Genomic DNA, 57,354 nt, shown 5'->3' on the forward strand with positions numbered 1-57,354 from the left:
CGGAGATGACGAAGGTGAGCGTGATCACCGGCATCGCATAGATGCGCACGAGGTCGGTCAGCGTATGCGCCTCGTTGACGGAGGACAGTGCCGGCAGCCATTTGAGATATACGGCGAAGAGCAGGACCGCGAGCGTCGCGACCATGAATTCGGGCACGGAGATGAGGCCGATCGAAAACACTGTGACGGTGCGGTCATATAGGGAACCGCGCAACATCGCGGCAGTGATGCCGAACGTCAGCGCCAGCGGGACCGAGAGCACCGTGGTAATGCCTGCGAGCTTCATTGTGTTGACAAGGCGCCCGCCGATCAGCGTCGCGACCGGCATGTCGTTCGCATAAGAGGTGCCGAGATCGCCGTGAAGCAGTCCGAAGAGCCAGCGCAGGAAGCGCAGGATCGCCGGATCGTTGAGATGCATGGCCTCGCGCAGGCCGGCGACCGCTTCCGGAGTCGCTGCCTGGCCGAGCAGGATCGACGCAGTGTCGCCAGGCAGCATGCTGGTGGCGAAAAACACGGCGAACAGCACGATCAAAAGCGTGACGGCCGCGATCCCCAGCCGCTTCATCACCAGGTTGAGAACCCGAGACGTCATGGAAGCGCTCCCCGCAGCTGCGTTCGGCCAAAACAATCTTGCGCAATGCAGTGCCGAGGACCGGCTGACCGGCCCTCGGCAGGCTTTCCTAGGCTTCGAGCCAGAGATATTCCGCCATTGCGTAGCCCATCATGCCACCGAGCGGGTTCGCTTCCAAACCCTTCACCTTGCTGGAGAGGGCATCCACGTTGGAAATGTAGGCCGGGATGATGGTGCCGGCCTCCTCGGAGACCATAGCCTGCATCTGTCCGTAGATCTCCTTGCGCTTGGCCTGGTCGAGCGAGCCGCGCGCCTCGATGAGCATCTTGTCGAACTTCTCGGACTTGTACTGGCTTTCGTTCCACGGCGCATTGGAAGCGTAGAGGAGCGAAAACAGGATGTCCGGCGTCGGGCGCGGATTGATGTTGCCGAAATGGATTGGCGCCTTCAGCCAGTAATTGTCCCAGTAGCCATCGGCCGGGACGCGCTGGACGTCCAACTTCATGCCGATATCCGCGCCGGCGGCCTGAATGATCGTCGCCATATCGATCGACGAGGTCGCGGCGTCGGAAGCGATCACCGGGATGGACTGGCCGAGCAGACCTGATTTCTGGAAGTGGAACTTCGCCTTGTCCGGGTCGAAGGCCTTCGGCTTGACGTCGGCATTGTGGAAGATATTCGCCGGCGAGACGGGCTGGTCGTTGCCGATTTCGCCGAGGCCGCGCAATGCCGATTTGACGATCTGCTCGCGGTTGACGAGATACTTCATGCCAGCCACGAAGTCGGCCTTGCTTCCCGGATCCATGTCGAGCCGGATGTTGAGGTCGGTGTAGTTGCCCGAGGTGGTCTTCGACAGCTCGAAGCCCTGCTGGCCGCCGATGAGCTTCATCGCGCGTGGATTGATCGAGGCGGCAAAGTTGATGTCACCGGAAAGCAGGGCGTTGACGCGGGCACTGTCGTCGCTGATGGCGATGAATTCAAAAGAGTCGAGATAAGGCTTGCCCGATTTCCAGTAGTTCTTGTTCTTGGTGACCACCGAGCGCACGCCCGGCTCGAACGTCTCCAACACGAAGGCGCCGGTGCCGTTGCCCTTGGAGAAGTCCGTGGTGCCGTCCTGGACGATCATGAAGTGATGCAGTGCCAGGATCGTCGGGAGGTCGGCATTCGGATCGGCCAGCGTGATTTCCACGGTCGATTTGTCGACCGCCTTGAAGCCGGTCATCTGCACGGCGATCTTGGCGACCTTGGAGCCGACCGCTGGATCAAGATGGCGCTTCATCGAGAAGACGACGTCGGCGGCGCTGAGATCCTTGCCGTCGTGGAAGGTGACGCCCTTGCGCAGCTTCACCGTCCAGGTCTTGGCGTCCTTGCTCTCGAAGCTTTCGGCCAGTTCCATCTGGGTGACGCCATCCTTGTCGAGGAACGTCAGCCGGTTGTAGAGCGAGCAGCAGCGCACATAGTCAGTGGAGAGCGACGCCTTAGCCGGATCGAGCGTGTCGGCGGTCGATGACGACCAGCCTGCGGCCTTGAAAGTTCCGCCGGAAACCGGCTCGGCGGCGACGGCCTGGGTGGCGCGGCCGAGCACCAGGCTGCCCGCGGCAACCGCGGCGCCGCCGGCCAGCAGCATCTTGAGGAGTTCGCGGCGGCTCGCGCCCCGCCGAATGGCGTTTTCGACCATTGCATCGTCTGCTCTGGTCCAGTTCGTGATCTTGTCGGTCATGGTATTCCCCTTTCTGTTTGTTTCTCCGGGATGCTCGTCTTGTTGCGGCTTTCCGGGCTTGGGCTTAGATTCGTTCCTTCAGGCTTTCCCGCACGGCCGCCGCCAACGCGGCCATCGAGGTGAAGTGGTGGTCCGGCACGGTGAAGCGCTCGGGTTCGATCGTGCCGCCATAGCCTTTCTGGGCGTGCCGGCGCTCGATCCAGCAGTTGGTCATGCCAAGCGCCCTGGAGATGCCGATGTCGTGGTACTGGCTTTGGGCGACGTGCAGTATGTCGCCCTTGCTGTCACCCCGGGCGGCGACGAAATCGAAGACCTTCTGGAAGAACGCCGGATCCGGTTTTTCCGTGCCTGCGTCGTCGGCGGTGAAGGTGGCGAAGAACGGTGATCCGAGCTGCTTCTCGAAATGGTCGAGCGCCCAGCGCCGGGCATTGGTCATGGCGATCAGTCTGTGGGATTTCGCAAGCTCGGCCAATGCCGCCGCGCTGTCAGGGAAACCTTGCCAGGCGCTGGCGGAGTCCCGCAGGCGGGCGCCATATTTCTCCTCGGCCGGCAGGCCGAGTTGTGGCGCGATGACCGTGTAGACACGTGAGAGATCGTCGGGAAACAGGCCCGCAGCGGGCATGTAGCGGGCTTGCCGGTACAGGGCCAGCGCCGCCTCGCCATCGAAGGAAACGCCAGCGTCGGCGGCGATCCTGGCCAGACAGGTCGTCATGCCGCCTTCGAAGTCGATCAGCGTGCCGACGACATCGAAGGTCATGTACTTGAATTCGCTAAAGCCTCTGGCCAAGACTAGCTCTCCTCTGCGCGGCCGAATTTGCATGGTGCTGAACAGAACAAAATTCCGTGCTGTCCGGGGCGCTGGCCTTTTTCAAAAGCCCGGAAACTTGGGCTTTCTGGCCTTGTCTTAACTGCAGTCTGGCACTTCCCCCGCGCCGAATTCGCCGAAAAGGCGTGAGGGGGCGGCACAAAATTGCGAAATCGCCTGCCCCGGCGCTATTTCGAAACACGCGGTATTCGTCGCCCGTCATGCCAGGGCCTGGCGGACGTCGGGATCGTCCAGTGTCTGATCGAGGGTCCGGCGCGTGCGCTCGATGATCGCATCGATGTCGTCGTCGGTGCAGCAGAGCGGAGGGGCATAGCCGAGAACCCCGTTGGCAAAGGCACGGATGATCAAGCCATTGTCCCACGCCCTGTCGAAGACGCGCCGCGCCGGTATGGCCGAGGCTGGAAGCGGGGTCTTCTTCTGCTTGTCGACCACCAGTTCGATCGCGGCAAGCATGCCTCGACCGCGCACATCGCCGACGAGAGGGTGGTCGCTCAAACCAACCAATCCTGCCATCAGACGAGCGCCGGCCTTGAGGCCGTTCTCCAGAAGTCCGTCTTCGTAGAGCCTAAGCACCTCGAGGGCGACGGCGGCGCTGACGGGATGGGCGGAATAGGTGTAGCCGTGACCGACGGCTGAAGCGCCCGCGCCATCGGCGATGACGTCGTAGACATGATCGGCCATGAACACGGCGCCCATTGGCACATAGCCCGACGTCAGCCCTTTGGCGGTCGTCATGAAATCGGGAACGATGTCCTCCTCCGTGCAGGCGAACAGGGGGCCAGTGCGGCCGAAGCCGGTGATGACTTCGTCGGCAATAAACAGGATGCCGTACTCCTTGCAGAGCTCGCGCACGGCCTTGATCCAGCCTTTCGGCGGAACGATGACACCGCCCGAGCCCTGGATTGGCTCGGCATAGAAGGCAGCGACCCGTTCCGGTCCGATCGCTTCGATCTTGGCCTTCAGCGCGCCAAGCGATGCGGCGATGATCGCGTTGCCGTCCTCGCCCACGGGGTTGCGATAGGGATAGGGGGAAGGAATCTTGTGCTGCCATTCGAAGGGGATGCCGAAGCCGGCGTGAAAGGCGGGCAGGGCGGTCAGGCCCGCGCCGACCACCGACGACCCGTGATAGCCCTGCTCAATGGAAATGAACTGGTCGCGTTGCGGCTCGCCTCTGGCATTCCAATAGTAGCGGACGAAACGGATCGTGCTGTCGACCGCGTCCGACCCGCCAAGCGTGAAAAAGACGTGATTGAGGTCACCTGGCGCGCGCTCAGCCAGTTCCGAGGCGAGGCGGATGGCTGGCTCTGAGCCGAGGTCGAAATAGGCGGTGGCGTAGGGAAGCTCGCGCATCTGCCGGGCCGCTGCCTCGACGATGCTGTCGTGGCCGTAGCCGGCATTGACGCACCACAGACCGGCGAAACCGTCTACGAGTTGCCGGCCGGACGCATCGGTTACAGTCGCGCCCTTCGCCGATTTCAGCACACGCACGCCAAGCCCCTCGTGGCCGCGATAAGACGAGACCGGATGAATAAGATGGGCACGGTCGAGTTCGATCAGGGAATTGGCGAGCATTGTTATCCTCCGGACTAACCGAGCGCCTGGTTGGCGAGGGCGTAAACTTTTGGCCGGGCCTGTGCCGCGTCCTTCCTGGACGGACGGTCCATGGTCACGCCGCCGCCGACATGGACGAGGCCGATTTTCCCGAGCCAATCGGCGATCCCGGTCCGGCTGTCGGTATCCACACGCAGGAAGGCGCCGGGGCGCGATGTGGCGAAGAAACTGATGAGCGCCCTGGCGTCCACGACATTTCCGGCGATGACCGGGCCGATCACCTCGCCGCGTCCAAACGGACGGATCGCTGCATAGGCCTCGATGACGCCGTTGCGGCGGATGACCGCGAATTCGCCGCGCTCGGCCAGTGCATCGATCAGAGCTTCTCGGTTCGCGCCATAGGCCTCGCGGTCCATTGCCCTGATCGTCGGCAGATCATCGGCACTTGCTGCTTCCACGCCTTCAGGGGCGTCAAGCTCTGCGACCTTGCCCTGATACTGCAGGACGGTGCCAGAGGGTACGAAGCCCAGTTTCTCATAGAGAGGCATGCCGTCCGTCGTCGCGACAAGCCGCAGCGGACGGTCTTCGGCAAGGGCGAAGGCCTGTTCCATCAACCGGCGCCCGAGCCCTTTGCCTCGCACGTTCCTGTCGACGATCACCATGTTGATCATGGCGCAATCCGCGCCATAGGGCGTAACCAGGATGGTCCCGGTGACCTGGCCGTGGCCGTCGAGCGCGACCGCGCCGCTAGAAAGCTGCAGCGCCATCTGCCAGTCCTGCGGGCGGTGCGGCCAATTTTCCTGGCGAGAAAGCGCCACCGCGCCCTCGATATGCTCCGGTGCGAAGGTCCGGATTTCGATCTCGTCCTGCTGCATGAGGCATCCTTCCGTCTGAAGCCAAGTCTCGACGATCGGCGCGCCGCAGATCGTCTGAAGGCGTTGGTTTCGGCGGTATCTTTCGCCGTAGCGCGAGGGGTGCGCCGCATCTTGTGCTGGCGCCGCCCACGATGAGTGCCCTTCAGGTCGCGAAAGGCGCTCTCATTGGCCGTCAAGATGCTACAGCGTGCCAAACCCGACGGCGAATACGGAACTTTCTGCTTTCGGCAGGCCCATTTCGGTCAGGTGGCTCGTCGCCCGCCGGCTTATGATGAAGCGCATCGCAACGTTTCCACCGGAGATTGACGGACATGGCTTCTTCCAGGCCCAAATACATCACCTTCGACTGTTATGGCACGTTGACCCATTTCCAGATGGCGGAAGCGGCGCGCGACCTTTACGGCAGCCGGATCGACGAACCGCGTATGCAGGAGTTCATCAAGAACTTCGCGGCTTACCGGCTCGACGAGATCATGGGCGACTGGAAGTCCTATGCCGACGTCGTCCACAATGCGCTCGAGCGCACCTGCAAGCGCAACGGCGTCGCCTTCAGCCCCGACGACGCCCGGATGGTCTATGAACGCGTCCCGACCTGGGGTCCCCACGCGGACGTCCCGGCCGGCCTCGCCAAGGTCGCCAAGGAAATTCCGCTGGTCATTTTGTCCAACGCCATGGACGCGCAGATCATGTCCAATGTCGAGAAGCTCGGCGCGCCGTTCCACGCCGTCTACACGGCCGAGCAGGCGCAGGCCTACAAGCCTCGTTTCAAAGCCTTCGAATACATGTTCGATAGGTTGGGTTGCGGTCCGGAAGATGTTCTTCACTGCTCGTCCTCATTCCGCTACGACCTGATGTCGGCACACGATCTCGGCATCAAGAACAAGGTCTGGGTCAATCGCGGCCACGAACCGGCCAACCCGTATTACGGCTACGTCGAGATATCGGACATTTCGGGTCTTGCAGGCGTGGTCGGTCTTTAGAAACAGGCGGATTGCCAATGAAGTTCGTCTCCTACTGGCACGACACCGCCCCTGTCTTTTCCGGCGGGGCGCAAGGCCCGGTCGAGGGGCACTACGATACCGCCGTCATCGGCGGCGGCTTCACTGGCCTTGCCGCCGCGCACCGGCTGGCGAGGGCCGGCGCCAGAGTGACGGTGCTGGAGGCGGAGCGGGTGGGCTGGGGTGCGTCCGGACGCAATGGCGGGCACCTGAACAACGGCCTCGCCCACAGCTACCTCTCGGCCAAGGCGGAGCTCGGCAAGGAACGTGCAATCGCGCTCTACCGGGCGCTGGACGACTCCGTCGACACCATCGAGGCGCTGGTCGCCGAGGAAGGCATCGAGTGTAACTTCCGTCGAGCCGGCAAGTTGAAGCTTGCCTCCAAGCCCCAGCATTTTGAATCAATCGCCCGCAATTTCGAAGCCCTTCACGCCGAGGTGGATCCGGATACGGCGCTGCTGTCGGCGGCGGATCTCAAGTCTGAGATCGGTTCACCCTTCCACGGCGCGATGCTGTCGAAGAAGAGCGCCATGATGCATATGGGCCGCTATGTCGCGGGCCTGGCCACTGCGGCCGCCCGCCACGGCGCAATCATCCACGAGAATGCGGCGGTAACGGACCGCAAACAGGCCGGCAAGCGGCATGAGCTCACCACTTCCCGAGGCCGGATCAGCGCCGACAATGTGCTGGTGGCGACCGGCGCCTACACGACGCCTGACTTCGGCTATTTCCGCCGCAGGATCATCTCCGTCGGCAGCTTCATCATCGCCACGCGGCCATTGAGCGACGCCGAGATCGCCGCAACCATGCCCGGCAACCGGACATGTGTGACCTCGATGAACATCGGCAACTACTTTCGTCTTTCGCCGGATAACCGCCTGATCTTCGGCGGTCGCGCACGTTTCTCGGCGACATCGGACCAGCGCTCCGATGCCAGGAGCGGACAGATCTTGCGGGCAGGCCTCGCCGCGATCTTTCCGCAACTCGCCAAGGTCGAGATCGACTATTGCTGGGGTGGGCTGGTCGACATGACCAAGGACCGCTTTCCGCGGGCCGGTTACCATGACGGTGTCTGGTTCGCGATGGGCTATTCCGGCCACGGGGCGCAGCTTTCCACGCATCTCGGCATAATCATGGCCGATGCCATGCTCGGCCGCGAGGATCGCAATCCGATGAAGGGGTTCGAGTGGCCGGCCATTCCCGGCTATTCCGGCAAGCCCTGGTTCCTGCCGATGGTGGGCCTCTACTACAAGGCGCTCGACCGGATTCAGTGACCGTCGGTTCGACCGGTCGGGCTTCAGCCAAATTGCCTCAGCTGAGTCCGCCCATGTGGAAGCTCTTCATCTCGAGATATTCCTCGATGCCTGCCTGCGCCCCCTCACGCCCGAGGCCGGACTGCTTAATGCCGCCGAAAGGGGCAACTTCCATCGAGACGGAGCCGGTGTTAAGCCCCACCATGCCGAATTCCAGCGCCTCGCCGACGCGCCAAGCGCGTTTCAGGTTCTCGGTGTAGAAATAGGAGGCAAGCCCGTAGGGCGTGCCATTGGCCAGCGCGATCGCTTCTTCCTCCGTCTCGAACCGGAAGAGTGGCGCGACCGGACCGAACGTTTCCTCGCCGGCAAGCTGCATCTCTTTTGTGGCGCCGGTCAGCACCAGCGGCGCGACATACTGAGCACCGTCGGGCAATGCCGGCCTCGTTGTGATGATCGCTGCACCTTTGGCGAGGGCGTCCTCGACGTGGCGGTTGATTTTCTCGACCGCCGCCATGTTGATCATCGGCCCGATGGCGACGCCGGGCTGTGTGCCAGGCCCGACCGTCATGGCATTGACGCGGGCGGTAAGCTTCGCGGCGAAGGTTTCGTAGACACCGGCCTGGACGAGGAGGCGATTGGCGCAGACGCAGGTCTGGCCGCCATTGCGGAATTTCGAGACCAGCGCACCCTCGACGGCGAGGTCGAGATCGGCGTCGTCGAAAACGATGAAGGGTGCGTTGCCGCCGAGTTCGAGGCTGAGCCGTTTCACGCTGTCGGCCGCGCCGCGCATCAGCAGCGAACCGACCCGTGTCGAACCGGTGAAGGAGATTTTGCGGACGGCCCCGTTCGCCATGATCTCGTTGCCGATCTCCGTGGGCATGCCGGTGACGATGTTGATGACGCCGGCGGGGATGCCCGCCCGTTCGGCAAGCACGCCGAGCGCCAGCCCCGAATAGGGCGTGAACTCGGATGGCTTGATCACCACCGTGCAGCCGGCGGCCAGCGCCGACGCGACCTTGCGGGTGATCATCGCATTGGGGAAATTCCACGGCGTGATGATGCCGCAGACGCCGACCGGTTCCTTCAGCACGATGATGCGGCGGTCTTGCGTCGGCGAGGGGATGGTGTGGCCATTGATGCGACGCGCTTCCTCCGCGAACCATTTGACGAAGGACGCTCCGTAGCGGATCTCGCCCCTGGCCTCGTCCAGCGGCTTGCCCTGTTCCGTTGTCAGGATCAGCGCTAGATCGTCCAGGTGCGCCAGCATCAGGCCATGCCAGGCTTCCAGCAGCCCAGCGCGCTCGGCGTTGGTCTTCTTCTTCCAGCTCCCTTGGGCGGAAGCCGCGGCTTCTATCGCCGCGCGGGTCTCCGGACCGGCCATGTCGGGCACTGTACCGATCGGCGCCTGGGTCGCCGGGTCCAGGACATCGACCGTTTTGCCGGAGCCGGCAGCGACCCATTCGCCACCTATCAGGCCGGCTTGGCGGAAGAGACTTTTGTCTTTCAGGCTTCTCATCGAAAACAACCTTGCAATCAGGTGAGCGACTCAACGACGGCGGCCGTGATGGCCTCCGTCCTGTCTTTGTCCGGAGTGGTCCCAATGCCGCGCGCGGTTGTCGCTTCGACCGCTTTCATGACACGGCCGGCCGCGGCCGTTTCGCCGAGATGATCGAGCATCATCGCGCCGGACCAAATGGTGGCGATCGGGTTGGCGATGCCCAGATGCGCGATGTCGGGGGCCGAGCCGTGCACCGGCTCGAACATGGACGGCGCCGAGCGGTCGGGATTGATGTTGGCGGAGGCGGCATAACCGAGTCCGCCCTGGATCGCCGCGCCGATGTCGGTGAGGATATCGCCGAACAGGTTGGAGGCGACGACCACGTCGAGGCTTTCCGGCGCCATGATCATGCGCGCGGCAAGCGCATCGACATGATAGCTGGTGACTTCGATATCAGGATAATCCGCGGCCAGCTTCCGCGTGATCTCGTCCCAAAAAACCATCGAGTATTTCTGCGCGTTAGATTTGGTAACGGAGGCGAGCTTTCCGCGCCGTGTCCGCGCCTGCTCGAAGCCGAAGCGCAGGATGCGCTCGACGCCGGCGCGGGTGAAGATCGAGGTCTCCACGGCGACCTCGTCCAGCGTGCCTTGATGCACGCGCCCGCCGGCGCCGGAATATTCGCCTTCGGTATTCTCACGGATGCACAATATGTCGAAGTTCTCCGCCCGCAGCGGGCCTGTCACGCCCGGCAGCAGACGGTGCGGCCGGATGTTGGCATATTGCACGAATGCCTTGCGGATCGGCAGCAGCAGACCGTGCAGCGAAACGGAATCCGGCACCTCCGCCGGCCAGCCGACCGCGCCGAGAAGGATGGCGTCGAAGCCGCGCAAGGTCTCGATGCCGTCTTCGGGCATCATGCGGCCGGTTTCCTTGAAGAAGCGGCTGGACCAGGGGAACTCGGCGCCCGCCAGGGCAAAGTCGAAGTTTCTGGCGGCCGTTTCCAGCACCGTCCAGGCGGCGGCGGTCACATCACGGCCGATGCCGTCACCGGGGATCAAGGCGATCGAATAGGACTTCATCGGCATCTCTTCTTCACAGGCTAATCAGGACGCTCTTGGTCCTGCGGTTGGCGAGATAAGCCTCACGGCCCAGGTCCTTGCCGATGCCGGAGCGCTTGTAGCCGCCGGTCGGCAGGATATGGTCGCGCGAGCGGCTGTAGCGGTTGACCCAGACGGTGCCCGCCTCAAGCTTGCGCGCGAAGCGGATCGTGCGGGACAGGTCGGAGGTGAACAGGCCGGACGCCAGTCCGTAGGTCGGATGGGCGGACAGCGCCAGCGCCTCTTCCTCGGTCTCGAAGGTCTGGATGGTCAGGACCGGGCCGAAGATCTCCTCGACGATCGCCGGATTGGCCTGGTCGACATCAGTGATCAGCGTCGGCTGGTAGAAAAAGCCGGGGCTGTCCATGACGCCGCCACCGGTCAGGCATTCGCCGCCGGCCTCGATCGCGGCCCGCACGATGGTGTCGACACGTGCCCGCTGCCGTTCCGAGATAACAGGCGAATACTGCGTCGCCTCGTCCCAGGTCGGGCCCGGGCGTACCGTTTTGATGCGTTCCAGGACGGCAGCCGTTAGCCTGTCGGCGATGCTGTTCTCGACGATCAGGCGCGTGCCGGCCACACAGGCCTGGCCGGCATTGAAGGTGACGCTGCCAGCGATGGCCATTGCGGCCTTGTCCAGATCGGCGTCGGCAAAGACGATCTGCGGACTCTTGCCGCCGAGTTCCAGCGTCATCGGCTTGACGCCGGTGCGGGCGACGTTCTCCATGATGGCCGAGCCGGCGCGGGTCGAGCCGGTGAAGCTGACCTTGGCGATCTCGGGATGGCCGGTCAGCGCCGTCCCGGTCGTCGTACCGTCTCCCAGCACCACGTTTATGAGCCCTGCCGGTAAGCCTGCCCTGATGCCGAGTTGAGCCATGTAGACTGCTGAAAAGGGCGTCATTTCCGACGGCTTCAGCACCACCGCATTGCCCGCGGCCAGCGCCGGGCCGAGCTTCCATCCGGCCATCGAGATGGGAAAATTCCAGGGCGTGATCGCGCCGACCACACCATAGGACTCGCTCATGATCATGCCGAGACTGGCGTCGTCGGTCGGCACGAGCTCGCTGCCTTCCTTGTCGGCGAACTCGGCAAAAAAGCGGATCTGTTCGGCCGTTATGGCGATATCGCCGGCAACAAGCTGGCCGACGGGCCGCGTCGAGCACAGCGCCTCGATCCTGGCCAGCGTTTCGGCTTCTGCCTCGATCAAGTCGGCCCAGGCCTGGAGTGCCCTGGTGCGCTCGCGCGGCCGAACGCCGCCCCAGTTGCTGGACTTCAGCGCCGCCTTGGCGCTCTCCACCGCACGGTCGACCATATCGACGCCGGCCACGGGGCTGGCGGCGTATGCCTTGCCATCCGAGGGTCGGCGCATCTCGATCGCACCCTCGGCCGCGATCAGCTCCCCGCCGATAAAGTGGCCGACGGGAAGGGAGACGGTATCGGGATCGAAGCTCAGTCCCATGGGCGCCACTCGCGGTTGTTCGGGAGAAGCCTATCGCGAGCAACAGCGCAGCATGCACCGTTCGACGATCGGTCGCGGATGATTGTTGTGTGCCGGCGATAACAGACGGCAAAATCTGTTGCGGAGGCCACGTGCCTCGCTCGCACCCGTTACCCTACGGTTACGTAGATCTTGCGTACCGTTTCGATGGTCTTCCAAACACCGGTGAAGCCAGGTTTCATCACGAAGCTGTCGCCGGCGCAGTAGGTCACGCTCTCGCCAGCGTCCGGCGTGATCTCGATCACGCCGGAGAGGATGTGGCAGAACTCGAACGTGTCGCCCTTGATCGAGCGCGTCTCCCCCGGCGTCGCCTCCCAGACGCCGGTATGGACAAGGTCGCCCTTGGCGGCGTCCTGCGCCCAGGTCTTGAAAGCGGGGTCGCCGGCAATCAGCCGTTCGGGCAGTGCCTTGGATTCGCGCGGCGGGAAGGCTGGATTGGTATCGACGCTCTTGAGCAGGGACAAAGGAGGGCCTTTCGGGTTGGATTTCAATAACCGCGCGACCGATCGACGAGCCCAGTGGGATCGAGACCCGCGCGGTGGCGCCTGATGTTGTCGATGACGGCGCGTGCAGCGGTCGCCGGCTGGGTGACGCTGGCGACATGCGGCGTCAAAATGATCTTCGGATGCGACCAGAATGGATGGCTCGGGGGCAGCGGTTCAGGATCGGTCACGTCGATCATCGCGGCTGAAAGATGATCGCTGTCGAGCGCGGCGACAAGCGCTTCGTGGTCGAGCTGCGGCCCCCGGCCCGTGTGGACGATGGCCGCCCCTTCAGGCAGTTTCGCGAACAGGTTGTCATTCAGGAAACCACGTGTATCCTCGGTCAGCGGCAGCAGGCAGATCAGTATGTCGCTGGTTGCCAGCATCTGCTCCCGTCCGAATTCGCCATGATGACAGGTCACGCCCTCCATTCGCCGCGGCGAGCGGCTCCAGCCAGCGAGCGGGAAACCGAAGGGCTTCAGCCGGTCGAGAACGGCCTTGCCAAGCTGCCCAAGGCCGAGCACGCCGATCCGGCGCGACCCAGCCTGGGGCTGGTGGATGTCACGCCATTCACCGGCCCGTTGCTGCGTCACATAAGCCGGCAGGTTGCGGTGCAGGGCGAGCACGGCCAGCGTCACGTACTCCTGCATCATGCGCAAGATGCCTTCCTCGATCATGCGCACGATCTTCACCTTCGTCGGCACCGCATCGAAGCGAAATTGGTCAACGCCTGCGCCGAGGGAAAACAGGATCTCCAGGTTCCTGTAGCGGGCGAGGTTATCCGGTACGGTCCAGGTGATGAGATAGCGCACCGCATTGGGATCGACCGTCGCGGCGTCCATGGCGAAGGGGACGTCCGGTAGTTCCCTTGCGAAGGCATCGGCGAAGATCACCCCGCGCCGCGCATCCGAATTGAACAGGAATGTCATTCCGGCACCTCCTCAAGCAGCGCAACGGGCGCCCAGTGCCTCGATCATTCGCTGGCAGGTGGCGAGTTCGCTGGTGAGAATGTACTCATCCGGCTTGTGGGCGCGGTCGATGTCGCCGGGGCCGCAGATGATCGCATCGAAGCCGGCGGCCTGGAAAAGCCCGGCCTCCGTGCCGTAGCTGACGGCGGCGAGTGGCGCTTCGCTGGTCAGTGCGGTCAGCAGTGCCGCTAGCGCCGCGTCTTGCGGCAGCGACAACGCCGGATAGGCGCTCATCGGCTTCCACTCGACCAGAAATCCGTCGGCCGCGAGGGCTTCGGCCCGAGCCTTGACGGGCGCGAGCAGGCTGGCAGGGTCGATACCGGGTATGGCGCGCGCCTCGAGGTCCAGAGTGCAGATTTCGGGAATGATGTTGACCGACTGTCCCCCGGCCACGGCGCCTACTTGCAGCGAGGAGTAGGACGGCTCAAAGGCCGCGTCGAACGGACCGTGCATCAGCCGTTCGGCCTCGGTCACGGCCGCGCTCAGCGCATCGGCCATGGCATGGATGGCGTTGAGCCCCAGGTCCGGCCGTGAGGAATGGCCTGCACGTCCCTTGATGGACACGCGGGCGGCCGCCTTGCCCTTGTGACCGCGCACGGCGCGCATGCCGCTCGGCTCGCCGACGATGACGCCGAGCGGCTTCGCGCAGAGCTCGGGAAGGTGGGCGATCAGGTGCGGCACGCCCCGGCATCCCACCTCTTCATCATAGGAGAAGGCGAGGTGGATCGGCCTGAAAAGGCGCAGCCCTGCCAAGGTAGACACCGCCGCGAGCACCGCGGCAAGAAACCCCTTCATGTCCGTGGTGCCGCGTCCATAGAGCCTTTCGCCCTCCTTGCGCAGCACGAAAGGGCTTGAACTCCATTGCGGCTCACTGGCGGGGACGACGTCCATGTGGCCGGACAGAATGTATCCAGGGACGTCGGCGGGGCCGATCGTCGCGAACAGATTGAACCGGTCGCCTTCCGGCCCTCGAAGCAGGGTGACCTGCGTTCCGTGCTTTGCGAGATAAGCCTCGATCCAGCCGGCGATATCGCCGTTCGGCTTGCCGGCGACCGATCGAAAGGCGACAAGACGGTCGAGGATATCGAAGACGTCCATTCCAGCCCTCAAAGCATTTCGGGTTTGCCGGGATCGATGCCGACGGCTGCTCGATTTCGGTAGAGGATGTGCGCGTTCTTTCGCGATTGCGTGCCGAAAGCGGAAGTGTTTCAGTCGAATCTAGCGTTGCTGCTCGACTTTCGAGCAAATTGTACCGGTCTGCTTGTTTAGCGTTGGCGGGCGGAAGGTGGCCATCGGTGCGTCGCCTTCCAGTGCGATAATCTTTCAGGGGCATGGAATTGAAGCCGTCCGGGAGCTTGAAAATCGATACCTTCTCGATGCGGATTGGCGACATCGAAGGCGTTGAACTGGACCGCCTGCACGCACTCTCGCTCTCCGTGGGATGGCCGCATCGTGCCGAAGACTGGCAATTCCTGCGCCAGTCCGGACACGGGTTCGTGGCGCTCGATGAGATCGGCCGGGCTCTCGGTTCGGCCATGTGGTTCGCGCATGGTACCGATTTCGCAACCGTGGGCATGGTCATCACCTCGCCGCGACTTCAGACGCTGGGGGCGGGGCAATGGCTGATGAAGCGGGTCTTCGAGAACGTCAGCGGCTGCGATCTGCGTCTCAATGCAACGCGCGCGGCAAGGCGGCTCTATCTCTCGCTCGACTTCCAGCCGGAGAAGACCGTTTATCAATGCCAGGGCATCGCCCGCCTAGAGACGACAAGTAGCCCGACAGACATGCGCGATGTTAGGACCTTGGACCCAAGTGATATTCCCGCAGCGATCGCGCTCGACGCGGCAGGATTTGGCGTGAGGCGGGCGGCACTCATCGAAAGGCTTTTCGCACACTCGGCCGGCTATGGCCTTTTCAAGGATGGCAGGCTGAACGCATTCGCGCTCTGCCGGCCGTTCGGACGGGGCCACGTGGTGGGGCCGGTCGTGGCGGAAAGCGACGCCGACGCTTTGGCGATCGTCCATCCGCACGTGGCCGACCATTCCGGGTCTTTCCTGCGGATCGACACCCACATGAACCATGGCGAGTTCGCCACCTTTCTGTCGCACAGCGGAATGCCTGTTTTCGACACGGTGCTCACCATGTCGATGGGCAAACGCCTCTCCGATTTTGCCGTCGACGGCGCAGTTGCACCGATGACTTACGCACTCGCCAGTCAGACTCTCGGGTAAGTGATTCCAGGACGCGGGCCACCGCGGCAGACCACGCCACGCCGGCACGCTTGTGGCGCTGGAGCATCAAACGCAGCAGGGCTAAACTGGAAATCTCACAGTCTTCGAAATTGCTTGAGGCGGGCGCGGATCAATGTGGGTCATGGACGTATCCAAGTTTCGGAAACGTCCCTCCAGGCCGACCATGTCCTTCCACATGAAGAGCGTTCAGCCAAGCGGCACGAATTGTGTCAGGACGCCGAGATGTGCTGCAGCCGGCTTCGACGCCACGACTGCGATATCCGTGAAGTCGCCGAGAATGTGCTACCTATTGTGCTACCTATTGTGATACAAATCGAGCAGGAGAGCGTAAAAAGCACAATAAAAACAACAGCTTATTAGGCATATCGATCCCAGCCAACGGTACCATCAATTGATTCTCCAAATCATTGATTTTTCTGTAGAATTTTGTGCCGAGCGACCTAGTCCTTGCGCCATTTTTCTGGGCGTGGCTTTCCTGTTCGCGCGTGGCCAGGGCGTGAACTTCTTCAACGCGGTGCAGATAGCGCCGTTGATTACGGGGTCGGCAGAGTGGGGGACTTCGCGCTCGGCCTTCATCGTTACGGAGCGTTCGCGCTGCTTGCAGTCGTGACCCTGCACGGGGTTGCCGCGCTTTTCCATAGGATCGTGCTGGGGGATGATCTGCTTGCCCGTATGAGGCTCTTCAAGCGCTGAGAGCAACACCACCAAGGCGATCCGCGATCAAGTGGCCGATGGCCAGGGCCACCAGGACCGACCTATTCTTGCGGTTCACCAAAGGTGTCCTTCATTGCGCGCAGGATGATGACGACCGAGGCCGCGCCCGGATCCATGTGTCCCAGGGATCGCTCGCCGAGCCTGGCCGCCCTGCCTCGTGCAGCGACCATGGATCGTGTCGAATTCGCGCCGGCTTCCGCGGCCTCCACGATGCTGTTCCACATTTCCAGGCTTGAAGCCGCGCGGGCTCGTGCGCTGGCGGCTGCTTCCGTTGCGGGGATCCAGGCATCCAGCATTGTCTTGTCGCCGCGCTGCCCTTTGCCGCGCTCCATGATGCCGGTCGTCATTGCCTCGACGATTGCCGCCTGGTCGGCAACTGAAAGGCGTTCATCTTGTTTGAGGGCTTGTGCCGCTCTTCGGAACGCTGTCGCATAAAGCGGCCCTGTGGAGGCGCCGACAGCATCGAGAAAGGCCGACGCGGCAGCGGCGAAAACTTCTGACGGAAGCATGTGGTCGAGGTCGAGCTTGGACCCATGGAACCACCGATCTCGGTCATCAGCACGGTGCCCAGCGTATCGAACGCCGTGGCCAGCGACATGTCGTTGCCCCGGATCCTTTCCGCGGCCATGCCGAAGCCCTTGGCCATGTTGACGCCGTGTCGCCGTCACCGATCTTGCCGTCGATCTCGCTCAGATAGGCCCGGTTTTCAATGATCCGGTCCGCCACCGAAAGAACGATGTCGCCAGCGGAAGCGTTGTCAAAATGCTGCATTTGCCTATCTCCTAGAACCTTGCGGGACAATCGACGTCCACATCCAGCAGCCTTTTCAGTTCGGCGTCGAGCGCCATGACCGTGAGTGTGGCGCCGACCATTTCCAGCGAGGTGAAATAGTTGCCGATATAGGTCTTGTGGATGCTCAGCCCGCGTCCGGTGATCTCCTGTTCGATCGTGTCGTTGAGGATGTAGAGTTCGTTGACCGGCGTTGCGCCGAGGCCGGACACCAGAACCGCAATCTCGGTTCCCGTCGCAAGGTCATGATCGTCCAGGACGATCTTGACCATGTCCCGTGCTATCTCGGCTGCGGGCTTCAGAGGCTCGATCCTGACACCCGGTTCACTGGGAAGAGGTCGCGGCGCTGAAGCGTCTCGGCTATCCCGAGGACATTGTCGGGCCGGTCTGCTTCTTCGCCTCCGACCAGTCGGCCTTCGTCACCGGACAGGCGCTCAACGTCTGCGGCGGGATTTATTTTCACTAGGCTATAGTTGTTGCCCAGGTGACGCCGCGCGGCGCGCGAAACTTCGACAACCACACCATCTCGGTTGTCTACACGATCGACCAGGGCACCAAGGCCTATATCGAGCGTATCGAGATCCGCGGCAATGAGCGGACGCGCGACTACATCGCGACTACATGGTGCGCCGCGAATTCGATGTCAGCGAAGGCGACGCCTTCAACCAGGTCCTTATTCAGCGCGCAAAGAAGCGGCTGGAGGCGTTGGACTATTTCGAGAAGGTCGACATATCAGCCGAGCCGGGATCGGAGCCCGACCATGTCGTGGTCGTGGTCAATCTCGTCGAGAAATCGAGCGGCGAGTTCTCGATCGGCGCGGGCTATTCGACCGGCGCCACGCCGGGCCCGACGGTTGAAGGATCGATTACCGAGCGCAACTCCCTTGTCCCCATCCGCGGTGGTCCGAATGCTGCATCAGGGACGGAAGCCGAGCTGACGAGACCGCGCGGGCTGTCGGAGCGCCCGAAATCGTTGCTGCATGGCAGTCGTCTAGTGCCTTGCGGGCGCCGGTATTTATTGTACTTGGTGCCCACAACTAGGAGAGTTTTCGCAGCAGAAAGTCAAAAAACCTTTCGTCATCCGCCCGTGACACATTTATGCGGATCCCGGCGGCCATTGGACTCTGTTTGTCGATGCAAAAGACGCTTCCAGGCGCTATGAAAATGCTCTCCTTGGCGCCCAGTCGGGCGAGTTCTATGTCGTCGATGCCTCCTGGCAGCATGAGGTAGAGGTAGTAGCCACCACCGTTGCCAGCGAAGATCGAATAACCATTCCGGCTGAGGGCTGAATGAACGCGAGTTGCTGCCGTCTCGATACGCTGTGCGAGGCGCTTGAGATGGCGATCATAGTGGCCTTCGGATGTCAGGCGGTGAAGGAGCCGTTCGACGTGGCCAGAGCTGTTCACTGTTGTCAGCATCTTCAGTTCTGCAAGTGCAGCGACCTTGTCGGTGCGGCCTGCGATATGGCCTGACCTCAAGCTCGCGGACAGGGTCTTGGAAAAGGTGCCTATCGAAATCACGTGGTTGAGTTGGTCGAGCGTTGCAAGCCGATTGGGAGGAACGAGGGAGAGATCCGCAAAAGGGTCGTCCTCGATGATGGTTACGTTGTGCTTCGCCGCAACCGTGAGAATAGAGTGCGCGACAGACAAGCTGATGGAACTGCCGGTTGGGTTGTGGCCAATTGACTGCGTGAAGAACAGTTTTGGCCGCTCCGCCGAAACCTTCTCCGCAAAGTCTTCGATGTCTGGTCCGTCAGGCAGGCGCCGGACGCCAATAACTCTGACCTGCGCCAGTTTGAGCTTGGCGAAGAGAGGGTAATATCCGGGCTCATCAACGAGCACGACGTCGCCAGGTGCCAAGAACGCCCGAACGACAAGATCGAGCGCATGATTGGCACCGAACGTGAGCAGGATTTCCTTTTCAGTCGCTTGAATGTGTTGGTTTACCAGGCGTCGCGCAATCTGCTGCCGCAGAGGCGGAAAGCCCCAGGCGGACCCGTAAGCGTCCGCTCCCGGGGACGGGCCACGACCGAACAACCCAAGATGACGCCTTATCTCGGACTCCTCGGTCCATGCCGGGGGTGGGCGGCCGTCACCAACTCGAATCTCGAAACTCTCCTCCAACTGCGCATTGAGAAGCGAAGCGATGTCGACGGCTTCCGATACGTGCTTTGGCCTCGTTCCATTCGTTTGCGCAGTCTTGCTGACCGTGAATCCGGACCGTGCCTTCGGCGTCACATGACCGGATGCCGCCAATCTGTCGTAAGCTTCGACAATGGTGTTCTTCGACACGCCGTATTCGCGGGCCGCATTCCTGATCGAAGGGAGCTTGCTTCCTGGCGCCCGGTTGCCCGATGCAATGTCCTGGACCAGCCGCGCTGCGACATTCTCTGCAAGAGTTTCACCGGATTTGCCGTTTGGATTTGTCGCCCTCAACGTCGCCTCCTATGGGTACAGATTCAGACAAATTCTGTGATCTGTACCTTTCGTGAGATGGTAACAATGATCATTCTTGTTTCAAGAAGAAAAATTACACATCGCGTGGGAGGCGCCTGTGACCGATACAGAAAACGGCAGAACGCGTTCCACCATAAATTCGCGCATCGAGAACCTGCGGAATCTCTCACCAGCCGAGAGACTTGGCCGGGTGGGCGATGTCATGTCGCTCACCGATACTGAACGCAGCGTTTTTGCAGGCGGCGGCCTCCCGATTGCGCTGGCCGATGGCATGATCGAGAACGTCATTGGGACGTTTGAGCTGCCGATCGGCGTGGCCACAAATTTTACAATCAATGGCCGAGACTACCTGATCCCGATGGCCGTCGAAGAGCCATCTGTCGTGGCAGCAGCGTCGTACATGGCCCGTCTTGCCCGCAAGAGTGGTGGCTTCTTCACCTCGAGCACCGGGCCGATCATGCGGGCACAGGTGCAAGTTCTTGAAGTGCGCGACCCGCACGGCGCGCGGGCCCGCATCCTGAGGGAACGAGAGGCGATCATTGCTGCCGCAAATGTCAAGGACAAGGTCCTGATATCGCTTGGCGGAGGCTGCCGCGATGTCGAAGTCCACGTCTTTGATCAGACGGCTGCCGGCCCCATGGTTGTCGTTCACCTGATCGTCGATGTGCGTGATGCCATGGGCGCAAACACGGTCAATACAATGGCCGAAGCCGTCGCGCCGATGATCGAAGCGATAACCGGCGGCGTCGTGCGACTTCGCATTCTGTCCAACTTTGCCGATCTGCGCATCGCCCGCGCAATGGTTACAGTCGCCCCCGAGACGCTGCAGACCGAAGAGTACAAGGGTGATCGTATCGCCCGCGGCATTGTCGAAGCATGTGCCTTTGCCATCGTCGACCCCTACCGCGCCGCCACCCACAACAAGGGCATCATGAATGGTATCGATCCGATCGTGGTGGCCACTGGCAATGACTGGCGCGCCATAGAAGCGGGCGCGCATGTGTGGGCTTCGCGCTCAGGCCGCTACACCTCGTTGTCGACGTGGGAACTCGATGCCAAGGGCCATCTTGTCGGGACTCTGGAAATGCCCATGGCTCTGGGCCTTGTGGGTGGTGCGACAAAGACCCATCCGGCAGCCCGTGCCGCCCTCAAGATCCTCGGCGTTGAGAGTGCCCAGGAACTTGCCGAGGTGGCGGTGGCAGTTGGGCTTTCGCAGAACATGGGGGCATTGCGTGCATTGGCCACCGAGGGCATCCAGCGAGGCCATATGGCGCTGCACGCCCGCAACATCGCAATTGTGGCCGGCGCAACCGGTGACGAGATCGACAGGGTGGCGTCGACGCTGTCTGCAAACCATGACGTGCGCGTCGATCGCGCCAAGGATGTACTTGAGCTGATCAGGGCGGAAAAGGTCTGAGATCATGCGGTACCGTGATGCTGAAAAATCACTTGCTGTCGGTCGGCGATGCGGCGGGCCGGCAATGTTCATTGCGCGATCCAAGAATCCGGGCAGATATCTCCCAGGCTTGTTTTCCGGGAGAATGACGTGACCGAAACACTTCAGAATGACGCGATTCCAACACGGACGGGCCCCTTGAGCGGGTTGACTGTTCTCGACATCACACGTGTCGTCGCCGGCCCGTTCTGCTCGATGTTGCTGGCTGACCTTGGCGCGACCGTGATCAAGGTTGAGCATCCTGACGAACCGGACTACGCCCGCAGTTTCCCGCCTTTCGTCGGTGAAGACGGAGAGGAACTCAGCGCATTTTTTTCGCAGTTCAATCGCAACAAGCTCGGAATTACGATCAATCTCAAATCCGCTGAAGGCAAGGCGCTTTTAAAAAAGCTCGTACGCCGGGCCGACGTCCTGGTCGAGAATTTTCGACCGGGAACCATGGACAGACTGGGTCTCGGCTACGAAGTCCTCAAAGCCGAAAACCCCAAGCTGATCTATACCGCGATCAGCGGTTATGGTCGCAACGGTCCAAACGCATCAAAGCCTGCCTATGACAACACCGGGCAGGCTTCAGGCGGGTTGTGGTCGATGAACGGCTACGCGGACCGGCCACCGGTTCGCGTGGGCACCATCATCGGCGACCTCGCGGCGTCCTTGTATGCTGCTATCGGCACGCTCGCCGCACTGCGCGAGGCGGACAAAAACGGCCTCGGTCAGGTAGTCGACATATCGCAGCAGGACTCCGTGCTTACGCTGACGGAAAATGCCGTTGTCCGCTACACGGCGAAGAACGAGATCGCGTCACCACTCGGTAATGAACATCCCTTCGTGCGACCTTACGGCCAGTTTCCCTGCAAGGACGGCTACGTGTTCTTCGGAGGCTACACGGACAAGTTTTGGGCAATTACCTGCACTCTCTTCGGCGAGTCGGACAAGGCGTCCGACCCTGCGATCGATACGATGGAGAAGCGCTTCGATCCGATAGTGGCGGAGACGAAGGTCAATCCGCTGCTTAACCGCTGGTTCAGCCGCTACACCAAGGCCGAACTGGAGGAAATTGCGGGCGACAAGATCCCGCTGAGCGCGATCAAGACCATTGCGGAAGTCGTTGAGGACCCGCACATCGCCGCGCGGAACATGATCGTCAAAGTTCCGATTGCCGGCAAACTTATCGGCATGTTTGGGCTGCCGATAAAGCTTTCGGGAGCGGTTGAGGCCGCGCCCCAATCGGCGCCCGCGCCAGGAGAGCACAATGAACTGATCCTTGGGAAATTGGCCGGCCTTTCTCCAGAGGAGCTGCATGCGCTCAAGGCCGGGGGGGCGATCTAGATGGGGATTGATCTTACCCAAGACGGTTACGTTGCCACTGTCCGGATCAATCGACCGGAGAAGCTCAATGCGCTGACCTTGGCCATGTATGACGATCTGGGCCGTGTCTTCAAGGCCGCCAAGGATGATGATGCCATTCGGGCAGTCGTCCTCGCGGGCAGCGGCGAGCGCGCCTTTTGCGTCGGGGCCGACCTGAAGGAATCCATTCCGGCGCTTGCCGCGGATACTTTCGACATTTCCGCCTGGGACCCGGCCCATATCAAGTTCCCCGGGTTCTTCAAGCCGATCATAAGCGCGATCCGGGGCATGTGCTTTGGCGGTGGCTTCGAGATCATGCTCGCGACCGATATCCGGATTGTGGCGCGTGACGCCATTTTCCAGCTGCCTGAAGCGACGCTCGGTTTTGTGCCTGCCGGCGGGACGCTGGTGCGTCTCGTCAGGCAGATCGGTTACGCTCACGCGATGGAGATCATGTTGACCGCGAGGCGTTTTACGGCGGCCGAGATGCTCGCCAAAGGCGTGGTCAATCAGGCGGTGGATAGCCAGGACGTCGAGCGTGTCGCTCTTGAAACAGCGCACCATATTGCAAGCCTGAGCCCAACCGCCGTCCAGACGATCAAGGAAGCAGCACTCACGTTGCAGGATCTGCCGCTGACAGAGGCGTTCCGCCAAGAAGCGATACTGGGACAGCGGACTTTCAGGAGCGACGATGCCAAGCGTGGCCTTGCTGCTTTCGCCGGGAAGGGGAAGTGACCGTGTCTAGCACTCCTCAAAACCTGGCATCGAATGCCGCGCGCAAAGGCGTCGGCCATCGCGTGGGCGTGACGCAGGAGCTGATCGTATTCCTCGTGTCGATCGCTCTCTTCGCCTATTTCTCGATCACGCTCGACAACTTTCTCAGCCGGGACAACCTCCTCAATCTGATCCGAAATGTCGCCATGCTCGGGATGCTGAGCCTCGGCATGGCGGTCGTCGTGATCGGCCGCGGTGTGGATCTTTCGCTGGTCGCGGTGATGGCCGTGTCGCTGACGTTCTCGATTGTTCTCGCCAACCAGGGCTACGCCTTTTCAACGGCTTTGGTGCTCGGCCTTGCCTTCGTCATCGTCGTCGCGATCATCATGGGCTTTCTGATTGCCTATGTCGAAATCCCCGCGATCTTCGCAACGCTTGCTGTTTCGGCGATCGTTTACGGACTAGGGCGCGGCGTGATCGCCACGCTTGATGTCAACAATGTGCCGGACAATCTGAACTGGTTCCTGTTTCTGGGGCGCGGTAGCTTTCTAGGCATCCCGATCCCGATCTGGCTTTTCGCAGTGTGCGCCGCCGCCCTCTATTTCTTTCTTCGCAGGACAGGATTCGGACGGTTCATCTACGCTATCGGCGACAACATCTCTACCGCACGGATCACGGGTATTCCCGTCAGGCCGGTCATCATTCTTCAATACGTGCTCTCGGGCGTGATGGCCTTCCTGGCCGGTTGCGTGACGGCGGCCTCCGTCGCCAGCATGAACATGAGGATGGTCAATTCGACACTCATCTACGACGTTCTGCTGGTGGTCATTCTGGGTGGCATCGGTCTCACTGGTGGACGAGGAGGTGTCCGCAACGTGTTGGTCGGCACGATTCTGATCGGCCTCCTGCTCAACGGCATGACGATCCTCGACATCTCTTACACCGTCCAGAACCTGGTCAAAAGCACGGTGCTGCTTGGCGCCTTGATCGTGGACGCACTCCTCAACCCTCGCGATGAACAGACGTCGCAACAGGGGGATATCTGACGCTCAATATCATCCAACGGGAGGAAACCAACATGATGATAGCGAAGTTTGCCGCGGCAGCGGTAGTGGCCGGCATTCTCTCATTTGGAGCTGCCCATGCGCAGGACGGCATGGTCGACGAATTGAGACAGCCGACGCTTGATTCACTCGCCGGCAAGAAGGTCGTCTTCGTGCCGATGTCCATGAGTTTCGATCTGCCGGAGGGGTGGGCGGCGATCATGCAAAAGGAGGCGAAGCGGCTGGGCTACACCCTCGATATCCGCGACGCCAACTGGAGCACGGATACCGGCACGCGTGCATTGACCCAGGCGATCACCGAAAAGCCCGACGTCATCGTGGTCCAGAATTTCGACGTTGCGTCCTACGCTCGCACGCTGAAGAAGGCCGAGGACTCAGGGATCAAGGTGATCCAGGTCAACATGAAGTCGAGTTACCAGACGGACGCATTTGTCGGGGCGGACTGGTATGGCATCGGCCAGTATGCTGCCAATCGCATGATCGAGAAGTGCGGCAAGGCGAGCGGCAAAAGCGGCAAGATCGCGATCATCCAGGGGCCGGCGACAGCAGCGGCCAGCGTCTATCAGCTCAATGCGATCTCCGAGACGCTGAAGGGTCATGACGACATCAAGATCGTTTCCAGCCAGACCGGCGACTGGGATCAGTCGAAGGCGCGCGGCATCGCGCAGACGGTGATCCAGCAGAATCCAGACCTGTGTGGCATCGTCGGGTTTTGGGATGTGATGGACGCCGGAACCGGCGCCGCGATCCAGGAGTCCGGCAAGGATATTTATCTGATCACATCCGGCGGCGGCAACAAGACGGCATGCCAGGGCGTGGAAAACGGAACGTTCAAGGAGGTCATTTCCTACGACGTCGAAGGCCAGGGCCGCGATCTCAACAACGCGATCAAGGTATTGCTGCAATCGAAAGAAGCGGCAGGCGCCGTGAAGTTCGCGCTGTACACGCCAAACAAGATCATCAGCAAGGAAACGATGTCGACGAACAGCTGTTGGGATCTGGATCAGCTCAAAAAGTAATTTCGTATCAGGCCACCGCGTGGAAACGCGGTGGCCTCCCCAGCAATGTCTGCAGTTAGGATCTTAAGATGGAAGCGATCGAGCGCCTCTATTTTCGCTATTTTCCGGAAAAGGTGCTTGGCGAAGTGCTGACCAAGCGCTGGAGCGACAACGCCGTTCCCGTGCTTGCGACGATCGTGACGATCAGCTTTTTTCTTCTCCAGAATCCGCATTTCTTCACGCTGTCGAGCCTAACAGAGACGTCGCGCCAACTGTCGGAATTTTCGCTGGTCGTCGTCGCCATGGGCATCGTGTTGCTTGCCGGCGGCCTCGATCTTTCGGTTGGCAGCGTCTTTGCCCTGGCCAACATCACGGCCCTTGTTTGCATAAGCTTGCTGGGATGGCCGGTTTGGGCCACCGTGATAGCCACGCTGGCTGTTGGTGCCTTGTGCGGTGCGGTCAATGGTTTCCTGATTGGCTATCTGCGCATCCGGGCATTCCTGACAACACTGGTCACACTCATCATCATTCGATCGATCGTCGATATCCTTCTCCTGCGTTACGCGGTTCAGATATCGGCGGTTTTCCCGGATTCCGACCTCTGGTTCTTTATCGGAGAAGGCCAGGTCTTTGGCGTTCCCTTCTCGTTTATCGTCGCCATCGTCGTCATAGGGCTCTGGCACGTCATTCTCACCAGGGCACGGGCCGGATGGCATATTACGGCGGTCGGCGGCAGCCGCCGTTCCGCCTACAATGCCGGCCTGCGGGTCAAGTTCACTATCTTCACCACCTATGTCTGGTCGAGCGTGCTCGCTTCGTTGGCCGGCGTGTTTTTCGCGGCACGCCTCGGCAGCGCGGGATCAGACACCGGAGTCGGCCTCGAAATCGCGGCGCTAACCGCCGCCGTTCTTGGAGGCAACAGCCTCGGGGGCGGCCGCGGGTCGGTGGTGAAATCCGTACTCGGCGCGGTTGTTGTGCTCATTCTGACCGACAGCATGGTTCGCGTCGGGATCAGTGGCGGCATCAGCTCGATGATCCTCGGTATTGTTCTGCTCGTCGTGGTGGCCATCGACGTCCGTTGGCTCAAGAACCGGCACAAGCTTCTGAACAAGGTGTATGTGTCACCCGGTTATTTCCGTCTCCCGGCACTTCCCGAGACTGATGCAGGATCTGACAGTCCCTACGCGCTGAACGATCGGCTGAAGGACGTGTCGCTCATCGGCAAGGGCGAGATCGAGGGTCCCGAGGACGTCATTTTCGATCGCAACGACAATCTCTATTGTCCAAATCGGCACGGCGACATCGTTCGCTTCTTCGCGCCGGACTACACCAAGTGGGAGATATTCGTTCATATTGGCGGCCATCCGCTGGGGCTGGCTTTTGACGCCAACGAGAACCTGAATGTCTGTATTGGTGGGATGGGTCTCTATCAGGTTTCGCCGGATCGACAGGTCACAAAGCTGACCGACGAGACCAAGCGGACGGTCCTTTCGGTGATCGACGATTCCCGTTTGAAGCTTGCCGACGACCTCGACATCGCGCCGGACGGTCGCATCTTTTTTTCTGAGGCAACCATCCGTTACGACATGCACGATTGGGCGACAGATGCGCTGGAGAGCAGGGGCAACGGTCGCCTGATCTGCTTTGACCCGCGCGATCGTTCGACCAAAACGATCCTCAGAAATTTGCAATTCCCAAATGGGGTCTGCATGGCCGGCGACGGTCAATCGTTCTTCTTCGCCGAGACCTGGGGCTGCCGTGTCAATCGATACTGGTTCGACGGTCCCAAGAAGGGCACCTGTGAAACGACGATCCCGAACCTGCCGGGGTATCCCGACAACATCAATCGAGCTTCGGACGGGAGTTTTTGGGTGGCGCTTGTCGGCATGCGGTCGCCGGCTCTCGACCTGGCGATGAGAATGCCGTCGTTGCGCAAACGCATGGCCAAGCGCGTGGCCCGTGACGAATGGTTGTTCCCGAACATCAACACGGGGTGCGTGCTCAAATTCAAGCCGAACGGCGAAATCGTGGAATCCTATTGGGATCTCGGAGGCAAGAACCACCCGATGGTGACGTCGATGCGTGAGCACAAAGGCTATCTGTATCTTGGCGGGCTCTACAATGATCGGATAGGCCGTCTCAAGCTGCCCGATGCCGATCCAACGTGGACGTCACAAGCGTCCTACTGGGGAGCAAACGCATGAGCATGTCTGGTCGCATCAGCAGTATCTTCGACAAGTTCATGGGTGGGCGTGGCGATCATTCCATCACGGTTCCGGTCATGGATGGCGCGCTCAAGCCCAACAACTACCTGGAGCGCATCTCCAGCGTCTCGATGATAGATGGGGCGGACAATCTTGCGATTGCAAGGGGGCAAATGCTGCTCACCTCTGGCAACCGGCTGGTTGAACTTCACGACGACGGAAGCACCTCTGTTCGAAGCACTTGCGATGCCGAGATCACGTTCCTATCCGCGTCGCCGCAAGGCGCTCTTGCCCTGGGCTTGGACAATCTTGGTATCGCGATCGTCGGTGGTCGGCATGATGGCAAGCGACTTGCCGCGAATCTGTCCGGCCAGCAGCTCAACTGTCCAACGGCCGCCGTTTTCCTGGATGAAGACACGCTGGTCGTTTGCAATGGTTCGAGCGCCCATTCGGCACACGAATGGAGCCGGGATCTCTTGAATCTTGGCCGCAGTGGAAGCGTCGTGAGAATTGATCTGGGAGCCGGAAATGCGAGCCTCGTCAAAGGAGGACTAGGATTTCCCTCGGGCGTCACCGTAGCGAGGGGCGGCAAGCTGGTCATTTCTGAAGCTTGGAAACATCGCCTTTTGGCGCTGGACGTTGTCGACGGCAGCATCGCAACGGTGCTTGCGGATTTGCCCGCATATCCCGGACGGATTCAGCCGGCCAGCCAGAATGGATATTGGCTAACGATGTTTGCGGTCCGCTCCCAGCTGCAGGAATTTGTTCTGCGCGAAAACCGCTACAGGCGCGAAATGATGGAAACCATTGCGCCGGAATATTGGATCGCACCTACGCTTTCGAGCGGACGCAGCTTCAAGGAACCGCTGCAGTCGGGCAGCGTCATCCGACTGGGCATCCACAAACCCTGGGCACCAAGCCGTTCCTATGGTCTCCTGCTTCGTCTCGATGACAGCTTTCAGCCCATTTGGAGCGCTCACAGCAGGGCTGATGGCCGCCGGCACGGCATCACATCCTGTGTTGAAATCCGCGACAGGCTGTTCATCGCCTCCAAAGGTCGCGGCGAAATCCTTGCGCTCGATCATCTCTCTCAAACCGAGCCGGACGACCTCTCGGTTCTCATGGGGTCGGCAGCATGACACCGATTGTCGAACTCAAGGCCGCTACAAAGGATTTTCGCGGCAATCCCGCTTTCTCGGATGTCGACTTTCAGCTGCTGCCCGGTGAGATTCATGCGTTGCTCGGCGAGAATGGCGCCGGAAAGTCGACACTGACGAAGATCATCGCCGGCGTCTATCCGCTCAGCAGCGGCAAGATGTTCATCAACGGCCGTGAGGAGAAGCTCGCAACCCCGGCTGAGGGACTGGCGAAGGGGATAGCGATGGTCTACCAGGAAAACAGCCTGGTCCCGTCGATGTCCGTCGCCCAGAATATTTATCTGGGAAAAGAGAAGCCTCTGAACCGGCTTCGCGGCATTTACATTTCCGCTCAGCAATTCCTCCAGTCCCTGAACTTCCATGTCGATCCTTCAGCCATCGTGGGCTCTCTAGGCGCCGCACAGAAGCAGATGGTCGAGATCGCGCGAGCGGTGCATCACAAGGCAAAGGTAATCATCTTCGATGAGCCGACGGCGACCCTCACGCCGGAGGAAAAGAGCTACTTCTTCAAGCTGATCAGGAAGCTGAAGGACGAGGGGGTCTCCATCATATTCATTTCGCATGCGCTTGAAGAGGCGCTCATGGTTGCGGATCGGATTACCATCCTGAGAGATGGCAGGCTGGTGGCCTCGGACAAGGCCGCCGCGTTCGATCGTCAGAAGATCATTCAGGCCATGGTCGGTCGAACGCTGACAGATGAGATCTACAGCGGTGCCTCGCGCATGCGCGCTCCAAGGCCGCGTGGCGCAAAAGTGCTCTCCGTCGAAAATCTCTCGATGGGCAACATGGTGCGCAACACATCGTTTTCGCTGTATGCGGGGCAGGTGACCGGGATTTTCGGTTTGGTCGGCTCCGGCCGGACCGAGACGCTGAAAGTGGTATGCGGGGTTCTGAAACGCGATTTCTTTCATGGCGGAGAAGTCAAGATCGATGGCCAATCCAAGCGCTATCTGGTACCCGCGCCGGCAGTGCGTGACGGCGTTGTCTATGTGACCGAAGAGCGAAAGGCTGAAGGCTTCTTCGAGACGATGAGCATTGCCGAAAACATCTATATGGGCCAACTCGGCGGACAATCATTTGGCGGCTTCAACATCGTGTCGATGAAGCAAGCACGGTCCGTTGCCGAGGAATGGCGTAAACGTCTCAATGTGAGGGCCATCGACCCGGATGCGAAAGTCATCGAACTGTCCGGCGGCAATCAGCAGAAGGTCGTGATTGCCAAGGCGCTCGTCCAAAAGCCAAGACTTGTGGTCTTCGATGAGCCGACGCGCGGCGTCGACGTCGGCGCTATCGCCGAAATCCATACCTTCATAAACCAGCTTGCTGACCAGGGGATCGCAGTCGCGGTAATCTCGTCTTACCTGCCGGAGATACTCAGCCTTTCCGACCGCATCCTCATTGCCCGCCAGGGCAAGATCGTCGAGGAAATGGACCGCCGGATTGCCACGGAAGAAACGATCATGTACGCGGCCGTCCATTAATGAGCGGCGATCGCAAGGTCACGATCGTCGAGGTGGGCCCTCGTGACGGCCTGCAAAATGAGAAAAACATCGTCTCGACCGAGGACAAGCTAAAGCTTATCCGTCTGCTGGCTGATGCTGGTCTTTCTCGTATCGAAGTCACCGCGTTCGTCTCGCCAAGATGGGTGCCTCAGATGGCCGATCATGACGTGGTGATGCGGCGAACGCCGGCGCGAGACGGCTTGATACGCTCCGTGCTGGTGCCCAACGACAAGGGTGCCATAGCCGCGATTGCCGCGGGCGCTGACGAATTGGCCGTCTTTACCAGCGCCTCAGAGACTTTCGCGTCCAGAAACATCAACTGCACCATAGCCGAGAGCCTGGAACGATTCGTGCCGGTGATCAGCCTCGCGAGGTCGCATGGCATTCCAGTTCGCGGCTACGTGTCTTGTGCCGTCGATTGTCCTTACGAGGGCGAAATCGCACCCGACGCGGTCGCAATGGTTTCTTCGCACCTGATGGACCTGGGTTGCCATGAGATATCGGTAGCGGATACGATCGGCCGGGGATTGCCGGAGCGCGTAAGTCTCATGCTGGAACGCGTACTCGACCGGGTTCCAGCACCGATGGTGGCCTGCCACTTCCATGACACTTCCGGGCGAGCTCGTGCGAATGTGGACGTCGCGTTGGATTGGGGCATCGCTACGTTCGATAGTTCGGTGGGTGGTCTGGGGGGCTGCCCTTATGCTCCAGGTGCTGCAGGCAACATTGGCACCGGAGTTATCAGCTCCCATCTGATGCAAAGAGGTTACGCGACGGGGGTTGACCCCGGCGGACTTCGACTTGCTGAAGAGTTTGCTCTTAGCTTGAGGCAGAGCAGCGCCTATGGAGACTATTGAATCCGTATCCGAATTTGCTATTGGATTCTATCCTATAATATATTGTTTGTAGTGATATTAACTATTTCTACGAAGTATGTTGGGCGACGAAGGAACGTTGGATTTAGAATTCAGTGAGGCGTCGGCTTCGCCGCATCAATCCGGCTAAATCGCCGCGTCTGCACGCGCGAGGGGAACTTCTATACGGCGCGCACAGTCGGGGGCGTCTCCAATTGATCCGCTATGGCCTGCCAGCGGTCGGCGAAACGGCCATATGCCGTCTTGATCTGGACACCGACGGGAAGTTCCGGGCATTCATTCTCGCCATTAGTGCCCCAATTGACCCACCCTGACTGGCGCCGCTGGACGATCTGGAAAGCCCCGGACGGCTCCGATGTCCACCAGACCATCGCGCGGCCCGTGGCCTCGTCGAATTCCACTGTCTTGTCGGCTGGACCGGGGAAGATCGTTTCATGTTCGACGGCCGATACGTCGACCGGTTGATCTGTCAGAATCCAATGCCGGTCCGTGTGGTCGGCCTTGACATGCGCCGCGGCGCGCACCCGCGCGAGCCGCTCACGCAGTTCATCTTCACCAAGCACACCCTCCCACCTGCAGAACAGGCGCCAGTAGAGGTCCCAGTGGGCGGATTCGATATCGCTTAGATGCGAACGGAATTCCTCGAACTTCCGGCTCTGGTTGGCCGAATTGGTCACCGTGTCGGCCACCATGGCGACGAGTTCGCCGGCGTAGGGGTCACCTGCACGATAACGGGTTCCGCCATAGGCGGCGAAGCGATCGAACACGAGCTTGCCCTTGCCGCCCTCGAACTCGTCGCCGACGGTGATCTTGTTGGCGACGTAGTGGCCGTTGATGACCGTCTGGAAGGGATCGATCATATAGCGGCGTTGGAAAAAAGCTGTCCCGTAAGTGAACATCCAGTCGATCGAAAAGCGCTTGCCCCTGAGTTCATCCAGCAGGCCGTCCGGGATCGTACCGTGCATACGATAATGGTGCAGAACCGGACCGCGCTCCAGCGTCTCGATCTCGACGGTCGTGTGCTCAGGCGGGTTGATGAGGCCGTTCTCCGGGGTGAAGAAAGGCCCGTAAAAGCCGCCGATGGCATTATTGCCGGAGGGCAGCAGCTCGAAATTGTCGGCCAATGACCGAAAGTGGCGGATTCCCCACTTGGACGAACCGAGGCCTTGCGCTGTGCCGGAGCAGAGCTCGAGATCGAATGCACCCGTATCAAGGCGCGCGAAGCAGTCTGTTTCTCTGCCCTTGAGAACCGCAATGCCGGGGACGTCGACCGAAGCTGGATTGCACGGCTCGTCCAGCGTCAGTCGCAGATGGCCACTGAAGCTCACGGTCGCCGTGAAACGCGTTTCGCCTGGCTTGGCGCACTGCGTCAGGCGCTGGCACAACACCCGGTTGCCGGCGTCGTCGCGAGCCCACCACAGGGTATGCGGCAGGTCCGCGGCGACGGAAAAGACGATCGGCTCATGGTCTCGCCGGCCTGCAAGAGGATCTGTGACGGTAACGCCAAGGGTCATGGAGGTCCCTCCAGTAGAAAGTGGGAGTTGGGTAATGCGCCTGCCGCGTCAGGGCGGGTCGAGACGCCGTGGCGGTTATTGGCTGGACGCGCCGGGTGGCACGTTTTTGCGAAAGCGGAAAAGCCCCGGCCGCTGCTTCAGGCTGTCGATGGCGACGGCCAGGATGATGACCACGCCCTTGATCAGCAACTGAGTGAAGAAGGGCACGTTGAGCAGGATCAAACCGGTACCCAGCACACCAAGGATCACCGATCCTATGAGCGTGCCGACAATTCGGCCGCGGCCTCCGGCAAGACTGGTGCCGCCGAGCACGACCGCCGCGATCGCGTCGAGTTCATAGCCGGTCCCGGCGGTGGGTTGGGCCGAGATGACGCGAGCGGAGAAGATGACGCCTGCCAGACCGGCACAACCGCCGGCCAGGACATAGACGGATGTGATGACTCGTTTGACGCGCACGCCGGCCAGCTTGGCCGCCTCGGCATTGCCGCCCACGGCATAGACATGGCGGCCATAGCGCGTCCGTTCCAGGATGAACCAGATGATCAGGTAGACGATCACCATCACGATGACCGGCATGGGGATGCCCCAGAGGTATCCGTTGCCGATGTCTTTGAAATTCAGGGAACTCGAAACGATCGGCTGGCCTTTGGTGATGGTGTAGGCAAGGCCGCGCAGGAAGGTCATCGTCCCCAGGGTGACGATGAACGGCGCGAGCGAGAGGTAGGCGGTTAGTGCTCCGTTGACCAGGCCGCAGGCCGCGCCGACGGCAAGGCCGATAGAGATGGCGGCCGGCGCCGGCAGGCCCGCTATGGCGGCGATGACGGAGACCACACCGGAAACGGCGACGATCGATCCAACGGAAAGGTCGATGCCGCCGGTCAGGATGACGAGCGTCATGCCTGCCGCCAGGATAGCGTTCACCGAGATGGCGCGTGCAATGTTGAGCAGGTTGTCGACACGGTTGAAGTTCGGCGCGATGGCCGACATCAGGATCACAAGCGCGACCAGCACCATGAGAATGCCTACGCGGTCCCACCATTTGGCGAAATCGAAGGGAGCGCCATCCGGAGCGGCCGGTGTTGACTGGGTGACCTCGTCGCGAGCGGTATTCACGTTTGCACTCCTGTGTTTCCGCGATGGGTCGCGGTGCCCGTCGCATGAAGCATCACTTCCTCTTCCGAGGTTTTCTCCGAAACCAGTTCGGACACGATCATGCCCTTACGCATGACCAGAAGACGATCGCTTATGCCGATCGCCTCCGGCAGGTCCGACGATATGATGAGGATAGCCTTGCCGGCGCGGGCCAGTTGGTCGATCTCCTCGTAGATCTCGCGCTTTGCACCGATGTCGACACCGCGGGTAGGCTCATCGAGGATCAGTACCCTGGAATCGCGCAGCAACCATCGGGCGAGCGCCGCCTTTTGCTGATTTCCACCAGACAGAGCCTTCACAGGCAGCGAGATTGCGTTGAGCCGGAGTTTGAGCCGCTTCATCTGCTCCATAACGGCATGACGCCGTTCCGTTCGATTGACCACGCCTCCGGCAACGAAGCGGTCGAGCGAACTGATCGCGATGTTGTCCTCCACCGAATGTTCGAGGAACAGGCCTTGCTCCTTCCGGTTCTCAGGCACCATGCCAATGCCGTCGGTAATCGCCTCGAATGGGTCCGACGGGCGACTGGGGCGCCCTTCGATCCGGACTGAGCCGGCGGTGCGCGGGTCGGCGCCGAAAAGCAGGCGTCCGACTTCGGTTCTGCCGGAACCGATCAATCCGGCCATGCAGACCACCTCTCCGGCGCGAACCGAAAGGTCGACCGGGCCGACGCCGTCGCCCGCGAGCCCCTCGACTTCGAGTACGGTGGCGCCAGCGGTGCGTTTGTCGTGGCGGTAGAGGTCGGCGACCGGACGGCCGACCATCATGCGGACCACGTCCTGCGGACTGATCTCGGCCAGGGAGCCGGTCCCCACGTAGCCGCCATCACGGAATACGGTAACCCGGTCCGCCAACTGCCAAACCTCCTCCATGCGGTGCGAAATATAGATGAGCCCCACCCCCGCTGAGCGCATCTGGCCGATGATCCGATAGAGTTCCTGTGCTTCGGCCCGCGACAGCGCCGCGGTCGGTTCATCGAGCACGAGGACGCGGGCGTTTTCGCCAACGGCGCGCGCGATCTCGACCAACTGCTGCATGCCCACGCTCAACGAGCCGAGCGGCCGCCGCGGATCGATCGTCGAGTGGATGCGTGCCAATTTCTCGCGTGCCTGCTGCTCCATGCGGCGGCGGTCAAGCATGCCGAAGCGCGTGCGCGGCTCGCGTCCAAGCGAGAGATTCTCGGCGACCGTCATGTCGCGCACGGTGTTGAGCTCTTGGTGGATGATGGCGATGCCATTGGCGGAGGCATCAATCGGCGAGCGGATCTCGACTTCGTGGCCGTCGATGAGCATACGCCCCGCGTCGCGTTGGACATTGCCGGCGAGGATCTTCATGAGGGTCGACTTGCCCGCGCCATTCTCACCCATCAGCGCATGCACCTCGCCCGCTCTGAGGTCGAAACGGACCTTGTTCAACGCAAGCGTTGCCCCGAAGCGCTTGGAGACGCCTTCGATGACAAGAAGCGGAAGTTGGGTGCTCATGGCAGCCTCACGGGTCTTGAGGCGGGGAGCGGCGCAAGGCCGCTCCCCGCCGGCTGGTCTGGGAGATGGTTACCAGCCGGGATACTGAGTGACGTTGTCGCGCGTGACGAGAACGCTTTCGATGAGGATAGTTTTGTCCTTCGGCGCCTTGCCGGCAATCATGTCCTGCGCGACCTTGACCGCCTGGCGTACCATCTCCGCCGGATTCTGCGTGGCAGAGCCGATGAACGGCGACCCTTCCCGCTTCAGTTCGGCGACGGCTTCCGGGCTGCCATCCACGCCGGTGACCTTGATCTGTCCGGTCTTGGCGGCCTGTTCGACCGCAAGCACCGCGCCGAGCGCTGACGGATCGTTCATGCCGAAGATACCTGTGACGTCCGGGTTGGCCGTCAGCATGTCGGTTGTCACGGCAAGGCCGGAGGCTCGGTCATTCTTCGAGGCTTGCTGGCCAACGATCTTGATGTCGGGAAATTTCGCGGCGACCGTCTTGCAGCCATTAATGCGGTCGATGATCGTCTGGATTGGTGTGCCGTCCACCAGGAGCACCTGACCCTTTCCGCCCATCTGCTGGAAGAGGTACTCGCATGATTTCTCGCCCGCCTGTACTGCATTGGTCATGATCACCGCGTCGGCGCCGTGAGCCGGGGTATCGACCGCGATGACGATGATGCCGGCATCCTTGGCCCGCTGGATAGCCGGCTCGATGCCGGCTTCGTCTACCGCAGAAATGACGATCAGATTGACGCCCTGCTGCATGAAGGCGTCGATCTGGGTGTTTTGGTTGGCCAGGTCGAGTTGCGCGTCCTGCACGTTGACGGTGGCGCCGATCTGCTTGGCGGCATCTTCCGCGCCTTTCGTCATGGCGGAGAAGAACGGATTGGACATGTCCTGCACCATCAGGCCGATCTTCTCGATCTTGCTGGGAAGCTTGCCTTCCGCCAAGGCCGGGGTTGCCCCGAAGGACAAGCCGAGCGCCACAAGGGATGCAGCGGTCATAAGCTGGATATTGGTCTTTGCTTTCATGTTTTTTCCTCCTTGTTGTCTGCCGCCGTGATGTGACGGCAAATTCGGTTCTTCGACTTCCAAGCCGCGACTATCACCGCGGCAAGATTCCGAGTTTCGACTATCCTAATCGTTTAGGTTCAAGCGCGAAGTAGCCCGGTCATCGTCCTTCCATTCCAGTTGTCGCTAGGCTGCCTGCGAGGTCATCGGGCCTTGGGCATGCGCGCTGTCTCTCGAACAGCCGCAGGAGCAGCGGATTATCAGACGGGCAGGCACGCGCTGCTGGTCCTCCGGAAGATAGACCGGGGTCGGCGCCTGGCCCCGTTTCTCGGCTTCGACTTGCTTGTCGATGATCCTGCGCAGGGTCATCGCAGCAAGACGGCCAATCTGCTCGCTGTGCTCGTTCAGCACCGTCATCGGCGGATCGGTAAGCTCCGACCAGGCGAATTCGTCATAGGCCACCACCGCCATTTCCTGCGGAATTGCGATGCGCCTTTCCGCGGCAAGTTTCATGGAGCCGAGCAGCAGTGGGTTGTTGCCTGCGATCAGCGCGCGCGGGACGCTGCCAGTCAAGTCGAGATGGCGCGACAGCGTGCTATAGCCGGACCCAGCGTCGTTCTCCGACTCCAACACCAGCAGGTCGGCCCCGTGGATCCGCGCCGCCTCCCTGATGCCGCGTTCACGGTCGAACCGTGTCGACCATTTCGACGGATAGACCAGAAACAGCCAGTCCTTGTACCCATGATCGGCAAGATGCTTGCCCACCATCAAGCTGGCATTGTAGTTGTCGGTCGTCACACTTGGTATGTGCGCGGCCTCCGCTGGTGGCGACGAGTCGACGAAGACCAGCGGGATATCCCAGCGCTCGAGCAGTCGCGTGTTCTCGGCCTTCAGGGTCAGGGTCGAAATCACGCCAGCGGTCCGTGACTCGATGAGGCGGCGGATCATCCGATCCTCAAGGCGGGCGTCATACGCGCCGTTGACCGCGACGTCGCCGACAACCACCGTCCATGCCGACGGTTCGAGAGCCTGCTGTATGCCTGCCATCAAGTCGAGGTAGTAGGAATTCGAGGTGCTTGCGGTAATGACGGCGACCGAGTCCCGGCTGGCCCGGCGCAATTCCTGGGCCGCGCGGTTGAGCACGTAACCGAGATCGTTCGCCGCCTTCAGCACTAGCTGTCGGCTTGCCTCAGAGACCCCGTCGGCTCCACTAAGAGCCCGGGATACGGTGAAAACAGACAAGCCTGTGGCGCGACTGATGTCGCGCATCGTTGATCTTGCCAAGGGTCTATCCTCCTTCGTCGAGGCAAGCCGAGAGCTTAACCTAAACGATTAGGGTGATTATTAGTCAGCGTTCCGGGCGTTGTCAAGGTGACCGCTTGCGTTGCGGCAGGACTTGAACAGTCGGCCAGCGTGGTTCGGCTCAACGTATCGAAGCGTGTTCGTCGAACGACATGGACCGGTGCGTCGCACACATCGCCCCAAGACCAAACCTTTCGCCATATGCGGTGGAAAAATTCGACTAACCGATCTGTGCCGCAGATCCGGTGCGGTCCATATCGCCGTGGACGCCGAGTGCTCCGCGGGACGGAGTTGGACCGCCGATGGATGTTGGCATTCAGTTCAGACAGACGCTTTAGGAGTTTGCAGATCTCTCGCCAACCCAAGAAAACTGGTGTTCAACTCTCCGAACATCAGGCTCGCCGACAATGCGCGACACCGCACCCGTGGGCGCCTATGTCATTCCGAAACTAGACGAACATCATGACGATGATCGCGCCGATGACGATCAAGACAAGGCCGCCGATCAGCATCGGCAACAGACTGTTGTCCGGGTCGATACCAGACTCAAACTGATTTGTTATCGGCTTATCGTTCTTCTTTGGTTCAACCATGGCTCGTCTCCGTGCGAGAAAAATCGGCATGCGTCCGGCAAAAGGGGCAACGCCTGCGTAGGTGACTGTGACGACTGTCTGATCCGTTCTCAAATCGATCCGCGACAAGATGGTGCGGCTCTTGATCGTTAGCGGCGCAACATTTTGTCTCCGATCGTAAAGAGATGTCGAGCTTACCCGCCGCTTTGCGCCACGCCGGAAACTTGGAGTGGTGACGGCCTGCCGAGGAAATCTTGAGGCATCAGCGTGACGTCGGCCAGCGTGTAGCGGTCAAGGGTGCTCTGGAAAGAGGCAATCGCTTCGCCAAACATCCTTGAAAGCTTGCAGGAGCCGGTAAGCACGCATTGGTTTCCGGTGGCAAAGCACTCCACAACCGCGAAATCCGGCTCGGTCAGCCGGATGACGTCGCCGATTCGGATCATCTCGGGCCGGAGCCCAAGAACAAGACCTCCGGAACGGCCGCGGACCGCCTTCAGGTAGCCGCCGCGTGTCAGCGTATTGGCGACTTTGTTGAGGTGTGTCTTCGACACCTTGAAGGTGCGAGCCGTCTCCTCGATCGTGATCAAGCGATCGCCGGCGGAGGCCGCGTACATCAACATCCTCAAAGCATAGTCCGAGAAGTTGGTCAGCCTCACCGGTGGTTCCTCTCTTGGGTTGGCGTGCTGTTATGGGAACCGCTAACAAACCAATTAGGCATCACAGGTCTTTCTCGGCAATCGGGTCTATGCCAATCGTAGTCTCACCACGGCTGAAGGCGACCGCGAGACGGAAACTGTGAGCGATGCGCAACGCGCGCTCCATAAAGAGCGCCGCCACCTCGGGCGGGCAAATGCGGCATACCGTTGCGCGAAACAACTTTAACCAGCGACGGAAATGCGCCTCGCCGAGACCGGCTATAGCCAGGTGTGGCGGTAGTGGCCGGCCTTCATATCGCGAAGTCCGAAGTAGCGTCGCGGACCAGAAGTCGCACATCTTCGCCAGATGCTGCGGCCACTTGTCGGGCTCAATCCGGTCGTGGAAAATGGGGCCGAGAATGTCATCACGACGAATTTCGTCATAAAAACCGTGGACCACGCCGCGGATCATTGTCTCGTCGAGCACGTCCGGCAACGGGACGCCGTCGACGACGATAATTCTCCTACTCCGACCGTTCTCGCTCATCTGGACGCTCTTGTTTTTTCCAATGCAAGCGGGCTCAAGCCTTGAGTTCGCTCCTCGATGGATGCGACATAAAAGATAGATTGTCAATCTATGTTATAGCGACAAAACACACATGAAGCGGGTCTTGGGCTTACCGAGTCGGTATTGCTTTGAGCGTTTCGACCTCGATCAGATCGAGCGTAGCTCGGGTGACTTCGGCGATACGGTGATCGCTTGGGACTGCCCCATCGGCCCCAGCCAACAGCACTGTCGATCGCGGCAGTGGGGCAACACGGTCATTGGAGACGGGACGACGATCGATGACCTCGTTCAGATTCGCACAATGTACGGATTGGACGCCATTGCATCATCACTGCCCAGGTCGGGATCGCGGGCTTGACCGTGCTGGAGGACTGCGTTGCGGTAGGCGGCCATAGCACCATGCTGGCCATCTGCACATCGGCCGAGGCGTTCAACTTGCCGCAGCGTCGCGGTTAATGAGAGACGACCCTCAAGAAACTGGCGAACTATCTCCCTGGAAGGATCGGCGCCCCGACACCTACCGGATTTCGTAAGCGCGTTCATACCTTCTCCTGCCGAACATCTCCCTCACGAGGGGGGAGATTGGCAGCGAGAGGAATATTTGGCGCTTTTGATGGAGCGGAAAATTTTTGGCGGCGGGGGCGCAACGATGCAGCATAAACGCTTACACCGCTGCCCTTATCTTATTTTTGTGGGCTTAGATCCATCGAGAACCACTTTTGGGAGATCTTGGCCAACGTGCCGTCGGCGCGCATTTCGCCGACTGCCTTATCGAGTATTGCCTTGAGCTCCGGCTCTTCCTTGCGGATGCCTAGGCACACATTGGTGGCCATGATGCCGCCGGTGAGCAACGGGCCGCTTGCCTTCAACGCGCCACTGCTGCCCTTGGCGCGATCATTGACGAACACGACATTATCAAACTGACCGTCGATGCGGCCGCCTTCGAGGTCGAGGTGGCTTTGTTCGGCTGACTTGTAGGTCCGGACTTCGACAGCGCCGGCAAAGTTCTCCTCGACGAATTGCAACTGGCTCGTGGACAGGGATGCGCCAAGCGTCTTTCCCTTCAGCGCTTCCTTCAAATCCGCCACGGCCTTCTGGCCTTCCGGCGTATCGGTCGACAATCTCTCGCCTGTGTGAGGCAGATTGGCGAGTGGGCCATCCGTGGGCACGAGGAAGGTGTTGGGCGTTATGACGTAGGGATCGGAGAAATCGATGACCTTGCGGCGCTCCGGATTGGGACCCATGGTCAGAACCACATCGAACTTCCCGGCCAGCAATGACGGAATCTGGCTATCCCAATCCTGCACCACGATCTTGCAATCGAGCGCGGCACGTTTGCAGACTTCCTTCATGACGTCGAGATCGAGCCCTTCGACCTCGCCTCCTGCATTCACGGAGTTGAATGGCGGGAAGGCGCCCTCGACACCGACGGTAACCGATTTCCAGTCCTTTGCCGTGGCGACGCCGCCCAGCAGAGGCAATGCGATGATGGCAAGCGCGGCTGCCAGCGATGATCTTGAGGCCATTGTTTTCTCGTTTTCGTTCCCAGGTTGAAGTTGGACCCCGGTCACCTGGTAGAGGACCACCGGGAAGTCCAACACCAACCTTGATCCGGCTTTCAGAGTCTGAAAAGCAGAATCACGTTCACATACATGAACCGTGTTCAGGTTTCTGCAACTCGGGCGTCAGGCGCAGCCGGATTTGGCATGGCGCACGACATCCGCATGGGTGGCGAACCAGACCTTGCCGCGGCCGCGTATGTGAGCAACCAGCGCGTCGATGATCCAGATCCGCGACCGATGGCCGATGATGTCGGGATGCATGGTCAGCTGGAAGATGCCGCCCTCGTCAAAGGCGGCGTCGAACTCGGCGATGAAGATTTTCAAGATGTCATGCGGCGCGATCTGCGGTCGCAGCCCACCCCAACGATCCATCACCAGATAGGCGGCATCGTCACGGATCCATTCCACCGGCAATTCGATGACACCGCTGGGCTTGCCGTCCAGCAGAAGCTCATAGCAATCGACATCGGCCATTAGCGACGAGTCGTAGAGCAGTCCCATCTCGGCGGTGATGCGCAAGGTGTTATCGCTGAAATCCCATGAGGGGGTGCGAATGCCGACAGGACGCACGCCGGTGATCTGTTCCAGCACGTCGGCGGCACGCAATTGCAGATCACGCTCCGTCTGCGCATCCAGCAAGGTGTTGCGCTCGTGAATCCAGCCGTGCAGTCCGATCTCGTGACCGCTGGCGATGAGGTCTCGCTGCTCATCTGGATAATGGATCGCCGAAACCGCGGGGACGAAAAAGGTCGCCGGAATGCTTTCGCGTGCCAGCAGGCTACGGATGCGCGGGATGCCTTGCCTAGGGCCGAACTGGCCTTGCGACAGGGCCGAGATCGAGCGGCCGCCATCGCGCAGCTCGAAGGTGTCGTGGTCGGAATCGAACGATAGCGCCACGGCGCAGGCGCCGCCCTGCGGCCAGCTTTCCGGTTTGAGGCTCCGCCCGGCACGGGCGCGGTTCATGATCGTCTGCAACCGTTCTTCGGGCCAGGTCCAGGTCGGGACCGGCGTTTCGTTTGCGCTGCTCACAGGCTTGGTCCTCCACTGACGGACAAGGTCTGGCCGGCAATCCAGCTGGCCAGGGGCGAAGCCAGGAACAGCACGGCGTTGGAAATATCCTCGGGCAATCCGATCCGCCGCAGCGGGATTGAATTGATCATCGCCTGCTGTCCCTCTTCGCCGTACGACGCCCATTGCCGCTCATAGTCGGGGCTGGTGCGCAGGAAGCCGGGGGCAACCGCATTGACGTTGATCCCGAACGGGCCGAGTTCATGAGCCAACTGCCGTGTCAGGCTGATCAGGGCAGCCTTGGCGCTGGCATAGGCCTGGATGCCGGTCAGGCTGACGCCCAGGCCCGCACCGCTTGATATGTGGACGATCTTGCCATGACGCCGGCTCTTCATGGCCGGAACCACGGCCTTCGTGACAAGAAAGGCGCCGCGAACATTGACGTCGTAGATGCGGTCCCAGTCGCGCGCCGGGACGTCCTCAACAGGCTTGCGGGCCTGGCCGAGAACGCCACCGGCGACATGCACGAAGATGTCGAAGCCATGGTCGCCGGCGTGCTGCGCGACGACCTTGGTGATGTCAGCTTCGTTTGTGACGTCCATGCGTTCGCCGGCAAGCGAGCCGCCACGCGCAGGCCTTGCCTCGTCCAGCAACGGCTTCAACGCCTCTTCATCGATGTCGGTGGCAAGCACCGCCGCGCCGTTGGCGGCAAAGCTCTCGCAGATCGAACGCCCGATGCCGCGCGCAGCACCCGTCACCAGCACGCGCTGTCCCTCGAAATGAATGTCCATTCTATTGATCTTTCGTCGTCGTTTCCTTGTAGCCGAGCCGGTAGCTGAGCTCGGCTGCGTTCCTGATTACCGCGGCAATCATGCGATCGCGGCAGGCGTCGAAGCGGGGCGATATGGTCGCGATGTTGAGGGCCGCAACCACTTCACCGGTGGCGTCGCGGACAGGTGCCGCCACGCCCGATCCGCCGGTAATGGCCTCCTGGTCGCTGATGGCGTAGCCATTGTCGCGGGCCGCCTCGATGATCCTGCGGATCTGCACGCGGTCGATCACCGTGTGGTCGGTGATCTGCACGATGCGTTCACGCGCCAGATAGGCCGCCACCTTGTCGGGTCGCCAATGCGAGAGAAGCACCCGCCCCATCGCGGTGCAAAAGGCGGGATCGGAGCCGGTCAGGTCGGAATCGAAGCGGATCGCGCGGTGGCTGACGCTCTTGGCCAAAAGCTTGACGCGTCCATCCTTGCGGCGTGCGCCGAGAAAGACGGTCTCGCCCTCTGTCTCGCGCAACGCATCCATCAGCGGCTGGGCGGTGGCGACCAGTTGCGCCTCGTTTCCGCTCGTCCAGCCCGGCCCGTTTCGGAAGGCATCGTGGATCCGGTAGGCGTCGGCCTCGTCGCGCAGGACGTAGGCGCGCGACACGAGTGTCGCCAGGAGGTTGAAGGTGCTGCTCTTGGGGTAGCCAAGCTCGGCGACGATGGTCTTCAGCGACAGCGCCTTTGGGGAGCGCGCGAGAAGCTCCAGGATCTCCAGAACCCGGACTGCGGATTTGACGTCGGAATCACCATTTTTGTTCATATATGTGAACCATATTCCTATTGAAGAATATCGGCGGAGCCATACCATGCTCGGCAGATGTTGAAAAGGAGCAGTTTCGAGAATGCAGTCACAACATAAGACGGCCATTGTCACCGGCGCGGCGCGCGGGATCGGCAAGGCCTGCGCTCTGGATCTGGCACGCTCGGGCTACAACATCGCCCTGGTCGATCTGCTCGAAAACGAGTTAGAGACGACGGCCGGCGAGATCGTCGCGCTCGGCGTCGAGGCCGCGACCTTTATCGCCGATGTGTCCAGCCATCAGCGGGCCGGCGAAGTCGTCAGCCAGGCGGTTGCCCGCTTCGGAGGTGTCGATTTCCTGTTGAACAATGCCGGCAGATCGGCGCCGCAGGGAATTCTGGACATATCCGAAGACGAGTTCGACCGGGCGATCGCCATCAATCTGAAGAGCTGTTTCAACTATATCCAGCACACGGCGCCGCATATGCTGGAGCAGGGTGGCGGACGCATCGTGTCGATGTCGTCGCTGAACGCGCTTTCGGGCGGCGTCACGGCGGCGGTGAGCCGGTTCGCCTATGCCGCCGCCAAGGCGGGCATTCTCGGCATGACTCGGGCGCTTGCGAAGGAACTGGGTCCGAACATCGCCATCAACGCGATCTGCCCCGGTGTCATCCGCACCGAGATCGATACCGACGTGACCGACCGCGCCGATGAGGTCATCAAGGGCATCGCGCTTGGGCGGCTGGGCTGCGCCGATGACGTGGCGCGTCTGGTGACGTTCCTGGCGACGTCGCAACCGTGTTTCATGACTGGGCAGACGCTGACGGTTGACGGTTTCCAGTTCAACGTATGAGGTCGGGCCAGTCATGGACCGGATGACGGGATAGCGGCGCATGGATTTTCTGGATCTGGTCGGCTTCGGACCTGAAGGATGGGGCAAGGCGCTGCTGCTTGCCGCGCTGGTGACGATCATGGTGGCGATGGCGGGCTTCTTACTCGGCATCGTTATCGGCGGCCTGATCGCGTGGGCAAAACTTGCCGGCGGCATGACCACCCGTGTCCTTGCCGATGTCTACACGACGGTGCTGCGCGGCGTTCCCGATCTTCTGGTTATCTATCTGTTCTATTTCGGCGGGAGCCTGCTTTTGTCGGCACTTTTCCGGCTCTGGAGCGAGGGTGGCTTTGTCGGCATACCGCCTTTCATCGCCGGCGCCACGGCCATTGGCGTCGTCTCCGGCGCCTATCAGGCTGAAGTGTTTCGCGGCGCCTTTCGTAGTCTTTCGACAGGCGAGATCGAAGCCGGCAAGGCGATTGGCATGCATCGCCTGCTCTTGTTTCGCCGGATCATCGCGCCGCAGGTCGCGCGGCATGCAATACCCGGCATCGGCAATGTCTGGCAGATGACTTTGAAGGAATCGGCGCTGGTGTCGGTGACCGGGCTGGTCGAGATCCTGCGCCAGGCGCAGATCGCCGCCGGCTCGACGCGCAAGCCGTTCGAATTCTACCTCATAGCCGCGGCTCTGTTCCTGGTCATCACCTGGATTTCGCAACGCATCTTCGACTTGCTGGAAAAACGGACCGCGCGAAACATGGTGCGGGAGGCGGTGTAGTGGACCTGCTTTTCATCCGAGACAGTTTCGTCGAGTTGCTGGCTGGTGTGCCGCTGACGCTGCAATTGACACTGATCGCCTTTTCCATCGGCGTGTTCATCGCCGTCGTGCTGGCCTTGATGCGCATGTCCGGCATCCGGGGCCTGGACTGGGTAGCGCGGACTTATGTGTTCCTGTTTCGTGGCACGCCGCTGCTGGTTCAGATTTTCCTGATCTACTACGGCCTTGGGCAATTTCGCCCGACCTTGCAAGGCCTCGGCCTCTGGCAGTTTTTCCGCGAGCCTTACTGGTGTGCGATCCTGGCGCTGTCGCTCAACACCGCCGCCTATGGCAGTGAGATCTTGCGCGGTGCCTTGCGATCGGTCCCTTCACGGGAGGTGGAAGCGGCACGCGCATGCGGCATGTCCGGGTTGCTGCTCTACCGCCGCATCGTTCTGCCGATCGCCCTGCGCCAGGCGCTGCCTGCCTATGGCAACGAACTGATCCTGATGGTCAAGGCGACCTCTCTTGCGTCGATCATCACGATGATGGACGTGACCGGTATTGCCGCGCGCCTGATCTCTGCCAGCTATCGTCCCGTGGAAGTCTTCATCGCCGCGGGTGCGATCTATCTCGCCATCAATTTTCTTCTGACGCGATTGGTCGCCCTGCTCGACTGGTGGCTGACGCCGCATCTGCGCGCGCCGCCGGCGTCATCGAACACAATGGAGAAGGTCAATGTCTGACCAGACAGCCCTTTCAGTGCGCAACCTGCGCAAGCGTTTTGGCCCACTCGAGGTGCTGAAGAACATCTCGTTCGATGCCCAGAAAGGCGAGGTGATCGCGATCCTCGGATCGTCCGGCTCAGGCAAGAGCACGCTGTTGCGTTGCATCAACCTGCTGGAGATGCCGAGCGCCGGAGAAATCGTCGTTGGCGGCGAGGTCGTGAAACTCAAGCCGCAGCGCGACGGCCTTGCTGTCGTCGATCGCAGGCAGATCGATACGCTGCGCGCGCGCGTCGCCATGGTTTTCCAGAGCTTCAATCTCTGGTCCCACATGACCATCCTGGAAAATCTGATCGAAGGGCCGATCCACGTCCAGGGCCGGCCGCGCCGCGAGTGTATTGTCGAGGCGGAGGCGTTGCTGGCAAAGGTTGGTATCGCCGACAAGCGCGACGCCTATCCCGCGCACCTGTCGGGTGGCCAGCAACAGCGCGCCGCCATCGCACGCGCTCTGGCGATGAAGCCCGAACTCATGCTGTTCGACGAGCCGACATCGGCGCTCGACCCCGAACGGGTGGGCGAAGTCCTCAAGGTGATGCGCGCCCTGGCGAACGAAGGTCGCACCATGGTGATCGTCACCCACGAGATGGCGTTCGCGCGCGATGTCGCAAGCCGGGTGATCTTCCTGCACGAGGGCATGATCGAAGAGGATGGTCCGGCGAGGCAGGTGTTCGAGAATCCGAAATCAGCCCGGTTCCAGAGGTTCATCTCCACGAACCGCGGCGAGGGCGACTGAATGGCTGGGAACACGTGAACGCGCTTGGCCCACTTCGACAGGAAGAGAACACCGCTCCATGACCACCGACAAGACTGGCGCCATTTCCACTTGGCTAGATGAACAGGCGCCCGCCATGCTCGCCCTGCTTGGCGAACTGGTCGATATTGATTCCGGTTCCTATGACAAGGCTGGCGTCGACCGGGTCGGCGCACGCCTTGTCCGGTTCTATGCGGAGCATTTGATAGACGTCACGACGGTCGCTGTCCCCGATTTCGGCGACATCCTGCGCGCGACGACTGGTCCTGTCCGCCACAGTGCCGGGCGCCGTAACTATCTCATGATGGGCCACCGCGACACGGTATTCGGCAAGGGAGAGGCGGCGCGGCGCCCGTTCAGCACCCGGGACGGCCGAGCCTATGGGCCGGGTGTCGCCGATATGAAAGCCGGCCTTGTCATGAATGCTTTCGTGATGGCTGCGCTGAAGCGGTTTGCTCCTGAAATTCCCGTGGTGGCCTTGATGACCGGCGACGAGGAGATCGGTTCGGCGACAGCGCGTCCCTATATCGAGGCGGATGCGAAATGCGCCGTCGCTGTTTTCAATTCCGAGCCAGGTCGTGTCAGCGGCAACATCGTGACCGGCCGCAAGGGCGGTTTCAGCTATCGCTTCGACATTACCGGCAAGGCCGCACATTCCGGGGTCAATTTCACCGAAGGCGCGAGCGCCATCGCCGAGCTTGCCCACAAGATCAATGCCCTGCACGCGCTGACCCGTGTCGAGGACGGCATGACGCTGAATGTCGGCATTGTCGGCGGCGGCGTGTCGGTCAATACGATCGCGCCAACAGCCAGTGGCGAAGTGGATGTGCGGTTCGTCACCAACGCCCAGCGCGATTGGCTGATAGAAGCCATTGATGCCATCATGGCCAACTCGTCCGTATTGGGGACATGCACAAAGGCTGTCCGCGACAGCGACTTCTTCCCGCTCGTGCCGACACCGCTCAGCGACGGATTGACCATGCGTTACCTCCAGGTCGCGAGGAATATCGGCCTCGATATTGCTGGCGAGTTCACCGGTGGCTGTGCCGATTCCGGCTTTGCCGCAAGTGCCGGCGCGCCGACGATTTGCGGCGTCGGTCCGGTCGGCGGCAAGGCACATACGGAGGAAGAGTATATCGAAATCGCCACCCTTGCGCAGCGGGCACGGGTAGCGGCGCTTACGATCTGCGCCATGGCGCAATAGCGAAGGCCGCTTCCATCGACGCAGCACCGAGACAGCCCCGTCGACCTCAATCCACGCAGCTGTGCCTAAAGACGGGCTTTTGTGCTGCGCGGCGTGGCCAGCAGCAGGCTCGTCTCGCTGCCGGTGATACCGGGCACCAGGCGAATCCGGCGCAACACCGCATCGAACTCGGTGAGGGTTGCCGTGTTGAGCTCGACCACCAGATCCCAGCGGCCATTGGTCGTATGAATCGTAGCGACTTCGGCAAAGCCGCCAAGAGCGCGGATCACCCGATCGGCGGCATGGCCTTCGATCTCGATCATCATGATGCCCCTGACAGCCGAGCTGATCGCTTCGGCGCGCAAGATGACCGTATAGCCGATGATCTCGCCGGACTGTTCAAGCCGCTCCATTCGCGAGCGTGCTGTGGCGCGCGACACGCCAAGATCCGCTGCCAGGTCGGAGATGCTCCGCCGCGCGCTGTGGCGCAGGAGCGTGATGAGTTTCTGGTCGAGAGAATCCACAATTGTCCAATATGGCAGCCTGATGTCTCAAAACGATAACTCTTACTGCTGGTTTTGCCAATCAGCTCTATTCATTCTGCCGGCAGCATACGGTTCAACACCTCCTGGGCCTCATAGAGGGAGAGTGCTTGCATGAACTGCAACATATTGGGTGCGCCGGTGCAGGACGGCGCTGGCCGAATGGGCTGCGAAATGGGACCGAGCGCCTTGCGGACGGCGGGGCTGGTCGGCGCCCTCAGGGACCTTGGCCATGCGGTTGCTGATCTTGGCACCGTCGCGCCGACGCCGGTGCGCCCGATCGCCCATGGCAACCTGGCGCTGAAGGCGCTGCCGGAGATTTCAGCGTGGACGGCGGGCATCGCGGATGCAGCCTATGCCGCCAGCGCGGACGCCATGCCGATCTTTCTCGGCGGAGATCACTCCATCTCCGCTGGAACCCTGTCGGGACTGGCCCGTCGCGCGGCGCAAACCGGCAGGCCGCTATTTGTGCTGTGGCTCGACGCGCATCCCGATTTTCACACGCTCGACACCACCGCCAGCGGCAATTTGCATGGCGTGCCGCTTGCCTACGCCAGCGGCCAGCCGGGCTTCCACGGCTATTTTCCGGATCTGCCGGAGCGGATAGACCCGGCCCGCATCTGCACATTGGGTATTCGCAGCGTTGATCCGGCCGAGCGGCAGGCGCTGCGCGCCGCGGGCGTCACCGTGCACGATATGCGCGCCATTGACGAACATGGCATCGCGCCGCTTCTGGGTGCCTTTCTGGAGCGGGTGACGCTCGAGAATGGCCTGCTGCATGTCAGTCTCGATGTCGACTTCCTCGATCCGTCGATCGCTCCCGCGGTCGGCACGACCGTTCCGGGTGGAGCAACGTTTCGCGAGGCCCATCTGGTCATGGAGATGCTTTCGGATAGCGGCCTGGTTAGCAGTCTCGACCTTGTCGAACTCAACCCCTTTCTCGACGAGCGCGGCCGCACGGCCACGCTGATGGTCGACCTGACGGCAAGCCTGATGGGCCGCCGTATCATGGACCGGCCGACCAGGAGCTTTTGATCGATGAACGCCAAGCTGAACATCGTCCCCTTCGTCAGCGTCGACCACATGATGAAGCTGGTGCTTGCCATCGGCGTCGAGCGCTTCCTCATCGATCTCGCAGCTTACATCGAGGAGGACTTTCGTCGCTGGGCGCTGTTCGACAAGACGCCGCGCGTCGCCTCGCACAGCATTGACGGGGTGATCGAACTGATGCCGACGAGCGACGGCCGCCTCTACGGCTTCAAATACGTCAACGGCCACCCCAAGAACATGCGTGAGGGCCGCCAGACGGTCACCGCTTTCGGCGTCCTAGCCGATGTCGGCAACGGCTATCCGATGCTGCTCTCCGAGATGACCATCCTGACCGCCTTGCGCACGGCGGCAACGTCGGCGGTCGCCGCAAAATACCTGGCGCCGAAGGGCGCGGACTGCATGGCCATCATCGGCAACGGCGCCCAGTCGGAATTCCAGGCGCTCGCCTTCAAGGCGCTGCTCGGCGTCAACAAGCTGCGCCTCTACGACATCGACCCGGCAGCCACGCGCAAATGCGCGGATAATCTGGCGGGACTGGGGTTCGACATCACGTCCTGCGCTTCGGCACATGCCGCCGTGGAGGGCGCGCAGATCATCACCACGGTCACCGCCGACAAGCAGTATGCGACCATCCTCACCGACAACATGGTCGGCAGCGGCGTCCACATCAACGCGGTCGGCGGCGACTGCCCGGGCAAGACGGAACTCCATCGTGACATCCTGCTGCGGTCGCGGATTATCGTCGAGTACACGCCGCAGACGCGCATCGAGGGTGAAATCCAGCAACTCGATCCGGATCATCCCGTCGCCGAATTGTGGGAGGTGATGGCTGGAACGGCCGAGGGGCGCAGCAACAACCAGGCGGTGACGCTGTTCGATTCCGTCGGCTTCGCCACCGAGGATTTCTCTGCTCTCCGCTACGTGCGCGATCAACTCGCCGACACCGGCCTTTACGAGGAGCTGGATCTCCTTGCCGATCCTGATGAGCCGCGCGACCTCTTTGGAATGCTTTTGCGTGCGGCAAGGCAAGACTGAAACTGCTGTGCGGGCTGCTGGGCGTCGGCCATACGACAACACACCAGGGTGCTCCAGGTGCTGCTGAGACATGCCTAGGCGGGAATCGAGAAGATCGGATAGTCAAAGGCTTGATTCTAGTATCGATTCCAGCCAACGCTACCATCGGATTTGATCGTCGACACAGCACGATATACCGCCGTAGCATACCAATAAGGAAGTGCTCCTTGACAATCTTCCCCTTCACCGAAGCCATTCCAATCCAGTTTCAAGACCCGCTGCCGAAGACCTCGGAAGTCGTGATCATCGGCGGCGGCGTCATTGGCGTGACCACGGCACTGTTCCTTGCGCGACGCAACATCTCGGTGACGCTGCTGGAAAAGGGACGCATCGCCGCCGAGCAATCCTCGCGCAATTGGGGCTGGATCCGGCAGCAGGGCCGCGATGCCGACGAACTGCCGATCGTGATCGAAGCGCAGCGCCTCTGGCGGCAACTGGCGCAGGAATGCGGCGAGGACATAGGACTGAAGCAGACGGGCGTTACCTATCTTGCGCGGACCGACAAGGAGATGGCCGGTTTCGCGAAATTCCTGAAGATCGCCCAGGCTCATGGCGTCGACACGCGTCTCCTCGACCAGGGTGAGGTGGCAAGCCTGATCCCGGCCATGTCGCTACCGTTCAAAGGCGCCATGACCACCCCATCGGACATGCGCGCCGAGCCTTGGGTTGCCGTGCCCGCGATCGCTCGCCTGGCCGCCCGGCAAGGCGTCACGATCATCGAGAATTGCGCGGCACGTATGCTCGACATCTCGGCGGGCCGGATCAGCGGCGTCTGGACCGAGCGGGGCCACCTCGCCACCTCGAGCGTCCTCGTCGCCAGCGGCGCCTGGACATCGCTCTTCCTGCGCGCGCACGGCATCTCGATCCCGCAGCTCAGCGTCAGGGCGACCGTCGCCGCGACAGCACCGATGGCGGAAATCCACGCCGGTGCCGCCGCGGACGAACGCATCGCTTTCCGGCGCAGGCAGGATGGCGGGTACACGCTCGCATCGGGAGGCAGCAACCAACTCTACATAGGGCCGGACGCATTTCGCCATGCGGGCAAATATGTCAGCGCCCTGATGGCCAATCCCTTTGGCACACGCTACCTGCCGGCCGCGCCGCGCGGATATCCGGACGCCTGGTCAACCCCGCGAAGATGGGACGCTGACAAGGAAACCCCGTTCGAACGGATGCGCGTCCTCAATCCCGCTCCGGAGGCCTCGGCGCTCCGCGCCATCGACAGCGGGTTCAGGGAGCTTTTCCCGCAGTTCAAGACAGTGCCGATCAGGGCGAGCTGGGCCGGCATGATCGATGCGATGCCGGATGTCGTGCCTATCGTCGATCGCGCCGCTGCGATCCCGGGCCTCGTTGTCGCGACCGGGATGAGTGGCCACGGCTTCGGCATAGGACCCGGAATGGGCCGCATCCTGTCCGATTTGATCCAGGGCAACGAGACCGGGCACAATCTCCACAGGTTCCGTCAATCCCGTTTCAGCGACGGCAGCCCGATCCGATTGGGACCGTCGCTGTAAGCGTTCAGCCGCCCGCCGGCTCGTCGGCTCTAACCTTGAAGGGGGCCGGACGCAGGGTTCAGGTGCCGCATGCCCGAGCGTACACCTCGATGCTTTGCTGGACGTGATCGATCGCGATGTCCTCGCCGTCGCAGGCCCGGTCGGCCCAAGCGAGCGCCGAAGGCAGGTGCTGGAGAAACAGCGTCACCGGCACCTTCCGGCCCTTCAACGTATCGAAGAGTCGGTCGCATGCGGCACGGGCTTGCGGGGTCGCCCAATAGTATCGGATGCGATCGGAATAGGAGTAGTGGCGCAGTGTCCGCTTGTCAGCATCGCTGCCGTGATAGTGGCTTGCCCAGTTCTTGGGGGCGCCGTGCATCAGCTCTTCCATGGCGTGGTAAAGCGGCCGCTCGCCATAGAAGGGCACCAGATCGGAAGCGATCAGGTCGAGCGCGTACAGCGCCTCGCGCAGTTTGAAGGTCAGCTCGGGGCCGACCTTGAGGATGGCGAAGCCGTCCTCGACGAGTTCACGCAACGGCCTCTCGCCCTGATAATCCGTCGAATGGGCTTCGAAAACGAGCGATGGCAATCTGTTCAGCGTTGCCGCCAGATCACGGGCCTTCGCCCGATCGTAGAAAATCACATTCTGGTTGCCGAACTCCACGCCCGGCTGCACCACAAGCCCGATGACGCGGGAAAACGCGCTTTCAAGCCCGGCGGCCCGGAATGCTTTGGCGTGAATGGCATATGTTTGGCGAGCCGCCTCCGGACTGGTCGGGGTGATCGCATCCAATGCGTGATCGGCGCCGCCGGGCGGTGGCACTTCCGTGCCGATGATGTAGACCGGGCTTGCCTTGCTGCTCTGCGCTGCCGCCTGTTCCGCGACGCCCGCCAGCTTGGCGGCGCGCTCGGCCACCGTGTGGTCGTCGAGCGCCGCCGGTTCACCCGCGCAACCCATCGAGGCATCGAGGTGGATCTTGCGGAAGCCGGCGCGGACATAAGCATCGACCATGGTCCCGGCCTGTGCCATCGCCTCCTCGGCGGGCCGGTCCTTCCAGGGACTAGGGCCGAGATGATCCCCGCCAAGCACGATCAGCTCTTTCGGGCATTGCTCGGCTGCCGCGAGTGCGTCCACCATCGCCGCGAAATCGGCCGGCGTCATGCCCGTATAACCGCCCAGATGATTGACCTGGTTGCACGTCGCCTCGATCAGGACGGTGGTGCCGGTTTCCCGGCCATGGCGCAGTGCAGCTTTCAGCACCAACGGGTGTGCCGAACACACCGAGGTCACCCCGATCTTCTTTCGTTCCCTGTACAGGGCCGGCAAATCTTCGATCGCCACACGCATCAGCTTCTTCTCGCCGTTCTTGCCATGAAATCTTCCAGTTCGGCACGCGTGCCGGCTCCCTCCATGGGGCCGAGGCGTGTGACGTTGCGCGCTCCCGCCGCGTTGGCGAATTCGAGCGCCGTCTGCAGCGGCATGCCCAGCCGTCGGCATGCGACATAGGCTCCCCCGAAACAGTCGCCGGCGCCCGTGGGGTCCGTTTCCTCGACTATGAGGCCGGTGCAATCGGCGCGGGCGCCGGTGCGTTGACGGGCCGACGCGCCATGTTCGCCGCGCTTGACGGCGATCTCCTGGACCCCTCGTCTGAACAGCGCCTCGATCGCGCGTTCCTCGCCATCCATGCCGGCGGCCAGGAACAATTCGTTGCCCGAGGGTAGCAGCAGGTCCGCTTTGTCCACCAGACTTGCGAATTTCTCCTCGGTCTGGCCGTGCGCCAGCAATTCCTTGCGCAGGTTCGGATCGAGCGACATGGTGCCGCCGCGTGCCTTGATCAAGGGGATCGCGCGCTCGGTGATCGCCCAGGCGGCGGGGCTTGCGAACACCGTTCCCATGACGTGGATATGTCCGCAACGCGCGATCAGCGCCTCGACCTGCGGGATCCATTCCAGCCGGGCGGCGGCGGATTTGGCGATGTTGTAGACGAAATCGCGGCTTCCATCCTCGCGGTAGCGAACAAAGGCGCTGCCCGTCGGATGATCCGGGGAAACAGCGATGGCGGAAATGTCTACGCCGTCTCGCTTCAGGCGCTCGATGTTGACGAAGCCGAAATCGTCGTCGCCGACCACGCCAACCATCGCGGCCGCTCCGCCCATACGCGCGCATTGATCGATGAAGATGGCGGGCGCGCCGCTCGGAAAGGGACCAATGAGGTCGATAGGTTCCCGAAAGCCGGTGCCGGTCTCCCTCGCGACGATCTCTACCAGGATTTCTCCAATCGTCACGGTTGGCCCGAGCGAGTCCGGTGCCAGCGTTTTGGGGGTGTCGTTCATCAAGCGTCCAATCCTGGGTGTGGTGTCGTTTGCGGTTCACGAGGCCGAGGCGCAAGGGGATTCTTACCGGATCGATGTGAATCGACTAGATGCCATCGCAATCGGGGGAGGGCCGGACGTAGCCCCTCAGGCAGGATCCGACTTCGTGCCACCAGGATATCTCCATAGAGCCGTTAAGCTTCGCGCAATCTATGCAGTCTATCCTTGCTTGCAGATTGTCGAGGGAACATGAAACGCAAGCCGCTTCTGCTTTTTGCCTTCCCATTTCTCATTCTTTCGATCCTGGCAGGGGAGCGTGTGGCGACCTTCTTGCTGGGAACCTATCCAGCCAGCCCCACCGCATGGTGGATATGGCTTGAACTGCGCCCTCTGTCGACGATGCTCTGGCAGCAGGTCAATCTCTGGCTGGGCGGCTCCATGGCTGTCGACGCCGCCATCCTTGCCGCGGTATCGATCGTCTGCTGGATGGCGTGCCACACCAAAAGGTCGGCATTCCCGTTCCTCGCCAACCACGTCGCCTTGATTCTCGCCGGGCTGATGATCGCCGTCGGCACCCACTCTGAAACGGCGAGCACGATTGCCGCGTTCACGTCGCCCAGGGGTCTTCCGTACTCGCTGGCTATCGATTTCACGTTGAAGAACAGTTTGGTGCTGCTTCTGGGCACCGTGGCCTGTGCCTACTGCCACATCGCTTTCCTGGCTGAAGCGCGGGATCGGTCCGTGCGGGCCATCCGCATCCTGGCCCTTCAGCGCGATCTCTGAACCGCTCGCATCCTGCCCGGATCCAGCACGTCAGGTCTAATTTAGTTGTTGATCCTGCGGTAATAGACCTTGCCGTCAGGCTGCTGGATGCGCTGGTAGTTGGAGCTTGGGGCAGGCGGCGATGCCGATGCAGTGCTCTTCCTCGGCGCACGCGGTGCTTCGATGACGCCGGGTTCGCCCGTGTTTTCACCGTCGAGGGCTTCGGGCGCTTGCGCCAGCGTGCTGGTGGTGATCTCGGACGGTTCGGCCGCACTCGACACGGCCTCGCCGCCGGCAACCGGCACATTCTGCCCCAAACGGGCAATGTTGCCATTGATCTCGTTGAAGCTGCCTTGCAGTTGGCTGTCCAGTTTCTCGAACCGGCTCTGGAAGCCGTTGTTGACTGTGTCGAGCCTGGCCGCGATCCGCTGTTCGAAAGCTCCGAGCTGCTCCAGCCGCGCTTCGACGAAACGCAGGTCGCTGATCCCCCGATAGAGATAGACCGCAGCCGCCATGTTGATCGCGGTGATCACAAGGGCGCCGCAGGCGACGATGACGCCGATCGTCTTTATGTTACTGGGTTTCTCGATGGCGCGCTGTTCGCGCTGTTCCTGGTTTCCGATGTCGATCGCCGGCATGTCCGGTTCGCTGATCGTCGTCATTGGACCACCACCTTTGCGCCGACCGCGACGCGCTTGAAAAGTATCACATCCGTGTTGGTAAGACGAAAACAGCCTGACGTCCCGTCGAAGCCGACACCCGACGGATCGTTGGTGCCATGTATCCGGTAGAGCGTGTCGCGCCCGTCCCGAGACAGATAGAGCGCCCTTGCGCCGAGCGGATTGTAGGGACCGGCGGGCACCATTTTCGGCAGCTCCGGCTGGCGGGCCCGCATTTCCTGTGGCGGGCGCCACTCCGGCCATTCGGTCTTCGCCCCCACCTTGACGACGCCCGTCCAGCCAAACCCGTCGCGCCCGACGCTGATCTGGTAGCGCAGGGCCTGGCCCTGGCGGGTCACCAGGTAAAGCGCCTTCTCGTCCTTGCGGATGATGATCGTTCCTGGTTGCTCGGCGGTTGCGAAGGCAACGGCCTTGCGCAGGCTAGGCCCCATTGCCGGCAACGGCGGCCGATCCGCGAGTGCCGATCGCGCATCGGCGAAGTCCTGGACGCTCAGTGCCAGCGCCACGCCGAGCACGCAAGCGCCGGCCAGCCGCCCCGCGATCCGGTATCTCGCGATCCGATATCTATCGGGCAGCGTCATCGAGCCGCTCTTTGAACATCCGCTTCAGATCCTTGTTGAAGCGCGCCCGTCCATCCACTTCGGAAGGCGGGATGGCCCTGTTCAGCGCATCGCTCAGAAGGGCGTTGTCCAGTGCGACCGACTTGATGTGCGGCGCCTTGAATATCTTTTCGAGCTCGCTGCGCGAAAAATGGTTCCCGAACCATTTGCGCTTGTGCTTGTTGGCGACCAGCGTGATGTTGACCGCATTGCCGCGCAGCTCGCGGATCTTCTTGTAGAGCCGCTTGCCTTGCCGCAGCGAAGCGACATTGAGTTCGAAGACGATGAAGATCTCGTCGCTCGTCGACAGCACGGAATTGTGCCAGGGCGTTTCCAGATTGGGCAGGTCGATGACGATGTCGTCGAAGCGGTAGGCGACGAGGTCCAGAAGCCGGAAGACGAAATCGCTGCCATGCGGCTCGAACGGCAATTGCGGCCGCTCGAACGCGTAGAGGGTGAGGCCGGACGGACGCGACAGCTTGATCACATCCATCAGTTCGACATCGAGCCGTTCCGGCTGGCCGATGATGCCGGCAAGATCGAACTGGTTGAACAAATTGAGATAGGCGCCGCAATTGGCGCTCTGGAAATCGAGATCGACCAGACAGGTGGAAGCCGCGCGCTCAGCCGATTTCGAAGCCAGGAATTCGGCCGCCGACAGCGCCAGCGTCGTCGCACCCGCGCCGCCACTGGCGCCGATGAAGGTGATGATCCGGCTTTTCGTTCCCTGGTTGCCGGTGTCGTGGAAGGTCACCGCGTTGAGCAGCTCCTTGCCGTCGAGCGGCTTGTGCAGCCAGTCCGAGGCGTTCATGCGCACCAGCACGCGCGTCTGTTCTGAGGTCAGCTCGTCGGAAACAGCGATAAGCGGCACGCTCGCCCACAGCGCGCGCGCCTCGACGATGCCCGGCCTGCCGAGCAATTCGCCATTGCCGAGATCGAGGATGACGATGCCCGGGCGCGTATCCGCAGGCGGCCCTTTGAGGAAGTCACCCGTCTCGGAAATCCGGACATCATAGATCGCCAGCGCATCGAGCCGTGTCGCCACATCGCGCTTGAACTGCGGATCCGACGAGAACAGCGCCACCTGCTTGCGCTTGGTCGGCGTAACCTTGGTGTTGATGGCGTTCATGGAAAGGTGCTCTTCATGTCTTCGCCCGTGACCGTGCTCAGCATGGAGGGCATTGTGATGGTTCCGAAACCGAGAAAACCGGCCAGAAAGAAGAACTGGAAGGGATGTTTTTCAATGCTGACGGTGATCGTTGGTACCGGCCCATTGGGGCGCGTCCAGTAGCCGAGGCCGGACGCCTGAT

53 protein-coding genes and 4 pseudogenes (2 of these 57 only partly in view) are annotated in these 57,354 nt (G+C 61.5%); 23 read left to right on the top strand and 34 right to left on the bottom strand.

The window, feature by feature from the left end:
* The 5 genes from EJ076_RS11255 to EJ076_RS11275 form a co-directional block, all read right to left on the bottom strand.
* Positions 1-592 carry the 5' portion of an ABC transporter permease gene (locus EJ076_RS11255; protein ID WP_126067856.1) on the bottom strand. It extends 359 nt beyond the left edge of the window, so the window shows 592 of its 951 coding nt (coding positions 1-592); it begins with the start codon at positions 590-592; its stop codon lies beyond the left edge, outside the window.
* Positions 593-680: 88 nt separating this feature from the next.
* Positions 681-2,291 carry an ABC transporter substrate-binding protein gene (locus tag EJ076_RS11260; RefSeq protein ID WP_126067857.1) on the bottom strand — a complete coding sequence of 537 codons (1,611 nt, stop codon included), beginning with the start codon at positions 2,289-2,291 and terminating at the stop codon, positions 681-683.
* 64 nt (positions 2,292-2,355) lie between these two features.
* Entirely contained in the window at positions 2,356-3,078 is a 723-nt protein-coding gene (locus tag EJ076_RS11265; protein WP_126067858.1) for an HAD-IA family hydrolase, read from the bottom strand.
* Between the two features lie 237 nt (positions 3,079-3,315).
* Entirely contained in the window at positions 3,316-4,689 is a 1,374-nt protein-coding gene (locus EJ076_RS11270) for an aspartate aminotransferase family protein (RefSeq protein WP_126067859.1), read from the bottom strand.
* A gap of 14 nt (positions 4,690-4,703) precedes the next feature.
* Complete coding sequence (locus tag EJ076_RS11275; RefSeq protein ID WP_126067860.1) at positions 4,704-5,543, bottom strand: GNAT family N-acetyltransferase; 840 nt, start codon at positions 5,541-5,543, stop codon at positions 4,704-4,706.
* Positions 5,544-5,854: 311 nt separating this feature from the next.
* On the opposite strand from EJ076_RS11275, the gene EJ076_RS11280 reads away from it, so the two are divergent.
* Together EJ076_RS11280 and EJ076_RS11285 are read left to right on the top strand one after the other, a co-directional pair.
* Positions 5,855-6,523 (top strand): haloacid dehalogenase type II, encoded by a 669-nt coding sequence (locus EJ076_RS11280; RefSeq protein ID WP_126067861.1) that lies wholly within the window; start codon positions 5,855-5,857, stop codon positions 6,521-6,523.
* 17 nt (positions 6,524-6,540) lie between these two features.
* Complete coding sequence (locus EJ076_RS11285; protein WP_126067862.1) at positions 6,541-7,815, top strand: FAD-binding oxidoreductase; 1,275 nt, start codon at positions 6,541-6,543, stop codon at positions 7,813-7,815.
* A gap of 37 nt (positions 7,816-7,852) precedes the next feature.
* Here the strand turns inward: EJ076_RS11285 and EJ076_RS11290 are convergent, their stop codons facing one another.
* The 6 genes from EJ076_RS11290 to argE all read right to left on the bottom strand — a co-directional run bounded on the left by EJ076_RS11290 (position 7,853) and on the right by argE (position 14,435).
* Entirely contained in the window at positions 7,853-9,310 is a 1,458-nt protein-coding gene (locus EJ076_RS11290) for an NAD-dependent succinate-semialdehyde dehydrogenase (RefSeq protein ID WP_126067863.1), read from the bottom strand.
* A gap of 17 nt (positions 9,311-9,327) precedes the next feature.
* Positions 9,328-10,371 carry a tartrate dehydrogenase gene (locus EJ076_RS11295; RefSeq protein ID WP_126067864.1) on the bottom strand — a complete coding sequence of 348 codons (1,044 nt, stop codon included), beginning with the start codon at positions 10,369-10,371 and terminating at the stop codon, positions 9,328-9,330.
* Positions 10,372-10,384: 13 nt separating this feature from the next.
* The gene (locus tag EJ076_RS11300) at positions 10,385-11,848 is read right to left on the bottom strand and encodes an aldehyde dehydrogenase (protein ID WP_126067865.1); all 1,464 of its coding nucleotides are present in this window, start codon (positions 11,846-11,848) and stop codon (positions 10,385-10,387) included.
* 149 nt (positions 11,849-11,997) lie between these two features.
* Positions 11,998-12,351 carry a cupin domain-containing protein gene (locus tag EJ076_RS11305; protein ID WP_126067866.1) on the bottom strand — a complete coding sequence of 118 codons (354 nt, stop codon included), beginning with the start codon at positions 12,349-12,351 and terminating at the stop codon, positions 11,998-12,000.
* 23 nt (positions 12,352-12,374) lie between these two features.
* The gene (locus EJ076_RS11310; RefSeq protein ID WP_126067867.1) at positions 12,375-13,298 is read right to left on the bottom strand and encodes a glyoxylate/hydroxypyruvate reductase A; all 924 of its coding nucleotides are present in this window, start codon (positions 13,296-13,298) and stop codon (positions 12,375-12,377) included.
* A gap of 12 nt (positions 13,299-13,310) precedes the next feature.
* Positions 13,311-14,435: an acetylornithine deacetylase gene (gene argE, locus EJ076_RS11315; RefSeq protein WP_126067868.1), complete on the bottom strand. Its 1,125-nt coding sequence runs from the start codon at positions 14,433-14,435 to the stop codon at positions 13,311-13,313.
* Positions 14,436-14,668: 233 nt separating this feature from the next.
* Between argE and EJ076_RS11320 the strand changes: the two genes are divergently transcribed.
* On the top strand, positions 14,669-15,568 hold the full coding sequence (locus EJ076_RS11320; protein WP_126067869.1) for a GNAT family N-acetyltransferase: 900 nt from the start codon (positions 14,669-14,671) through the stop codon (positions 15,566-15,568).
* 408 nt (positions 15,569-15,976) lie between these two features.
* On the opposite strand, the gene EJ076_RS11325 is transcribed toward EJ076_RS11320, so the two are convergent.
* The 3 genes and pseudogenes from EJ076_RS11325 to EJ076_RS11335 all read right to left on the bottom strand — a co-directional run.
* Positions 15,977-16,297: a hypothetical protein gene (locus EJ076_RS11325; RefSeq protein WP_126067870.1), complete on the bottom strand. Its 321-nt coding sequence runs from the start codon at positions 16,295-16,297 to the stop codon at positions 15,977-15,979.
* 47 nt (positions 16,298-16,344) lie between these two features.
* Positions 16,345-17,074, bottom strand: a pseudogene (locus tag EJ076_RS11330) (DAK2 domain-containing protein).
* 11 nt (positions 17,075-17,085) lie between these two features.
* Positions 17,086-17,418, bottom strand: a pseudogene (locus tag EJ076_RS11335) (dihydroxyacetone kinase subunit DhaK); the annotation flags it as partial.
* 2 nt (positions 17,419-17,420) lie between these two features.
* Here EJ076_RS11335 and EJ076_RS11340 point away from each other — a divergent pair.
* Positions 17,421-17,558: pseudogene (locus EJ076_RS11340) on the top strand (SDR family oxidoreductase); the annotation flags it as partial.
* Positions 17,559-17,570: 12 nt separating this feature from the next.
* Positions 17,571-17,977, top strand: a pseudogene (locus EJ076_RS11345) (POTRA domain-containing protein); the annotation flags it as partial.
* A 151-nt stretch (positions 17,978-18,128) separates the two neighbouring features.
* Here EJ076_RS11345 and EJ076_RS11350 read toward each other — a convergent pair.
* The gene (locus EJ076_RS11350) at positions 18,129-19,526 is read right to left on the bottom strand and encodes a PLP-dependent aminotransferase family protein (protein ID WP_126067871.1); all 1,398 of its coding nucleotides are present in this window, start codon (positions 19,524-19,526) and stop codon (positions 18,129-18,131) included.
* 118 nt (positions 19,527-19,644) lie between these two features.
* Here EJ076_RS11350 and EJ076_RS11355 point away from each other — a divergent pair, with 118 nt between their 5' ends.
* The 9 genes from EJ076_RS11355 (at position 19,645) to EJ076_RS11395 (ending at position 30,846) form a co-directional block, all read left to right on the top strand.
* Positions 19,645-20,964, top strand: a complete 1,320-nt coding sequence (locus EJ076_RS11355; protein WP_126067872.1) for a hydroxymethylglutaryl-CoA reductase, degradative — start codon at positions 19,645-19,647, stop codon at positions 20,962-20,964.
* A 129-nt stretch (positions 20,965-21,093) separates the two neighbouring features.
* Positions 21,094-22,332, top strand: a complete 1,239-nt coding sequence (locus EJ076_RS11360; protein ID WP_245463019.1) for a CoA transferase — start codon at positions 21,094-21,096, stop codon at positions 22,330-22,332.
* Positions 22,333-23,085, top strand: a complete 753-nt coding sequence (locus EJ076_RS11365) for an enoyl-CoA hydratase/isomerase family protein (protein ID WP_126067874.1) — start codon at positions 22,333-22,335, stop codon at positions 23,083-23,085.
* 62 nt (positions 23,086-23,147) lie between these two features.
* Positions 23,148-24,110 carry an ABC transporter permease gene (locus EJ076_RS11370; RefSeq protein ID WP_206438815.1) on the top strand — a complete coding sequence of 321 codons (963 nt, stop codon included), beginning with the start codon at positions 23,148-23,150 and terminating at the stop codon, positions 24,108-24,110.
* Positions 24,111-24,142: 32 nt separating this feature from the next.
* Positions 24,143-25,147, top strand: a complete 1,005-nt coding sequence (locus EJ076_RS11375; RefSeq protein WP_126067875.1) for a sugar ABC transporter substrate-binding protein — start codon at positions 24,143-24,145, stop codon at positions 25,145-25,147.
* A gap of 68 nt (positions 25,148-25,215) precedes the next feature.
* The gene (locus EJ076_RS11380; protein WP_126067876.1) at positions 25,216-27,330 is read left to right on the top strand and encodes an SMP-30/gluconolactonase/LRE family protein; all 2,115 of its coding nucleotides are present in this window, start codon (positions 25,216-25,218) and stop codon (positions 27,328-27,330) included.
* Positions 27,327-28,469: a strictosidine synthase gene (locus tag EJ076_RS11385; protein ID WP_126067877.1), complete on the top strand. Its 1,143-nt coding sequence runs from the start codon at positions 27,327-27,329 to the stop codon at positions 28,467-28,469. Before EJ076_RS11380 ends, EJ076_RS11385 begins: the two co-directional genes overlap by 4 nt.
* On the top strand, positions 28,466-29,968 hold the full coding sequence (locus EJ076_RS11390) for a sugar ABC transporter ATP-binding protein (protein WP_126067878.1): 1,503 nt from the start codon (positions 28,466-28,468) through the stop codon (positions 29,966-29,968). The genes EJ076_RS11385 and EJ076_RS11390 overlap by 4 nt, the downstream gene beginning before the upstream one ends.
* Entirely contained in the window at positions 29,968-30,846 is an 879-nt protein-coding gene (locus EJ076_RS11395; RefSeq protein WP_126067879.1) for a hydroxymethylglutaryl-CoA lyase, read from the top strand. Before EJ076_RS11390 ends, EJ076_RS11395 begins: the two co-directional genes overlap by 1 nt.
* Positions 30,847-31,025: 179 nt before the next feature.
* Here EJ076_RS11395 and EJ076_RS11400 read toward each other — a convergent pair whose 3' ends face one another.
* The 12 genes from EJ076_RS11400 to EJ076_RS11455 all read right to left on the bottom strand — a co-directional run bounded on the left by EJ076_RS11400 (position 31,026) and on the right by EJ076_RS11455 (position 43,244).
* Complete coding sequence (locus EJ076_RS11400) at positions 31,026-32,378, bottom strand: hypothetical protein (RefSeq protein WP_126067880.1); 1,353 nt, start codon at positions 32,376-32,378, stop codon at positions 31,026-31,028.
* 75 nt (positions 32,379-32,453) lie between these two features.
* A complete protein-coding gene (locus EJ076_RS11405; protein ID WP_245463020.1) occupies positions 32,454-33,491 on the bottom strand; it encodes an ABC transporter permease in 1,038 nt (345 codons plus the stop codon).
* Entirely contained in the window at positions 33,488-34,945 is a 1,458-nt protein-coding gene (locus tag EJ076_RS11410) for a sugar ABC transporter ATP-binding protein (RefSeq protein WP_206438791.1), read from the bottom strand. The genes EJ076_RS11405 and EJ076_RS11410 overlap by 4 nt, the downstream gene beginning before the upstream one ends.
* Positions 34,946-35,080: 135 nt before the next feature.
* Positions 35,081-36,034, bottom strand: a complete 954-nt coding sequence (locus EJ076_RS11415) for an ABC transporter substrate-binding protein (RefSeq protein ID WP_126067882.1) — start codon at positions 36,032-36,034, stop codon at positions 35,081-35,083.
* Positions 36,035-36,199: 165 nt separating this feature from the next.
* On the bottom strand, positions 36,200-37,282 hold the full coding sequence (locus EJ076_RS11420; protein ID WP_206438792.1) for a LacI family DNA-binding transcriptional regulator: 1,083 nt from the start codon (positions 37,280-37,282) through the stop codon (positions 36,200-36,202).
* Between the two features lie 482 nt (positions 37,283-37,764).
* Complete coding sequence (locus EJ076_RS11425) at positions 37,765-38,016, bottom strand: hypothetical protein (RefSeq protein WP_126067884.1); 252 nt, start codon at positions 38,014-38,016, stop codon at positions 37,765-37,767.
* 65 nt (positions 38,017-38,081) lie between these two features.
* Complete coding sequence (locus EJ076_RS11430) at positions 38,082-38,543, bottom strand: Rrf2 family transcriptional regulator (RefSeq protein ID WP_126067885.1); 462 nt, start codon at positions 38,541-38,543, stop codon at positions 38,082-38,084.
* Between the two features lie 61 nt (positions 38,544-38,604).
* The gene (locus EJ076_RS11435; RefSeq protein WP_126067886.1) at positions 38,605-39,069 is read right to left on the bottom strand and encodes a group III truncated hemoglobin; all 465 of its coding nucleotides are present in this window, start codon (positions 39,067-39,069) and stop codon (positions 38,605-38,607) included.
* 704 nt (positions 39,070-39,773) lie between these two features.
* Complete coding sequence (locus tag EJ076_RS11440; RefSeq protein ID WP_126067887.1) at positions 39,774-40,616, bottom strand: transporter substrate-binding domain-containing protein; 843 nt, start codon at positions 40,614-40,616, stop codon at positions 39,774-39,776.
* 159 nt (positions 40,617-40,775) lie between these two features.
* A complete protein-coding gene (locus EJ076_RS11445) occupies positions 40,776-41,615 on the bottom strand; it encodes a polysaccharide deacetylase (protein ID WP_126071026.1) in 840 nt (279 codons plus the stop codon).
* Positions 41,616-41,677: 62 nt separating this feature from the next.
* On the bottom strand, positions 41,678-42,451 hold the full coding sequence (locus tag EJ076_RS11450; protein ID WP_126067888.1) for an SDR family oxidoreductase: 774 nt from the start codon (positions 42,449-42,451) through the stop codon (positions 41,678-41,680).
* A gap of 1 nt (position 42,452) precedes the next feature.
* Entirely contained in the window at positions 42,453-43,244 is a 792-nt protein-coding gene (locus EJ076_RS11455; RefSeq protein WP_126067889.1) for an IclR family transcriptional regulator, read from the bottom strand.
* Positions 43,245-43,326: 82 nt separating this feature from the next.
* Between EJ076_RS11455 and EJ076_RS11460 the strand changes: the two genes are divergently transcribed.
* From EJ076_RS11460 to EJ076_RS11480, 5 genes are read left to right on the top strand one after another with little or no spacing between them, the layout of a single operon-like run.
* A complete protein-coding gene (locus EJ076_RS11460; RefSeq protein WP_126067890.1) occupies positions 43,327-44,076 on the top strand; it encodes an SDR family NAD(P)-dependent oxidoreductase in 750 nt (249 codons plus the stop codon).
* 40 nt (positions 44,077-44,116) lie between these two features.
* A complete protein-coding gene (locus EJ076_RS11465) occupies positions 44,117-44,833 on the top strand; it encodes an ABC transporter permease subunit (RefSeq protein ID WP_126067891.1) in 717 nt (238 codons plus the stop codon).
* Positions 44,833-45,558 (top strand): ABC transporter permease, encoded by a 726-nt coding sequence (locus EJ076_RS11470; protein ID WP_126067892.1) that lies wholly within the window; start codon positions 44,833-44,835, stop codon positions 45,556-45,558. Before EJ076_RS11465 ends, EJ076_RS11470 begins: the two co-directional genes overlap by 1 nt.
* Positions 45,551-46,330 carry an ATP-binding cassette domain-containing protein gene (locus EJ076_RS11475; RefSeq protein WP_126067893.1) on the top strand — a complete coding sequence of 260 codons (780 nt, stop codon included), beginning with the start codon at positions 45,551-45,553 and terminating at the stop codon, positions 46,328-46,330. Before EJ076_RS11470 ends, EJ076_RS11475 begins: the two co-directional genes overlap by 8 nt.
* A gap of 58 nt (positions 46,331-46,388) precedes the next feature.
* On the top strand, positions 46,389-47,552 hold the full coding sequence (locus tag EJ076_RS11480; RefSeq protein WP_126067894.1) for a M20 family metallopeptidase: 1,164 nt from the start codon (positions 46,389-46,391) through the stop codon (positions 47,550-47,552).
* A 65-nt stretch (positions 47,553-47,617) separates the two neighbouring features.
* Here EJ076_RS11480 and EJ076_RS11485 read toward each other — a convergent pair whose 3' ends face one another.
* Positions 47,618-48,055 carry an Lrp/AsnC family transcriptional regulator gene (locus EJ076_RS11485; protein ID WP_109670139.1) on the bottom strand — a complete coding sequence of 146 codons (438 nt, stop codon included), beginning with the start codon at positions 48,053-48,055 and terminating at the stop codon, positions 47,618-47,620.
* 132 nt (positions 48,056-48,187) lie between these two features.
* Between EJ076_RS11485 and rocF the strand changes: the two genes are divergently transcribed.
* From rocF to EJ076_RS11500, 3 genes are all read left to right on the top strand, one after another.
* Positions 48,188-49,108: an arginase gene (gene rocF / locus EJ076_RS11490; RefSeq protein ID WP_126067895.1), complete on the top strand. Its 921-nt coding sequence runs from the start codon at positions 48,188-48,190 to the stop codon at positions 49,106-49,108.
* Positions 49,109-49,111: 3 nt separating this feature from the next.
* Positions 49,112-50,158 carry an ornithine cyclodeaminase gene (locus EJ076_RS11495; protein ID WP_109670135.1) on the top strand — a complete coding sequence of 349 codons (1,047 nt, stop codon included), beginning with the start codon at positions 49,112-49,114 and terminating at the stop codon, positions 50,156-50,158.
* A gap of 206 nt (positions 50,159-50,364) precedes the next feature.
* The gene (locus tag EJ076_RS11500; protein WP_126067896.1) at positions 50,365-51,711 is read left to right on the top strand and encodes an FAD-binding oxidoreductase; all 1,347 of its coding nucleotides are present in this window, start codon (positions 50,365-50,367) and stop codon (positions 51,709-51,711) included.
* Between the two features lie 58 nt (positions 51,712-51,769).
* On the opposite strand, the gene EJ076_RS11505 is transcribed toward EJ076_RS11500, so the two are convergent.
* On the bottom strand, positions 51,770-53,038 hold the full coding sequence (locus EJ076_RS11505) for a D-tagatose-bisphosphate aldolase, class II, non-catalytic subunit (protein WP_126067897.1): 1,269 nt from the start codon (positions 53,036-53,038) through the stop codon (positions 51,770-51,772).
* On the bottom strand, positions 53,038-54,024 hold the full coding sequence (locus tag EJ076_RS11510) for a sugar kinase (protein WP_126067898.1): 987 nt from the start codon (positions 54,022-54,024) through the stop codon (positions 53,038-53,040). The genes EJ076_RS11505 and EJ076_RS11510 overlap by 1 nt, the downstream gene beginning before the upstream one ends.
* Positions 54,025-54,252: 228 nt before the next feature.
* On the opposite strand from EJ076_RS11510, the gene EJ076_RS11515 reads away from it, so the two are divergent.
* A complete protein-coding gene (locus tag EJ076_RS11515; RefSeq protein ID WP_109670125.1) occupies positions 54,253-54,786 on the top strand; it encodes a hypothetical protein in 534 nt (177 codons plus the stop codon).
* A gap of 41 nt (positions 54,787-54,827) precedes the next feature.
* On the opposite strand, the gene EJ076_RS11520 is transcribed toward EJ076_RS11515, so the two are convergent.
* The 4 genes in view from EJ076_RS11520 to EJ076_RS11535 are tightly spaced (each overlapping or abutting the next) and all read right to left on the bottom strand, a layout consistent with a single transcriptional unit that may run on beyond the window.
* On the bottom strand, positions 54,828-55,427 hold the full coding sequence (locus EJ076_RS11520) for a hypothetical protein (protein ID WP_126067899.1): 600 nt from the start codon (positions 55,425-55,427) through the stop codon (positions 54,828-54,830).
* Positions 55,424-56,026: a L,D-transpeptidase gene (locus EJ076_RS11525; RefSeq protein ID WP_126067900.1), complete on the bottom strand. Its 603-nt coding sequence runs from the start codon at positions 56,024-56,026 to the stop codon at positions 55,424-55,426. Before EJ076_RS11525 ends, EJ076_RS11520 begins: the two co-directional genes overlap by 4 nt.
* A complete protein-coding gene (locus EJ076_RS11530) occupies positions 56,010-57,173 on the bottom strand; it encodes an AAA family ATPase (protein WP_109670119.1) in 1,164 nt (387 codons plus the stop codon). The genes EJ076_RS11525 and EJ076_RS11530 overlap by 17 nt, the downstream gene beginning before the upstream one ends.
* Positions 57,170-57,354 carry the final stretch of a TadE/TadG family type IV pilus assembly protein gene (locus tag EJ076_RS11535; RefSeq protein ID WP_126067901.1) on the bottom strand. The gene runs 451 nt beyond the window's last position, so the window shows 185 of its 636 coding nt (coding positions 452-636); its start codon lies beyond the right edge, outside the window; its stop codon occupies positions 57,170-57,172. The genes EJ076_RS11530 and EJ076_RS11535 overlap by 4 nt, the downstream gene beginning before the upstream one ends.

It is taken from the genome of Mesorhizobium sp. M7D.F.Ca.US.005.01.1.1, from assembly GCF_003952545.1.
GTDB lineage: Bacteria > Pseudomonadota > Alphaproteobacteria > Rhizobiales > Rhizobiaceae > Mesorhizobium > Mesorhizobium loti.

Coding starts and splice junctions, on each gene's coding strand:
- EJ076_RS11365 (WP_126067874.1), top strand. CDS start 22,333: ATGGGGATTGATCTTACCCAAGACGGTTACGTTGCCACTGTCCGGATC.
- EJ076_RS11520 (WP_126067899.1), bottom strand. CDS start 55,427: ATGACGACGATCAGCGAACCGGACATGCCGGCGATCGACATCGGAAAC.
- EJ076_RS11455 (WP_126067889.1), bottom strand. CDS start 43,244: ATGAACAAAAATGGTGATTCCGACGTCAAATCCGCAGTCCGGGTTCTG.
- rocF (WP_126067895.1), top strand. CDS start 48,188: ATGAACTGCAACATATTGGGTGCGCCGGTGCAGGACGGCGCTGGCCGA.
- EJ076_RS11450 (WP_126067888.1), bottom strand. CDS start 42,451: ATGGACATTCATTTCGAGGGACAGCGCGTGCTGGTGACGGGTGCTGCG.
- EJ076_RS11310 (WP_126067867.1), bottom strand. CDS start 13,298: ATGACATTCCTGTTCAATTCGGATGCGCGGCGCGGGGTGATCTTCGCC.
- EJ076_RS11320 (WP_126067869.1), top strand. CDS start 14,669: ATGGAATTGAAGCCGTCCGGGAGCTTGAAAATCGATACCTTCTCGATG.
- EJ076_RS11525 (WP_126067900.1), bottom strand. CDS start 56,026: ATGACGCTGCCCGATAGATATCGGATCGCGAGATACCGGATCGCGGGG.
- EJ076_RS11435 (WP_126067886.1), bottom strand. CDS start 39,069: ATGAGCGAGAACGGTCGGAGTAGGAGAATTATCGTCGTCGACGGCGTC.
- EJ076_RS11375 (WP_126067875.1), top strand. CDS start 24,143: ATGATGATAGCGAAGTTTGCCGCGGCAGCGGTAGTGGCCGGCATTCTC.
- EJ076_RS11415 (WP_126067882.1), bottom strand. CDS start 36,034: ATGAAAGCAAAGACCAATATCCAGCTTATGACCGCTGCATCCCTTGTG.
- argE (WP_126067868.1), bottom strand. CDS start 14,435: ATGGACGTCTTCGATATCCTCGACCGTCTTGTCGCCTTTCGATCGGTC.
- EJ076_RS11300 (WP_126067865.1), bottom strand. CDS start 11,848: ATGGGACTGAGCTTCGATCCCGATACCGTCTCCCTTCCCGTCGGCCAC.
- EJ076_RS11390 (WP_126067878.1), top strand. CDS start 28,466: ATGACACCGATTGTCGAACTCAAGGCCGCTACAAAGGATTTTCGCGGC.
- EJ076_RS11285 (WP_126067862.1), top strand. CDS start 6,541: ATGAAGTTCGTCTCCTACTGGCACGACACCGCCCCTGTCTTTTCCGGC.
- EJ076_RS11530 (WP_109670119.1), bottom strand. CDS start 57,173: ATGAACGCCATCAACACCAAGGTTACGCCGACCAAGCGCAAGCAGGTG.
- EJ076_RS11495 (WP_109670135.1), top strand. CDS start 49,112: ATGAACGCCAAGCTGAACATCGTCCCCTTCGTCAGCGTCGACCACATG.
- EJ076_RS11295 (WP_126067864.1), bottom strand. CDS start 10,371: ATGAAGTCCTATTCGATCGCCTTGATCCCCGGTGACGGCATCGGCCGT.
- EJ076_RS11280 (WP_126067861.1), top strand. CDS start 5,855: ATGGCTTCTTCCAGGCCCAAATACATCACCTTCGACTGTTATGGCACG.
- EJ076_RS11270 (WP_126067859.1), bottom strand. CDS start 4,689: ATGCTCGCCAATTCCCTGATCGAACTCGACCGTGCCCATCTTATTCAT.
- EJ076_RS11275 (WP_126067860.1), bottom strand. CDS start 5,543: ATGCAGCAGGACGAGATCGAAATCCGGACCTTCGCACCGGAGCATATC.
- EJ076_RS11460 (WP_126067890.1), top strand. CDS start 43,327: ATGCAGTCACAACATAAGACGGCCATTGTCACCGGCGCGGCGCGCGGG.
- EJ076_RS11380 (WP_126067876.1), top strand. CDS start 25,216: ATGGAAGCGATCGAGCGCCTCTATTTTCGCTATTTTCCGGAAAAGGTG.
- EJ076_RS11480 (WP_126067894.1), top strand. CDS start 46,389: ATGACCACCGACAAGACTGGCGCCATTTCCACTTGGCTAGATGAACAG.
- EJ076_RS11505 (WP_126067897.1), bottom strand. CDS start 53,038: ATGCGTGTGGCGATCGAAGATTTGCCGGCCCTGTACAGGGAACGAAAG.
- EJ076_RS11440 (WP_126067887.1), bottom strand. CDS start 40,616: ATGGCCTCAAGATCATCGCTGGCAGCCGCGCTTGCCATCATCGCATTG.
- EJ076_RS11385 (WP_126067877.1), top strand. CDS start 27,327: ATGAGCATGTCTGGTCGCATCAGCAGTATCTTCGACAAGTTCATGGGT.
- EJ076_RS11475 (WP_126067893.1), top strand. CDS start 45,551: ATGTCTGACCAGACAGCCCTTTCAGTGCGCAACCTGCGCAAGCGTTTT.
- EJ076_RS11445 (WP_126071026.1), bottom strand. CDS start 41,615: ATGAACCGCGCCCGTGCCGGGCGGAGCCTCAAACCGGAAAGCTGGCCG.
- EJ076_RS11515 (WP_109670125.1), top strand. CDS start 54,253: ATGAAACGCAAGCCGCTTCTGCTTTTTGCCTTCCCATTTCTCATTCTT.
- EJ076_RS11260 (WP_126067857.1), bottom strand. CDS start 2,291: ATGACCGACAAGATCACGAACTGGACCAGAGCAGACGATGCAATGGTC.
- EJ076_RS11400 (WP_126067880.1), bottom strand. CDS start 32,378: ATGACCCTTGGCGTTACCGTCACAGATCCTCTTGCAGGCCGGCGAGAC.
- EJ076_RS11420 (WP_206438792.1), bottom strand. CDS start 37,282: ATGCGCGACATCAGTCGCGCCACAGGCTTGTCTGTTTTCACCGTATCC.
- EJ076_RS11395 (WP_126067879.1), top strand. CDS start 29,968: ATGAGCGGCGATCGCAAGGTCACGATCGTCGAGGTGGGCCCTCGTGAC.
- EJ076_RS11510 (WP_126067898.1), bottom strand. CDS start 54,024: ATGAACGACACCCCCAAAACGCTGGCACCGGACTCGCTCGGGCCAACC.
- EJ076_RS11290 (WP_126067863.1), bottom strand. CDS start 9,310: ATGAGAAGCCTGAAAGACAAAAGTCTCTTCCGCCAAGCCGGCCTGATA.
- EJ076_RS11465 (WP_126067891.1), top strand. CDS start 44,117: ATGGATTTTCTGGATCTGGTCGGCTTCGGACCTGAAGGATGGGGCAAG.